Genomic DNA, 57671 nt, shown 5'->3' with positions numbered 1-57671 from the left:
CTTCCGGAATTTCTCTCAGAGAGGTTTCGACTAACCTTGCTAAGAAGGGAATAGCTGCCACGGATAAGGAAACGGAAGCTGCCAAAGGTCCGATCGTAGTTCCCACCAAGAATTGAGTTAGAGGGATCAAGGCCACCAAAAGAATAACGAATGGCACGGAGCGGATCAGGTTTGCCAGACCACCTAATGTAGAATAGGCGATTTTATTTTTAAGAAACAGTCTCTTGTCTGTGAGATAAATAAGAAAGCCTAAAGGTATTCCGAAGACCAATGCTATGCTCAGTGAGATCCCTAACATTAAGAATGTTTGACCGAAGGCAACAGTCAGATCGGGAAGAAGGGATTGCCATTTTTCAAAACTCATCTGTAGATCTCCTCTACTTGAGCACCGTATCTGACAAAAGCGGAGCGGATCGTTTCGGTACTTGAATTGTCCTGTTCCGTTTCCAGATAAAAGACTCCGATCGGCTTCCCTGAAATATATTCGATCTTGCTATGTAGAATATTCGGAACGTAGTTCGTAGCACGGATTACTTTTCCAAGGATCGGCTCTGTCGCTACCTGATCTTTCAAAACGATTTTTAGAATTCTTCCCTTGGTCCTGGCTAAGGTTTCTTCTGGAATGGAATGATCTAAGACTCCTCCGGTAAGCTTCTTAGTGATCTCTTGCGAAGGATCTGCGAATAAGGAGTACGAAGATCCTAATTCGATCAATTTTCCTTTTTCGATAACGGCGACCGAATCACAGATCTCTCTTACTACTTCCATTTCATGAGTGACGATCAATATAGTGATTCCGAATTTTTTATGAATACTTTTCAATAGTCCTAAAATGGAACGGGTTGTCTCTGGATCTAATGCGGAAGTTGGCTCATCGCAAAGAAGAAGGCGAGGATGATTTGCAATTGCTCTTGCTATTCCGACCCTTTGCTTTTGCCCGCCGCTGAGTTGGCTTGGGTAGGAATCGATCTTATCCTCGAGACCGATCAATCTTAAAAGCTCGAGGACTCTCTCTTTGATCTGCTCCTTATTCCATCCAAGAGCTTTGAGGGGAAGGGCGATATTATCGAATACCTTTCGGTTCAGCACCAAATGAGATTGTTGGAATACCATTCCCACTTTGGAGCGATGACTTCTTAATTCTTTGCCGGATAAGTAGGAAACATCCCTACCTTCGAAAAGAACATTCCCTGAATCCGGACTTTCGAGTAAATTAGCGAATCTAAGCAGAGTGCTTTTGCCGGCACCAGTAGTACCAATAATCCCGAAAATCTCTCCTCTCTGAACCGAGAGGGAGATATCGCTGATTGCAGGATGTTGGGATTTCGGGAATGCCTTAAAGACATTCCTAAATTCTAATATAGTTTCGGGAATGGAGTTTACTTCTTCTTTCCAAACCATTCTGGTTTTTGGAATCCTTTAAAATCTTTGTCGATCACTTCTTCGAATTCTTTGGACTGGACAGCGGAAACGATATCCTTTGCAAATACGCTGTCCTTCTCGTCCTCGCGCACAACAATTATGTTTTTATGTTCTTCGGCTAAAGTCTCGAGAATAACAGCCTTTGTCAGATCCAATCCGGAAGCGATGGCAAAATTTCCGTTGATTGCGGAGAAATCCGTACTCTCCAAAGATCTGGGGAGTTGGGCTGCTTCAAGAGGAAGAAATTGGATCTGTTTTTTATTTTCCAAGATATCGTTCAGAGAAGCTTTAGTAGGGATGGCATCCGGATTTACTTTAATAAAACCTAATTCTTGGAAAAGCTTTAATGCTCTCAATTGATTTGTAGGATCATTCGGGAGTGCAATCGAACCTTTTTCTTTCAGATCTTTCGGATTCTTAGTTTTTCCTGCAAATACAGACATAGGTGCAGTCGGAACATTAACGATGGCGGCTAACTTCAACCCTTTGTCAGCGGTGAATTTTTTCAAATAAGGAACATGCTGAAATAGGTTCGCGTCTATATCACCTGACGCCAGTGCTAAATTGGGTTGGATATAATCGCTGAATTGCACGATCTGTATCTTATATCCCTTCTTCTCTAAATCAGGAAAGACTCCCTTTTTGAGAAGATCGCCGTAAGGCCCGGGGCAGATCCCGATTTTCAGATCCTTGCGATCGCCTGGCAGTTTGGGAGCTTCTTTCTTTCCGCAATCCAAAAGAAGGGAAAAGAGAATCAGAAATAATGAGAAAACCTTTGATTTCATCGAGCAATCAACCTCGCCGTGATATAGTTCCTACATTAACTCTGAAATTAACGTTAGGATTCCGGCAAGGATAATTCTATTATATTGGAAAATTTGGCTGCTATAGTGCAGGCGCGCGAAGAGGGCCCCCGCCCTGGTTTGGGTGGGGGGAGTGGCCCGTGGGAGAGCAAATTTCCCCTACCACACAATCCGCTTTTCAGCAACTTCAAATTTCAACAGTTCCCACATGTGGGAACTGTTACGGAAGTTCTTCTGCGTATTCTTTCAATTCTGCAAAGAATCGATTTGCTTCCGGATAAGCCAAATGAAGCGCGTCGCTATCCTCAAATGGGCCTCCTTTTGCGAAGTACCAAAGATACTTCGTTTCCGGAAAATGTGTCCGAGTAATTTCTCTGGTCCCGGTTTCTTTGGGCGAAGCAAGGATCTTGGGATGCATCGGCATTTCGAAGAAGACTGGCCGGATACCTTTCGCTTCCAACTGTAGAAGAAGAGAAGAAAGAGAAGACATTCTCTCTTCCAATTTCTTTTTTTCTACAGCAGCTCCATACCAGCGAGTAACTTCTTCTAAATGTTCTTCTTTTAGTTTTTTTTGAAGTTCTTCCGAGTTTGCAGTAGATGTTTCGTTCGCTTGTATCGGGATCTGTAAGCCAAGTATATTAGGAAGTTCTAAAATGACTCCGGAGAGAAAGTTGAACGGTTGCTTTTCAGAAAGGAGGACCGGAAAATTCCTGCGAGTAAAAACAAAGAACGGATCCGTATTCTCCTTTGCAAATTTGGAATTTTCCTGAACGGATAATTGATTCACTTCTATAAAGACATATTTGGGAGAAGAATCCGAGTGAGCGAGAACGGAAAGTCCTGTCAGGGCACCTTCTCCTACTAAGGAAAGATTGAACCAACCCGATTTTTCTGCAGGAATCATTCTATCCGACATAGAAGAGCCAGTGATAATATACTTAGCATCCCTTCCGGAAGTTAGGAAGGTCTCTACTCTGATCCGATTATGCTGCCACCAACTTTGCTTCGGGACTTTGGTCGGAGATACAAATTTTACTAAAATAGAATATATTCCCAAGAATAGTAAGAAGAAGAAAAAAAGTCTAAGGTAGAATTTCATAATTTAGAACTGAAAATAAATAAAGGACGCAGAAGGTCCGCGGTTCAATACGATTAGGAAGAGAAGAAATGAATATCCGATTACGGAAACCCATTCGTTTGATGCTTGCGTGGATCTTTCCTTATACCATCCATATCCATGATATAAAAACACCGGGATAGAAAAGAAAAGAAGGAAGGAGCAAAGTTCCCAGTCCGTAGCCAAGGCAATGTTGGAACCTATGAGCCCTAAATATTGTACTGCCTTTTCAAAATTCGGAAGCCTGAATAATAACCAAAGAAGCGAAACACAAAGGAATACGAAAAGTCCCTTTAAGAAAAACGTAATTTTATTTTTAGGCAGAGAGAAGGGAAAATTTTGTTCGAGGAATCTTTCTAAGAGTAATAATAATCCGTGACCGATCCCCCAGACCATATACCTCCATTCTGCTCCATGCCATAGGCCTCCTAAGGCCATTACTAAAAATAAGTTTATATAAGTTCTCAGATTCCCCTTTCTGTTTCCACCTAAAGGAATGTAGAGATAATCTCTCAGCCAAGTTGAGAGAGATATATGCCAGCGTCTCCAGAACTCTGAAAAGTTGGATGATATATAAGGAAAATTAAAGTTAGTCGGTAGCTGGTATCCGAAAAGTAGAGCGGTTCCTATCGCGATGAGCGAGTATCCTGCAAAGTCTGCGAAGATCTGCGCAGAATATCCGAAGATCAATAGGATCAAGGCAAAGGAAGAATGATGCGAATTGTACGGAAAATCGATCACGAAGGTTAGATCGTTCAAATTATCCGCGATTACCGTCTTTAAAAAATACCCGAGGATCAATATCTTAGTCGCGGATAACCAAGGGATATCTTTGAAATCCTTTGCTTTGATCTGTGGGAAGAATTCTTTGGCCTTTACGATGGGGCCTGCTACCAACTGAGGAAAGAAATTTATATAGAGTGATGATTTCAGAATAAGATTTGGATAAGAAATTTTCTCTTTTAATATCTCTGGCCCTATCCTATAAAAATCCACAACCATGCTGATCCCATGGAATGTATAGAAAGAGATTCCGATCGGCAAAGGAATGAGAAAGATCCAGTGAAGGTCGGTCCCTTGCGAGTTTCCTAAAAAGGTCTTAGCGAATAATCCACTGTATTTAAAAAAGAACAATACAGTGAGATTGAGTACTACACCGAGAGCGAGTACCGCTTTCTTGCTCTTGAAATCGGGTAACTGGATGAGATACACGATACTCGCATTCCAAAATATGGAAAACAAGAGTAGGATCAAAAGCCATGGATCAGAATAGGCATAAAAATAGAAACTTGCTCCTACCACGATTGCCAACTGAAATTTCTTTAAGAAGGGTAGGTAGTAGAGGAAGAAGGTGATCGAAATGAATATTAGAAAACCAATGCTGTTGAAATTCATGGAAAAGAAAACGAGTTGGTTTACGTTCTTTCCTATAAACTCCTAGTCAAGAAGCAATCATTTGGCCTGGAAATATTTTAAGATAAGGCCGGGATCTTACTCTCTTCCAAGTCAGAGGATCTAAGTCCTTTTACTAAGAACATTTCTATCTCTCCCTTGTTCTTAGCTTTTATCAATCCTCTAGATTCGCAGATGAAATTTTCTCGGACTAAATGAAATGTGTCTTTAGAGATATTCACTTCTCCTGGCAGACCCGAGCTTTCCATGCGGCTTGCAGTGTTTACTGTATCTCCCCATATATCGTAGGCAAATTTTTCTGTTCCTATTACGCCAGCTACCACGCTGCCAGTATGGATCCCTAACCTAAGTTCCCATGTAGGAAGTCCCGCCTTCAGTCGTTCTTCTTTGTGCCTGCGCATGAATTCTTGGAATTCCAATCCGCAATAGACTGCATCCATCGCATGAGTACGATTCGGAGTAGGGAGTCCTCCCGCAGCCATATAAGAGTCACCGATCGTTTTAATTTTTTCTAATCCATATTTCTTAGCGATCTTATCGAATTCCGCAAAGAAATAATGAAGCTCTCCCACCAATTGCTCCGGAGTCATATTCTCTGCGATCTTGGTGAAGCCAGCCATATCTGTGAACAATACTGTAACGCTATCATACTTCTGCGGTTGGACTGTATCGTTCTTTTTTAACTCGTCAGCTATGGATTCAGGAAGGATGTTCCGAAGAAGGTTGTCGGATTTCTTTCTCTCTATATTCAGATTCCTACTCAAAATAAAGATTAAAATTCCGGTTAGGATCTGAACGAAAAGAAAGTTTCCTCCCAGGTCCATGTATTCTGTATGCCTATCTTTTTGAGGCACAATGAAATTCGGATAGAAATATTCGAAGGTATATAGAAATGCCGTAACGATTCCATAGAACGCATATATCAGAATTATATTATGATTTTTTAATAAAATCGTCGCGATTACCAGGGCTGGGATAAAGTAATAATGATTTCCTCCGTTGGAACCTCCATGCAAGAACCAAAGAGAAGAGAGATAAAATAGAATCGTTAGATTCAAAGGCCAGAATAAGGAGTAGTAGATGCTCTTTACCCTGGAGAAATAATACATGATCAAGAGAATGAGGCCCGAGACGACGTTGAAGAATATGATCCTTGCGGAATATTCGGCCTCTTCTTCGAAAACGGATCCTACAATATTTAAGATCCCATTCACGAGAGAGATCGTGTTGAATAATCTATGTTCTAAGGAATTTTTCTTGGGATCCCCGAAGATGAAGTAAACGAGTTGAAGAATCTTCTGTTGCATGACTCCCTCCGAAAGAGGACGAGATAGGTAGTTTTAGCAAAATTCCTTTTGTTTGGAAACAAATTTTCGCCTTGCGAGCAGGCTAGCTGGATAGGTTAGATACGATCCTTCCCCCGAAATAGAATTTATATAATGCCTGAAAGATAGAAAACAGACCCGCTTTCTTTCCCTTTGATTCTCTGGAGATTTTAAATAGAATCTTCCATTGTTTGAATAGGATCTGGTATCTTTCCTTCCAAGAGAATCTAGGGTCGTAGAGATTCGTGGATTCTGAAGTGACTCCGTTTAATTCCACTATATGCAATCCTTTGCCCTCTAAAAATTCGGATAGGGAAGAGAAGCGTATATCGTATCTTCCAAAATAAAATCCTTCAAAAGTAGCTGAGATCTGATCGATAGCTTCTTCCAACTTATCAGTGATCCATTCTGAGCCGTCTAGAAAAAGAGTGCCTTGGCAATGATTCCCAGCTTCCGTAAGCTGTATGGATTCTCCTTTCTTCGGGACCTTCTTCCAAGCTTCTTTAAATCTGGATTGAAATGTTTCCTTTTGGAGATGAAAGCGAGGATGAGAATTTACTAATTCTTCTAAGCTGGAAGTCCCGTCTCCTGTTACTCTCGGAAAAACTTTCCGGGTAATGGAGAAGATCTTTCCTTTCGTTTCAGAAGGAAGCCTATAATAGAAGATCCCAACTTCGTAGGGTCCAGGATGAAATTCTTGGACGATCAGATCCACATTTGAATCTTTCAGAGACTCTGAGAGTTCTGATTCGTTGCGGATCTTTCGGACTCCCTGTCCTCTTTGTCCTGAGTCTGGCTTGAGAATGACAGGGAATTTTAATCCGAGTGCATTCATTTTTTCTAAAATGATTTCAAGGTTCTTGTCTTCTCTTTGGATCGGAAAGAATTTCAGGACAGAATTCGAATGGATTTGTTTTAGGATTTCCGATTTGGATTCTCCTACCAATCCCCCTAAAGGAATGCCTGGATTTGCTGCTGCGATGGATCCGAAACCCAAAGAAGAGATGCTTCCTCTTCGGATGGATCGTAAGGACTCGAATGCTATATAAGGAATGAGAGGAAGATATAATTTCCAAGTAGGCCAAAATTCCATGCGGTCTGATTGCCGCAATAGATCTTGCTCCGTCTGGGTCTCCAACATACGAACTTAAATTACCGGATCCCAGGAAAAATAAGACGACTGAGAAAGATTGTAATGCAGGGTCGAGATCGCAAACCCGAAGTTTTGCGGAATATCATAAAAATTTAATCTATGCTCCAAGGCTACCCGGATGATCGCCTCGTGATGAATCGTATGCTCTTGCACATACAAGAGCTCTCTTTCCCAAGAGGATTCAAGGATTTCTTCTTCTCCGGAGGAGGGATCTAAGATATGAGAAACTCTTACTGCTCCGTCCCAATCCCTTTTTTCGAATTCGGATATTAATTCTAAGATTCTGGATGATGTTATTATAGGAGAAGTTTCGTAGAGAGGATTACGCGCTCTGCTATCATAAGAGACGATTCCGGTCTCATGCCCGTTCAAAAGCGCCTCGGCTACTTCGACACAATGGCGAACTTGCTTGCCGACGCTTGCACCGGAAAGAAGATCCAGCGGAAGAATATAATTTCGATCGGGAATGCGATCTAATAATTCTGAAAGTCGATAGAATAATCCGGTTATGGATTGGAGTAGGGCAGGTCTCGTTTGCATCATCGGCTTAAACTTCGGTTTTCGCCAAGGAAGGTTACACGGCTGAAAATTTTTTCCAACCTATTTTTCCATTCCGATAAGGTTTTAAATTAGCAGAATGGAATGTAACAGAAATCGGAAAGATTAACCGAATTTACCGGAGATATAGTCTTCCGTTTCTTTTTTAGAAGGATCATGGAAGATCTTCTTAGTAGTATCAAATTCCACCAAGCGACCCATATAGAAGAATCCTGTATAATCGCTGACCCTAGTAGCTTGCTGCATATTATGCGTTACGATCACGATTGTATAAGAATCCTTGAATTCTGTGATGAACTCTTCGACTTTTTTAGTGGAGATTGGATCCAGAGCGGAACAAGGTTCGTCCATAAGGATTACTTCAGGATTCATCGCAATAGCTCTTGCAATGCAAAGCCTTTGCTGCTGTCCTCCGGAAAGTCCGAGAGCGCTATCGTTCAATCTTTCTTTGACTTCTTTCCATAGAGCAGCCTTTCTCAAGCTTTCCTCTACGATATGATCCATCTCGTCCTTCGCGACTCTGCCATTCAACTTCAATCCGAACGCGATATTTTCATAAATGGATTTAGGAAAGGGGAAGGATTTTTGGAAAACCATTCCCACTCTCTTACGAAGTTCCACTACGTTCATTAGGGGATCGTAAACATTGATCCCGTCTATCTCTAACTTTCCGTTTACCTTAGAGCCATCGATCACATCGTTCATTCGATTGATGGAACGTAAGAACGTGGACTTACCACAACCGGATGGTCCGATAAAGGCGGTTACCTTCTTTGCATGGATCTCCAAAGAGATATCATGCAATGCCTGATTTTCTCCGTAGAAAAAGTTAAAATGGCGGGATTTGATTTTTACTTTTGTATCTTTCATCTGCGATTTTCTCCTCGCATCTCTAAAAAACGTATCATACGTGAGCGCTGCCTCTTGCCTTACGGATTCTATATCGCAAGAAAGTCGCAAAGAAACTCATTCCGAAAGTCAGAGTGAGTAGAACGACAGTAGTTGCGTATTGCTTCGGCATGGCGGCGTCCACATCGGGCGATTGGGTTGCTAAAACGAAAAGGTGATATCCTAACTGCATGAACTGATCGGAAAGATGAGAAGGTAATTCCGGCAAAGAATAAACCACACCTACAAATAGAATTGGCGCTACTTCTCCTGCGCCTCTTCCGATCGCAAGAATGGCACCTGTGAGGATCCCTGTTACCGAATTCGGAAGAACCAGTTTCCAAATTGTTTGCCATTTGGTTGCGCCTAACGCAAGGCTGGACTCTCTCATTTCTCTCGGGATTCCTCTCATAGTCTCTTCTACCGAGATGATCACTACAGGTAGTGTGAGAATTGCGAGAGTCGCTGCTGCCCAGATCAGAGCCGGCTTTCCCCAAACTGGAGTGGTGTTCCCACCTACAAAGTCCATTCCCTTACCTATAAATTGAATGAAGAATCCAACTCCGAATAAACCGAATACGATGGAAGGAACTCCTGCCAGAGTATTGATCGCGAAACGGACCGTCATGGCGAACTTTGAATCTCTTCTGGTGTATTCAGAAAGAAAGATACCTGTTGCCGTTCCGATCGGAATGCTGAATAAGATCATTATAAAAACAAGATATACGGTCCCGTAAATTGCAGGAAAGATCCCGCCTTCCAAGTTATTATTTCTGGGGGCTTCTGTCAGGAATTCCCAACTCACCCCAGAAAGACCCTTGTAGAAAATATTCCCGAGCATGAGAAAAACCACAGAGAGAATCAATCCTGTGGCGATCATTGGGATCCCGACTGCAAGAATGGAGTATATTTTTTCTTTAATGACTCGATTGCGCTTGAGTCTGACTTTTTTCCATTTCAAAGGATTTTACCAAATAAGAATTTCATGTTAAGAGCCTTGAAACTTTTTCATTAGCTTCTTCTTTACATACAGTTCAGTAACCGCATTTAAGGAGAAGGTGAATAGGAATAAAAGCACACCTAAGAAAAACAGAATATTGTAATGTTCGGATCCCCAGATGACTTCACCCATCTCGGCTCCGATCGTTGCAGCAAAGGTCCTGCTTGGATCAAAGATCCCGAAAGACATCATCGGTGCGTTTCCGGTCGCCATAAGGGCGATCATCGTTTCACCGAAGGCTCTACCTACGCCTAATAATACTGCTGCAAATACTCCCGGCAGAGCCGCAGGTAACATAACCCTGTATGCGGTTTGCCATTCGGTTGCACCTAATGCAAGAGAAGCTTGTCTGTAGGATTGAGGAACTGTGCTAAGAGCATCTTCTGCCACTGTGAATATGATAGGAGTCACAGCGATAGAGAGTCCGATTCCTCCCGTAAGAGCATTCAATCGAAAGTCCAGATCAAAGGTTGCCTTAACGACTGTAGCCACATCCATTAAGCAGAAGAATCCGATCACAACGGAAGGGAAGTTTGCGAGCATTTCGATTGCAGGCTTTACTATTTCTCTCACTCTTCTAGGCACGAAGAATGTTATATTCAAGGCCGCCAAGACTGCGAGAGGCGCGCCGATCAAAATGGCTATGATCGTGGTCTTAGCAGTTCCTATAATCAAAGGAAGGATCCCGAATTTAGGAACGGAAGACACCGGCTGCCAAACCTTGCTGAGCAAATTTTCAAATAAAGAAAGCTTTTCAGGTTCCGGTTGAGAAGAAGTTTCCGTTTTAGAAGGAGCTAATGCTAAGCTGTCTCCATCCGGATTATACTCTGCCGGAGCACTTTCTTCCGGATTGTATTCGGAAGGAGCGGCACCTTGGGTAGTAGTGTTCGAATTCGGTTTATCAGGAAAGAATAAGGAAGATGCTTCTCTAAAAACGAAAAAGAAGATAAGGATGATAATCAGAATGGAAGTTGCCGCAGTGGCCTTGATGGAAGTTTCGGCGATTGTGTCGATTTTTCGTCTGCTCGGATGTAAGAGATACCTTAACAGAGGATCAATATTGCTCATTGAAAAAAGTCCGAGTTGCTAAATTTGATCCGTCGACTCCGAAACCGGAGCCGACTTTTAGGATCGATTACTTCTTTTTAAGAGGGAAGTATCCGACGTCCTTAACTACTTTTTGTCCGTCTTTCCCGATTACCCAATCCACGAATTTCTTGGTTTGGTCTTTGGGAGCTTCTCTCAGATAGAAATACAGATATCTGGAAATGGGATATTTATTAGTCAAGATGTTTGTTTCGGTTGGAAGTTCAGCTTTCTCGTTTGCATTTACTGCAACTGCCAAGTCCTTCACTCCGGAAGCATAAGCTGCTCCGCCGTATCCGATTCCCCATTTGTCTTTGGAGATCGCGTTTACAAGAGCTGCGGTCCCGACCATGTGCTGAACGGAAGCGTCAAAGTCTTGTTTTTCAAGAACGTGATCCTTGAAATACTCATAAGTTCCGGAATTATTCTCTCTGCTGTAGAGAACGATTTTGTGATCTTCTCCGCCTAATTCCTTCCAGTTGGTTACTTTTCCGGTGAATATCTTGCGAATTTCCTCGATGGTCAATTTGGCCAGAGGGTTTTTCTTATTCACATAAACGGAAAGGCCGTCGATCGCAACTTTGATCTCAATTCCGTTGGAATTGTATTTTTCTTTCAATTGTTGGATTTCTTGAGGTTTCAGAGGACGAGAAGAAGAGCAAATATCGGTGGTTCCATTGATTAGAGCCGCGATCCCAGTACCGGATCCCCCACCTGTAACCTGAAATTGTAAAGACTTATCAGGAAAAGTCTCTGTCCATTTTTGAACGAGGATCACCATCGTATCGGATCCCTTGATAGTAAGTGTCTTTTTCTCTTCCCCGGATACGGAAATTGAAGAAAGAGCCAAGCTAAGTAAGACTAATAGCCTTAAACCTATTTTTTTCATCAGTTTAATATTTCTCCTGAAGTGTTTGTTAAATATAAAATGAATTCGTTACGAACGAATTTCTCGAATATTACAATCAAAATACACCCGGTTCTATTGCATCATATTGCCGTTTCTGAGCAGTTTTGCTCGAACACGATCAATAAAACCGGGACAATGTTATCTGAATTGATTTAGAAACCGACTGCGGTAAGTATTTTAGTACCGCAGGCTCCACCTCCTTGGCCTAGGTTCGGATCGCAGGTGTATATTTTGAAATTCACCGTGCTTCCGTTGGTAGGAATTCCTGAACCAAGAAAACCGAGGGAACTGCAAGAAGAAGTAGATAGAGCAGACTTGCGTCTTTCTGTATCTAAAGAATGCCCGAACATTACTATATTATAATAGTTCGTAGGAGAAACAGTAGTGTTCATGCTTCCGCCTATGGTAAATGTGTCGTAACAATCTCCGGTATAATCCACGTTATTCGCTGCAAGTTCCACCACGATGATGGATCTATTTCCGTCGTCCGGGGAAGCAAATAAGGTAGATAGAATTCCGTCTTCTGTTTTTTGAGAAGCGCAGGCCATTAGGACCAGTCCTAAAGCAGCGGGAACGAATTTTAGTAAAGATTTCATAATATTCCTCCAATCTACCTTATTCTAATCTAGTATTTAAATGTTCTGGGCTGACAGTTCCGGTCCAGAAGGTAGCCTGCACTTGGAAGTAAAAGGTTTGGTTATTTACAACCGCAGGCTGTCTTGTGATCGGATCCACCGTCAGTCTTACGATGGGAATTTCATAAAAGATCTGTGCTTTAAGAAGATGTCTATCTCCGAACAAGTTCAGACCTACCCAGTAGTATTTCTTAATATCAGTATCTTCTATCTTACCGTCTCTGTTGAAGTCTCCTTTTAAGAAGTCATAACGGAAGACTGGCATGACATAGTATTTTTCCGCGAATTTGATATTATACCCTACAGTTGCCTGCCATCCACTCAGATTATTGGAGGCTGCCCCGGTAAAGGTAGTATATGCGCCGCTTAAGTAGAAGCCGTTCCAGCTAAATGTACCGTCATAAGTGTATCCTTTCAATCCCAGTCTTGGTTGACAAGCGCTGGTTTGGTAACTTGGAACAGTGCAATCATAAGTGCTGTTATCCGGAGTCGTTTGAGTAGTTAAAAGATATTGAGTAGGAGCTCCTCTCGGGATCGCACCGTCTACCGCTAAGGAAGAAGCTGGACCTGAGCTAAAGCTTGCATTCTTGGTTTGCATTGTAGCGGCTCCCAGAGAGAGTTTCGCATCGCTTTGGAAGATCTCTTCTCCTTCTTGCCAGCCTACATTCGCTCCATTTTCTTTTACGAGTCCACCAAAAACGTTCCATTGAACCCTTGCGAAATATAAAGGAGAGATCAATACAGGTTGGTTCGGTCTACCAGCAACGGTAAGATCCTGTCTTCTTCCTGTTCCGAAGTCACCACCGGCTCCATGACCGTTACTTGTCATAAGATCGATCGTAAGATGTTTTTCGTATTTACCTTCGAACACATCTTTCAAAGGAGAAAGTCTTAAGTTAACCCCTAAGTCGAACTGAGGGATCGCATTCGTCATATAAGAACGTTCTATTGCAACGAAGTTTGCAGAAGACATGAGATATTCTCTCTGGAATTGAGTAGGGATCTGTCCGAAGCTTACTCTCGCTCCCAATATCGGAAGGTTCACGAAGGTGAATGCCTCTTGGAAATAACCTCTTGCTTCTTTGAGAGAGACGCTTGTAACATCACCCGCCGTATTCTTGGACTGGGTTATGTAAGGAGCATTGAGCATGTTCTCACCCCTAAGGTTGATCAAAAGTCCCCACCAGGAATTTCCTTGGTACTGAACCCCTAAACGCAAACGGCGGAAGTTCCAGTCGACGGAATTGAAGTCGTCTTTTCCGTTATTGTAATTGGAACCGGTTTGGGCCGAGATCCCGCGGAACTGCATCCTACCTGTAATGGTAAGTTTTTCCTTTAGAAGATCATCCGGACGGTTCGTTAAATGATTCGGATATGGATTGTATTTTGGATCATTCTTATTGATGGCCTTATCCACTCTACTCTTGAATCTTCCAGGGCCAGGTTTGGTGAATAGTTGCCCGTCCTGGTCCTCATATATGGTATATTCTTCCACTTTTGGCTTTTCCGGTGCAGGCTTAGGTGCCTCTTGGGCCTGTGCCAGATTACCTTCCTGAGCCTGAGCAATTGCGGCTTGGGAAAATACAAGCAAGCCGGCAGGAATAAGGATGGAGAGAAGAGGTTGTAGGACCTCCCACTTCTCGTTCTTTTTTATCTTCATTTTCAGAGTTACCCTAGATTCGCTTCTTGGGCGTTTTACCCGCGAATTTCTGTTTTTACGTTCGGGTAACAGAATGGTTATATTTGGTTACAAAGCGATTACAAAAAGATAAGGATTCGGTCACAAACGCTCAAAATGGCCGAGAATAGGGCTATATTAGTCCCGATTTTTCGGGTAAAAATCGGGAAATGTTAACTCTCTGTTTCAGTTGTATTACGAGTTTTTAGGGGATTTTAGGCGCTAGTCGGATTAGTATATTATATTACTCTCATAAATGCATTGTTAAGAGAATTCGTTCTACTTTCCGCCGGAGACCATGTCCTGTTTCATTTTGGCTGCGTCCGAGGAGAAGCTTTTAGAGGCCAAAAATACGAAAATAGAGGTCAGAAAGACGGTAATCGGGATCAAATAGAGGGAATCATGTAGGCCGATCGCCTTAAATTGTTCGGACATTTCACTTGTTCCCGCTTGAAGCATTGCAGAATGGGTGAGATAGTCCGAGAACCAACCAACTACTGCCGGACCGGCAGCTCCACCTAACAGGTACATTACGGCGAAATATAACGCCATTGCTGTAGCTCTTAATCTGGGAACGATAATGTCTTGGATGGCTGGATAGACGCAGGTATAATAATTATAAGAGACTAACCAGCCTAAGCCGAACAGAAGGGAAAAGAACAATACCAATTCTTCGGATTGCATGAGAGCCAGCCATATTAGAATGGAAGAGGCAAACAAATTCACCGCTCCGAATAAGAGGCGACCCTTTTCAGATCTTTGGTGGATCTTATCTGCAATCCATCCTCCAGCAGTTAAACCGACCAAGCCGGTGATTCCTACAATGAAGCCAGTTGTAATTGCGGCTTTTACCAAGGTGAAATGATAAAATCTTTGTAGTAGAGAAACGAGGAAACTATTCACAGCATACGCTGCAAAGTTGAAAGTCAAACCGGAGAGAATGATCCACCACATTGTTTTTATTCCCAACACTCTTTGGATTGGTCGGTCCACCTTTTCTTTAGAGACTTGAACTGACTCTGCTGCTCCTCTTTCAGGTTCATGAATAAAGAAGAAGAAAACTGCTAATAAAATTCCCGGAATGGACGCGATAAAGAAAGGTGCTCTCCAACTGCCGAAGGCTTTTACAAGTGCGCCTATCGTAAAGAATGCGAGGACCAAGCCTAGTGGAAGTCCCAACATAAAAATACCGACTGCTCTTGCTCTCTTATGTGCGGGGAATAAGTCGCCGATCAAAGAATTTGCAGCGGGTGCGTAACTGGCTTCTCCTATGCCGACTCCCATTCGTACCAAGATAAAGGTGAAGTAGTTCCAAGCATAACCGTTGAGTGCAGTAAAAGCGCTCCAAATAGTAAGTCCCCATCCTATAATTCTTTTTCTGGAACCGATATCTGCTAAACGACCTAAGGGAAGACCCGCAATCGCATAAATGATCGTAAATGCGGATCCTACAAAGCCTAGTTGTAGATCGGAAAGATCCCATTCATGACGGATGGGCTCTATTATAATTGCTGGGATTGTTCTATCAAAAAAATTTAATAGATTCGCTAAAAAGAGAAGGAGTAGTATTCTCCATGCGTGTTTGGATTGATTTGCTTCCATAGTTCAAGATATCTCCCGAACTAGCGTTAGTTAAAATAACGCTAGGCATTTGTGAATTAAGCGAGCAATGAAAATAGAGAACTCGCTTAAGGTCCGCAATTTCAATGGATCGGTAAGAAAAAGCAAATCATAAAATTGTAATTCGAACGAGTGTTCTCGTATAAAGTTAAGAAGAAGAATGAAGGAGGTCTATCTCCTTCTTCTCAAAAGAAAAAGGAGATAGACCCTTGAGTTTAGTTCAGTTGGAAACGAACAGGGACGAGCACTTTGACAGTGATCGGTTTTCCTTCTAAGATAGAAGGGGAGTATTTCTTTCTATAGAAAGCATCGATCGCAGCATTCTCTAAGCCGAAACCTAATGGTTTGCCGATGTTACGAACTCTTAAGACTTCTCCCGAATCTGCAATCACTACTTCGATAGTGAGAGTTCCCGTAATACCGGCAGCCTGAGCGTCCTTGGTGTACTGAGGGATAACATTCGGCGAAAGATCTATAGGTGAGGTAGCTCCAGAGATCACCTGATCCTGTGCGCCTGCAATCCTCGGGTCCTCTTTCTTCTTTAGGGTGTCTGTCTCTTCGAAGTCACCATCATCAGGAGATCCTGTGTTCGGTTCCTGAATGACTAGGTTGTCTACGAAAGCAACCTCATCCACTAACTTCTCCAATCGATTAGAAGGAAAAGTAGGAACATACCAAAGAGAAAAGATAAGCAGTTGAAGTACGACAGAAGTGGTTACCCAGAATTCTAGACGATAACGATCTATGAATTTTCTGAGCTTGCTCTTGGAAGCGGTATCTTCAGCGACTTTTTGGTTCACTTGAGACCACCTCCTTGGGTAGTTTTAGTAACGAGGGAGACCTTCAATGCTCCGGCTTCCTTTAGGAGTTCGAAGACTCCATCCAGATCCGCATAGGGGAGTTCCTTGTCCGCGTGGACCAGAACTTTCAAGTCTGGAGTCGTAGTAAGCTTAGCACGAATATTGTTAATTGCTTCGTTGATCGGCATCTTCACTTGGTTGTAGAAGACACTCTTTTCCTTATCTGCACTCAAATAAAGGTTCGCGATCTTTTTATTCAACTGCTCGCCTCCCGGAACATCAGGAAGAGCGATAGGAATATCCGGATCGGTATCCAGAACGGAAGTCACCATGAAGAATACCAAGAGAAGGAATGCGATATCCGCCATCGAACTCACCGGTATTTTAGGCGGTGCTTTCTTCTTTTTCAGAGCCATAATATGCGTATTCCTTAACTACTTGAGCCTTTTTACGGAAACTTTAGTAAATCCGCGCAATTGCACGGCGGACAGGGCATCCAACATATTCGCATATTTGGTGTCGCCGGTTGTTTTTACTAGAGCTACTTTTTCTGAAATATTATCTATTTCTAATGCGTTTAATTCCTTACGGAATTCCTTTAGACTGCTGAATTCCCTGGTTCCGATCTTGGTATTCCGCATCTTGATCACGTCTCCAGAGACAAGTACCTCGTAGACATTCTCACGCAGGATCAGTGTGGGCTCGGCGTCTTTTCGAGGAAGAGAGATGTTCAAACCTTCCTTCACGAAGAAGACTGCAGTTACCATGAAGAACACGAGCAAGAGGAATGCGATATCCGACATGGAAGAAGCGGATATTTCCTCGAGCTCTTTCTTTTTCTTTAATTGGATCATAAAACGGACCTCTTCCGAACGAATCCGGAAAGATTAAGAACGCGCGTTCTGTTTCAAGAATTCCTTATAGATTCGGTTAGCTGCCTCTTCTACTTCGGAAGTGAAACCATCGATCCTGGATGTTAAATACTGGTGGAAAGTCATCGCAGGAATTGCGATAATAAGACCTGCAGCAGTAGTGATCAAAGCTTCTTTAATACCACCTGCAACCACTTTCGCATTCACTTGGTCTGCGTTAGCAATTGCATCGAATGCGTTGATCATACCAGAAACGGTTCCAAGGAACCCGATCAAAGGAGCGATAGTAGAAACTGCTGCAATGATCACTAAGCCTCTTTCGAGAACCGTGATTACTTCGGCAGCTTCTCTTTCTATTCCTTTTGCAAAGATCTCAGCGTCTCCTGCAGAGACTTCGATTCCGTTTTTCAAGACTTCGGAAATTTTGTAATTAGGATTTGCTGCGATGAATTCTTTAGCACCGTCGACTCCACCTTTTTCCATCTTTTCTGCGAGGTCGATATTGAAACCTTTAGGTAGAAGTTTGGAAGTGAATAGGAAATAAAGTCTTTCGAAGATAACGCCTAACGCAACGAAGGAAGAAAGAGCCAGAGGATACATTGTCCATCCGCCTTTTTCAAAAAGATCCCAGAGACCGACTTCAGATTTAGGTGCGGCTGGAGCAGGTTGTTCAGCAGCAGCGGGAGCCTCGGTAGCTGCAGGTTGCTCAGCTGGAGTTCCGGTTGCAGCAGGAGCCGCAGGTGCAGCGGTATTGTTTTGAGAAAATAAAGGAAGAGAAGCAACAGTAAAAAATCCTCCGATAAAGACAATGGCGATCCACTGACGTACGGAAAGATTAGTATAAGGGTTAAGCATAGCTTTCGAAAGCTCCGTAAATATTTATGAGACATTTGTAAGCGAATTGGGTTACGTTATTATTACGGAGCAATTACGGGTTGGCGACATTGATCGCAGATATAGTTTAACACCAGTCTATTGGAGTTTAGGTGATTTCGTTTTGTAATCTTTGCCTTACTCTCTCTTCAGATGATAGAGCTTATATTTTCCTTTATATTCTAAAATTGTTCTAAACGAACTGAGAGTTAAGGTCTCCTTCGTGGTAGGACTGTATAGGGTAGAAATGCAACCCATGTGCAAGGTAAAGGGTCCATATTTTTCGGGAGCACGTTTGCAAACGAAATTTTTGAGAATGAAATCCTTTCCTCCTATTTTGAAGAACAATTCCTTAACTACAATATTCGATTCCATGGTCATATGATCGTATGCAAGTTGAGGAGTCATTCCCGCATCAGAAGTGAATTTCTCTCCCACATGATTCCAGAACATAGTATTGTGTTCGTTAGCGGTGAGAGCTAAGGCAGAAAGCGCTTTTACATCTTGTTGCTCTGCAGCCTGAATTGCTTTAACAACAACTTCTTCTTTGCTGTTTTGCAAATTCGCAATCGGATAATTTGTAAAGTCAAGATTGCACGAGAAAATGAAGGGAATAAAGAGTAGCCGGAAAATTTTTTGAGTCATAGTTAATATATTTTGTCTTTTGCTGATGTAATAAAAAAGCCCGTTCCGAAGGATCGAAACGGGCTATCGTTAGATTTTAAATCTTACTTAGTTAGCTGGGTATTGAGTCCAGCCAGCGGTCCAATCGGTTCCATTTGGATCGATTGCACCGTAGTAAGTAGCGGTCGTAAAGAACGGATCGCTAAAGTTTCTTACTGTAGTAGTATCTCTACTTCCAGTTACTGTCGCGTCAGTTGACGGGAAGAAATTTGGAGTAGTTATATTCGTAGATGTTACTGCAATAGAGTTTGCCGCAATATCAGTATTTACGTCAGCACCACCGTCACCTGTGCAAGCACCGGTAGCAGAAGTGTGAGTACTTACGTAGCTAACGTTCGCATTTGAAGGAGCAGAGTCGCTTGTGCAATCCAGGGCTTTTTGAGCTCCATGGTTATCAACTAAGAAGTGAGTATAATCTCCCACAACTTGTCCAGCAGCACCAGCTGCTCTTCTTACGAAGATTGCTCCACCAGCGTTCGTTACATCGCCTGCACCTACGCAAGTAATGTTTGCAAAGTATGGGTTAGCACAACCACCACCAGTTCTTGCGTCGCCTGTGCAAGCAAGAGCGGAGTTACCATCACCTTCGATACAGCGAGAGATGTCATCGTTTACAGCGATAGCGCTTGCTACGACTTGAGAGATACCAAATTGGTATTTACCAATGAATCCGTCTGCAAAGTCGAAGTTATCGTCACGAGCTGCAGAAGAAACCATGTATTTTGCAGTGAAAGCTCCACCCCATTGCTCGAAACTATCATCAAAACCGCGATGGCATTGGATGTGGTCGAAAGAAGTTCCGGATCCGACTCCCATGAGAGAGATACAGTTCCTTTCGTTTCCTGGGGAGAATGGTGCTCCAGCGAACTGAGCGACTAAGTAGCTTAGGTGACCGGAAGAATCAGTGTTATCAGTTCCACCGAATGCTCCTGTATCTCCTTCTCCGATCGCTTGGCATCCACCAGCGTTACCACCGCAACCAAAGGTTTGAACACCTTTACCTTGGATGATAATTCCCTGCCAGTCAGCAGGTGCTCTTGTTCCAGCATCTTTAGAAGAAGTGAAGAGAATTGGTTCAGCAGCAGTTCCGTTTGCGATCAGCTTACCGCCAGCCTTAACAAGAAGTGCTCCTGCAGGGCTCACAGCGCCGAAAACGGTTACACCAGCGTCGATTGTCATGGTGATTCCGTTTGGAACGATCACAGTTCCGCTTAGAACATAAGGGCTTCCAGCTTTGGTTAAGTGAGCATTGCTGGATAGAGTTCCAGAAATGATATTTCCAGTTTTAGGATAAACCATGTTTACGGAAACAGATCCGAAGCTGAAGTCATAATGACCTCTGCCATCGAGATTGGCCCCACTTGAAAGTAAGCTGTTCCAGCTGGATTCAGTACTTGTAATGTCTTTACCAGTGGAAAGTTCCAAAGCTGCGTTCGGTCCTTTTTCACCAACGGAAGCAAGTAGAGTTGCCACACCGTTCTTGTTAATTTTCAAACGACGAGACTTCAGAACAGTTCCACCGCTTGTAGTTACGAGAACACTGTAAGTGTTACCAACGCTAGATACTAAGAATTTTGCGCTGAACTTTCCATTTGAACCAGTCACGAATGTTGCGATCGGAGTTCCTGCAGTTTGAGTTGCAGTATCGATTCCAACAGAAGCAGCCCCTGAGTCCAGAGTAGAAACGTCGCAATAAATCCTTACTGTGGTATTTTTATACGCCATAGCCAAAGGACCAACCGGATAGCCTGCCCCGTCAAAAGTTCCGGTCGCCGGAGTACTAGGTGCAGTTATACCATCATAATATTGTCCAGGAAAGGTTCCTGCGGAAGCAGTCCAAGCATTGATTTGGTCGATCGTAGCTTGACCGCATTGTGCTTTAACAAAGTCAACACCGGGATCTGATCCTGCTGCAGGGTTTGCGAAAACCTTTGCTACTGAGGTAATATATGTTGCTGGGCAGTTAGCACCACTATTTACCTTGGTAGTTGCATCAAATGAACCTACAGTGTCGCAAGGAGCAACTGATCCATCAGCAGTACTATTGGTGTTTGCTGCCGATGCACCTTGTGAGTTGTTGTATAAGAAACCAGCAGGGATCTTATCAGCTGCGTTTGTTTTTCCACCTGTAAAGAAGTAAGAATTTGAAGTAAGAGTAGCACTAGATGCAGAATTCTTTATCCAATCGGGAGGAAGCACTGATACAGAGCTTTCGCCTCTTCCTACGATTTGTACAGTAGCTCCTACGATAGGATTGCTATTTTGATCCACTAGAGTTCCGGAAATATAAACCCCGGGACTAGTTCCTCCCAAGAGGCCTGCTAAAGCGGCACCGGCACTGCTGCTTCCTCCGCCTCCGCAATTTAGGGCATAGATTCCAAGAGCAGTAAGCCCCAGGAAGTACCCAACTTTTTTTATAGAACGATTCATTTTGAATCTATCCTCCAAATCAATTCAGATAACCCGATTGAACTATTTTTTTGTTTCATTCGTGTTTCGATTCCGTTAGATTTCAGTAATCTGCTCTCTTTTAGTTAAAGGTGTATGTAGCAGAAAATGTGAACGTAGGTCCAAGGCGATATGAGTTGATTGTTTGGCCCTTATACGAATGGCTTCCAAGGTTAATGAAATTGCTTCCTATATTGAATCCATTCGTAGTGCTATGAGTTCCACCCAGTGAATCCATGATAGGATTCTCTTGTACGATCTTGATCCTTGCGTCGTTCAGGTTCTTTCCGGAAATTTTGATATCCAACTTCTCGAATAGCTTGGTGACGTAGGTCATATCGATCATGCCCACAGGACGTTCATACGTATCGGGCATCCCAAGACCACCAACCGCGTTGATCCTTGGTCCGAATTCGTTATATAACAATGTGATCGAGTGATCTCCCTTCTCATCGAAGCGATAACGTAGATTTACGTTATACACGTATGGAGACTGTCCTTGTAGAGGACGGCTTAAGTTAGTAGGTCTTTGGGTAGTACCACTGACTTGATAATAGATCCAGTCATTAAAGGAAACTTCTGATTTAATGAAGAAGGTGTTAATCCCTACGGACCATCTTTCCATTTTCTCATGCAGCATATTCAAAGACTTTCTAGCTTCGAACTCTATACCTCTTACGTAAGCAGATTGTGCATTCGTATAAGTATAGCGGAACTGAGAATCTACTTCCATAACCTTCTCGATCGGAGATGCCATTTGCTTGTCAAAGACACCGATCGCGATTACCTCATCCGACTTAGGATAGAATTCATATCTTAGGTCATAGTTGTGGATATAGGTTCTAGTTAAGTATTGGTTACCGACCTCGATACCTCCACCCAAGATATTAAAGAACTGGAATGGAGCCATTTCCCGGAAGTCCGGTCTTGCTAACGTTTCAGAGTAAGACGCTCTTATGTTCGTCTTGTCGTTCGGGCTGAAGATAAAGTTTGCAGCAGGCAGAACGTTTTGGTTCGCGTTGATTGCATACGGTTTTCTGAAAGTAGGATCTACGATAGAAAGTTCATAGGCATTCAGATAAGATTTGTAATTGAATCTATCAAAGAACTCTGCATTCGGATCGAATGGGTTCGTGGTCTTAACCGCCTGGAAGTTATTCTCATAACGAAGACCACCCACGAAACGGACTAAGCGATGCAAAGGCATATCCACCTGAGAGTAATAAGAAGAAAGCTTTTGCTTCGCATCGTATTTGTCTGTAGGCTGGGTCGCATCATCTACGTAGTAACCTTGTGTTCCTCGGTTGACCGGGTTATAAACGATTTCAGGAGGAAGAGGGTAGTAAGGAGGAGGAAGTTGCCCGCCTGCTAAGTTAGTTCCACCGGCAGCTTCACGGAAGAAGTATCTTTCCGCGCTGAAGCTTCTGGTCCTATCCAGATAGCTGTAACCGACTTTCAACTTGGATTGGAGTCCATCCCATTGGCTGAATGGGATCTCGTAGTCTGCTCCCGCAAATCGGTTTACGTCCACAGTATTAGACCAGAACTGGCTGCTTCCCAAGGTTCCGCCTTGCAGAATAGCAGGAGCGGATCCATATTGAGCGCTATTGACCGCATAGATGGTATCTCGCATATCCGGCTGATCCCTTCTTGCTTCCGATTGGGAAACTCTCCAGTCTAGCTTGGTGTCCTTGCCAAAAATATGAAAGATATGGTCCCCACCCAATTGAGAGGAGAAAAGGTTTCTCATGATATAATTTAACTTTTGCGCGCCGATCGCCTGACCGCTCGCGTTGCTGTTACCATTATACATAAGAACTTCCTTGTCGTTGTTCACGCTTAAGAAGTTTTTAAAATGAATTCTATGACCGGCAGCTAACTGAAGAGTATTGTTCAGAATCGCACCCCAGTTCACTGATTCCACATACCATCTTTGGTTATAGTTATAGAATGGGATCAGCTTAGTATTCGCGCCTCCAATCGGAGCTCCGGGGATCACACCACCGGCACGGTTTAGGCTATCCGCTTCATCTCTGAACTGAAAATCGTTGTTGTAAGTGATCGCGAATAAGGTCCCGAATTTCTTATCTCCACCCAAATCGAATTTATTACCTGTGGAGAAGTTAAATCCTGTGTTCATAGGAGCATTGATTTGGCTCGGAGACCACTGGTTGCTGAATTGCAAGGATCCGGCAGTGATCAACTTAGAATTATATCCGTATTGACCGGTACCGACTTCCTTAAATGGAACACCAGGAAGCGCAGTCACTAGATCGGGTCTACTTCTATTCCCTTCAGAAAGTCCGAGCCAATCCTGTCCACCACCGCTATACGTTTTAAAGTTTTGGAATGTAGTGTTATTGTTGTATCCGGTTTGCACGCCGACTTTCACGAAAAATTCTTCAGGATATTCTTTCGTTTCAATCTTAACTGTTCCACCTGCAAACTCGCCCGGTTCTTCTGGAATGAAAGTCTTGGAAACGATGATGTTCTTGATCAAGGAAGAAGGGAACAAGTCCAAAGGAACGATCCTTTTATTCGGCTCTGTAGACGGAAGGGGAACGTTGTTCAAGAGAGTATTGGAGTATCTTTCTCCCAATCCTCGAACGAATACGAATCTTCCTCCAACGAGAGTAATACCAGTTACCCGTCGGATAACGTCACCCGCGCTTGAGTCAGGAGTTTTATTGATTGCTTGCGCAGAAATACCGTCGGATACTGCAGCAGACTTCTTCTGAAATTTCAATAAAGAGGATTCTGAATCATTGAGAGCTCTGTCTTCTACTACGACAGTTTCGAGTTTCTTTACTCCCATCGCTACGTTGGCTCTGGCTTTACCACCTGCAACGGTTATCTTCTTCTTTTGAGTGTCCATCCCTTGCATGATGAACTCTACTTGGTGTTCTCCATCCGGGACGCCTACGATTTCGTAGTTACCGTCCACGTCCGTACGACCATATTTATTTAAGCTTCGAATGATTGCGGTAACACCGAACATCGGCTCCGCAGTTTGCGCATCCAATACCTGTCCGGATATTACTCCCGAATTTTGCGCGAATATATCATGCGTAAACGTAAGGGCAGCTAATAAGAGCACCAGCTGGATTATTTTTTTTTTCATGAATGAGATTGATCCCCGAGGACTTACTAATTTGGGTTACAATCACATTTCCCCGTTACATTTACATTACGTAGGGGTTAATAATGAATTAAGCTTAGTCTATAAGGCTTAGGCGAAGGTCGGAAGTAAAAAAGAAGATCAGAAGAATGTAATAAATGTCTTAATCCAAGTTTGTTTGGATTCTGGTTTTAAGAAATTGGAATGTTTTATTTGAGCGAGAAATCCATTGTTACTATATTGTAATATACTTTCTTCTAATTAGATACGAACTTCTCTAAGTCTTCGAGGGAAACTGGGCGACTAAAATAGAATCCTTGCACTTCGTCACATCCCAAATCCTTGACTTTACGTAGCTGTTCCTCGGTCTCCACTCCCTCAGCAGTGATCCTTAAACCCAAACTTTTGCCTAGAGCGATGATCGTCTTGGAGATCGCGAGAGAATTCGGATCAGTAAGTATTTTTCTAATAAAGGACTGATCAACCTTCAATGTCTTGAGAGGAATTTTACTTAAATAAGAGAGGCTCGAATAGCCTGTCCCGAAATCGTCCAAAGCGATCGGAATTCCCCAGGAATGCAGTTCTCCTAATATTTCCAAGGCAGAGTGCATATTCGTAATTAAACAGGATTCCGTGATTTCCAACTCGACATCTTCCATGTTTAAATCGTTTTTCTCGATGGTTTGCAGGATCTTCTTCGTAATATTCGGGTCATCCAACTGCTTCGCAGAGAGGTTTACCGAAACTCGGGTATGAGGAAGTCCTTTCTTCTTCCAATTTCCCATGTCTTCTAATGCCTTGTAGATGACCCATTCTCCCATTTCGGCAATGAATCCGCTTTCTTCCGCAATAGGAATGAAGATACTCGGAGAGACGATCCCAAGATCAGGATGGTTCCAACGTAATAGAGCTTCTGCAGAAACAGTACGGCCTGTGCGCATATCCACTCTAGGTTGGTAATGAAGGAAGAGTTGGTTTCTAGGGATCGCGAGTCTTAGATCTTTCTCTAAGAGATACTTCTCCTTCATTCTTTCTTTCCATTCGGAAGAGTAAGTTTGGATCTTTGAGATTGCTCCCATTTTGGCTTGGTTCAATGCGGTTTCGGATTTCCAGAGAAGTTGGTCCGAAGATTTTCCGTCGAAAGGAAAGACTGAGATCCCAATCTTAATCTCAGAAGAAATTTGATGATCCGCTACATTGAGTTGTGAAGAAGCTGCCTCGTGGATCCTTTCTGCCCAAGCTTCCGAATATGATTCTTGTACTTGCGAAGAAGAAGTAGTAGGGAAAAAGGAAAACTCTCCATCTCCAGTCCTTGCGATAATAGTATCAGGACCTAAAAGAGTTTCTAATTTTTGAGACAAGGCTCTCAAATAAAGATCTCCCAAATGCAATCCGAAATTGGATCTGATCTGTTTGAGATGAGTAACTTCTAAAGAAAGAACAGGAAAGCTTAGAACCTCTTCTCTACTAGCAAGTTCGGATAACGAGCTAGTTAGTTTTTCCAAGAAGAGATCACGATTCGGAAGACCGGACAGTCCGTCGTAGTTCGCCATATAGTGAATGAGCTCATCCAATTTGCGAACAGTGGTCACCGTATCCGCCATGAGGGAACCAGCCTCATCTTGAAATCCAACAGGAAGGTTCGGAATCTCTCTCTCCGTTAGATAGCGATTCAAGGATTTGGAAGTGAGGACCACTGGTGCTAATAATTTATGAAGTGCGAGTAGGGTAGCAAAAGTTCCCACCAAGGTTGCGACAAGAGCGATTGCAAGGATCTTGAGGCCGGTTTCAATATCTTGAGCTGTGGAGAGAACGAAGAATAAGAGAAGTGCGATTAAAGGGACATGAGTTCCTAAGAAAGCCACCAGCATGATTTTGCTGGAATAGGATTTAAGAATTCGGATTCGACTAAGGTATGAATAAAAGTTTAAACCGGTAAGACTCATCAAGACCTCTGCTCTACGGAGTGAGAACGTTATGTGTATTTTCTTGGCTTAGGGGTCTTTTGGCTTTAGATGAGAAAAAATTTTCTTCTTAATTGTCATGTTTTTGAGAGAAGCCCCTCGAACAAGAAAAAAAGTTTTGGACTGTAAACCCAATGGCGTATGAAGGAAATAAATATTTTATCTATTTTCCTAAGCGATACAAGAGGGGGAATATAGGTTTACTTGAAGATTTCTTCCCTTAGAGCCTATCTGAAACGCTCCAGAGAGCAATAGAAAGCAATTTTAGAACAATTGTTATAAAAAATGACCCTCTATAGATTTTTTTCTTGCTTCGATCTGAAATTCTATTATAATACCAAACGTTCGAAATAAATTAAAAAGATTCTTCTTGGGGCTTCTGGGAAGAAGGAGAGCAGATGAGTGTTTGGAAGAGAGTTTCGTTTTTGGTGGCCTTTTTAATCCCGGCTTTGGCGGTAGCTGGGTATTACTTAGGGGGTGGTTATAATTTTCTGACACTTGCCATCGTTTTTGGAGCCTTACCCATCTTGGATTTAGTGATTGGGCCGGATTCGAGCAATCCGGAGGAGTCGGATGTGCCGGCTCTTCAGAAGGAATTCTATTTTAGATTCCTCACCTATGCCTGGGCCTGGATCCAGTTTTCGTTAGTCCTTTGGGCCCTTTGGGAAGTGCAGACCCATTCCTTATCCGCTTTGGAATGGTTCGGCTTCGTGCTTGCGATCGGTGTGAATACCGGCGGGATCGGGATCACTGTGGCTCATGAGTTGGGGCATAAAAATACTAAGATCGAGCAATGGTATTCGAAATTTATTCTGATGACTGTTTGCTATATGCATTTCTTTATCGAACACAATCGAGGACATCACGTAAACGTTTCTACTCATGAGGATCCTGCTACGAGCAGAAAGGGAGAATCCTTTTTCGTTTTTTACCCTCGAACAGTTTTCGGAAGTCTCACGAGTGCTTGGGAACTGGAGAAGAAAAGACTTTCTAAACTTGGAAAGTCAGCTTGGACCTTGGAAAATGAGATGGTCACCTCTGCGATCATCCCTCTTCTTTTCATCGCAACAGTTACTGCGGTATTCTATATATTAACGGGAACGTTTAGATGGGAAGTTCCCGTCTTCTTCTTTGTGCAAAGTTGGATCGCATTCTCTCTATTAGAATTAGTGAATTATATAGAACACTATGGACTAGCACGAAAGGAGATTGCTCCAGGAAAATTCGAAAAGGTTCTGCCAATCCATTCTTGGAATCAGAATTTTACCTTATCCAATGCGTTCTTGTTCCAATTGCAGAGACATTCGGATCATCATGCGAATGCAGGAAGAAGATACCAGTCGCTTCGACATTTCGAAGAGAGTCCACAATTGCCTTATGGATACGAAGTGATGATCCTATTGGCGCTGGTTCCACCACTTTGGTTTAAAGTGATGGATAAGAAATTGGAAACTTGGAAGTCGGAGAACTCGGGCCAAATCCTCGGAAAAAACGCTGTGAAGAAAAGAGTAATGGCTTAAGAGAAAACCACCAAGAAGAGAATATGAAAAGAAATTATGCAATCGTTTCATTCAAAAAACGATTCGCGAAAGAAGGGCTCGGAGTCGGGCCCTTTTTATTTTATTCATTTTGAAAATACCATTTCATCCGAATTCAATCCTAAAGGTTTTCCTAATAGATTAAAATAGTTTTCCGTAGCGCAAATCCATGTGATCTCCACGATTTCTTTTTCCGAAAAATAGGACCTAAGAGTTTCGAAAGTACTGTCCGAGGCTTTTTTAGTAAAAGTAACTTCTTCCAAATAGGAAAATAGTGCCTTCTCTTTGTTCGAAAATCTGGAACTTTGTTTATACTCGGAGAGTTCTTTCCATTCCACGAACTCCTTACTTTCCTTTCTGGAAATATAATCCTGAAGGTTCGAACAGAATTTACATTCGTTCAAATGCGCTATGAAAAATCTGATCTTAAGTTTAATTTCCTTCGGTAAGGAGAGTTTCTTCTCCGTAGACAGGATTTTCATAGAGGACATCATAATCGGCGTACTTCTGGAATAAATGAATCTCAGTGGAGCGATCACTTTTCCAAATTGAATTTTAGAAGCGATATACGCGAGTTTTAGAAGAATCGATTTGGGTTTATCTATCGGTTGAAGTCTCATTCTTTCAGAATACGATTAATGCGGTTATGAACTGCAAATTATAATTTCGCCCTGAGTAAAAAATTTCTTAACATTTGTTAAATTCGAATCCGCAGACGGCACTTGCGGTTCTTAAGATTTTGGATTTTTATTCACTGCTCTGATTCTGCTTAAACTTACTTGCGTCATTCCTAAGAATGAAGCCAAATCCTTAAGGGAAACTCTTTCTAAATAATTCGGATGTTCTTTGATTAACTTATCATATCTTTGTTTTGCAGTTTCGAATTGCATTGAATTCACTTTTTCCTGTAATAGCAGGAGTCCGTATGTGACATGCAGTCTTCCGAGTCTTTCGATATCGTGAAACTTGCGGTACAATTTTTCGATGTCTTCGTAGTCGATTCCGATTAGTTCAGAATCTTCTAAGAGTTCGATCGTATTATAACCTGGCTTTTGAGTTAGGAAACTTTCCGGAGAAAACAAAATTGTGTTTTCGTCCCCGATCCAATCTACGATTTCCTTTCTGCCTTTATAATAATATAACTTTCCGATTCCCTTTGTTACGTAGTAAAAGGTTTTCGCAATTTCGCCAGGCTTATGAAGTAGATATCCTTTGGGAAAGGTATAAAATTTACTAACTTCTTTCAGTGCATTTTCGCTTTCGGGGCTTAAATGTGTGATATTCCGAAAGTAGTTCAGAAAATTTTCCATATACGTTCCCGAAAGCGAAGGATTGTTTATTTATTATATTTCTCTAATACTCTTAGAGTTCGAGCAATATCATCTCTTTGCTGCTGCAAATCTTTGCGAAGCAATTCAGGAAGAGCCTTCTTCTGTTCCAGGAAATCTCGGGTTCGATTGTATAACTTGGAGTCCGGTTCATAAGAAGGAAACATCATGTGCCCGAATGCAGAAGAGAAGTGAGGGTCTCTTGTCTCGTATACTGAAATTACGGAATCGAAGAAAAGATCCACATAAGGTAAGAGCAATTGTTTTTGGTGTCCCCATTGAAAACCTCTCATTCCATAGCGAAGGAAATCGGTAGAGTCTTCTTTTTTGGGGTGTAGGAATCTTTCCCAAACTTCTTTTTTGCGCTTTGCATCCGGAACGGACACCCTTGCTAAGAAAGCCTTCTTTGCGCCAAGGTCCGTATTGTCCTTTGAGAGTTCTTGCTCTATTCTTGCATCGGATTCGGAATCTCCATAGGCGCTGAGCCTTGCTAGGATGGTCCATCTTCTTTCCTGGTCCATAGAGATTCCAGGAATGGCTTTCTTTTCATCCAGGAGTTCTTTTAGATAAGAGAGTTGCGATTCTGATTTAGAAGTATTTTCTAATATTCTAAACCAAAGGATCTGTTCTTGCTCCGAATTATTTGCAAGAAGGGATTTCTCTTTAGCTATCGCGTTCATTTTATCCGACCAATTTCTCTTTTCGGATTCTGGGATATAATTATCGATCACAGTCAGTGCTTTGGTGAGAATATGGCTATTCCGAACGGAAAGATCCGATTCTTTCAGGCCTTGGTCCAAGGCTAATTCTAAAAATTCTCTAGGCGAGAGTTCCGCGTCTCGGACCATTTGCCAGAGACTTCCCCAAACGACTCTTCTTGCGAATCGATCCTGAAGGGTATGCAAACTTTTCTTTAGGATAGGAAACGAGTCTTTGCCCAGATATGTCTTTGCATAGGCATAGTCTTCGGTGTTTAAGAGCAGAAGAGTTGCTTCTGTTTTGTCAGTTTCCTCTAAAAGGGTTTCCTTTCCTTTGACTAGAACTCGTTTGCGCCAGACTTCATTTAATTTTCCGTTTTCTTCTTTGAACAGAGTCGCCTGTAATGCGTGAGTTCTGAGTAATCCATTGTTTTCGGAAGGGGATTGCGATAAGAAGAGTCTTCCGTTTTGTCGTATTGGACTGAGAGTATTGACGCCGGTGGTTTCTAACCATTCCTTACTCCAACCTCGTATATCGATCCCGCTTGTTTCAGACATGCAGGATAGAAAATCACTCAGAACAGTATTCTTCTCCGCGTGTCGTTTGAAGTAGAGACGCATTGCATCTCTAAACTTCTCTTCTCCTACATAATACATCAATTGTCTGAGGACAGAAGCTCCCTTGGAATAAGAGATTCCATCGAAATTACTGATCGCTTCTAAAGTATTCTCCGCCTTTCCTGCGATCGGATGAGTTGTAGACAATTGGTCTTCTCTATATGCCCATTCTTCTCTTACATAAAAATGTTCTAATGCATCCGGGAATAGTTTTCCATTCGACATGGAATAATAAGAGAGATAATCCGCGAAGCTTTCGTTCAGCCAGAGGTCATTCCACCATTTCATGGTGACCAAATTTCCGAACCACATATGGACCATTTCATGATACACAGTATTCGCGCGGTTTAAGTATTCCGAATAGATACGAGGTCCTCTGAAAATATAACTTTCGGAGAAGGTGACCGCTCCCACGTTCTCCATCGCTCCCATATTGAATTCGGGCACGAAGATTTGATCGTATTTTCCGTACGGATAAGGAACTCCGAAATAATTTTGAAGGAATCCGAACGCTTCCTTGGTGATCGCAAATAGATTCTCCGCGTCCATGTATTTGGATAGTGACTTTCTGCAAAAGATCCTAAGAGGAATATCTCCTGCCTTATCTTCCCAGACTGCATACGGACCTACGATGAGAGAAAACAGATAGGTGGAGAACTTTTTAGTAGTATTGAACTTTATCTTTTTATAATTTCCCTGGATTTCTTCTTTTAGAGGAACAGTGTTGTGGATATAGGTCCATTCGGAAGGACCGGTCACTTCCAGATCATAAATTGCCTTTAGATCGGGTTGATCGAAGGAAGGAAATAACCTGTGAGCTTCGAATGGCTCGAAGTCTGTATGCATGTATTCCGCATGATCAGACGGATCCGTGAACTTGTGAAAACCGGAGCCGCTATGATCAAAAAGATTTTTGTAATGAATACGAAGCTCGTTCTTTCCTTCTTGTAGGATTTCTCCCGGGATAAGAAGAAAGGAGTCCTTCTTCTCATATTTGGTTTCTTCTTTTCCGTTTAGCCAAAGGATCTCTATCTTATGAGAAACGAAATCGACTTTCAGCTTTCCTTTCTTCCCACCTGTATAAACGAATCGAACTGTACTATCGCCTTCGTATTCTTGAGAGCCCTTCTCCAGTTTTAGCTGGAGAGAATAATGTACATCCGAGATTTGTCCGGATCTAAGAGCTGCTTCTTGTTGGGTGAGAATATTATCCATGAAAAGTTAAACCGTTATATCCTTTAGATCCATTTTTCGAAGGCGAGGTGCAATTGCGGTAACGATCCCTACGGTTAGGAGAGTGAGAGTTCCTCCGATAACGACGGAAGGCACAAGTCCGAATGCTTTGGCCGCAGCTCCTGACTCGAAGGCTCCCAGTTCGTTGGAGGAACCAATAAAGATATTATTCACTGCAGAGACCCTTCCCCGCATATGTTCCGGTGTATACATCTGAACGATCGTATGACGTATCACAACGCTTACCATATCGAAAGATCCGCTGACTACGAGTGCGGCAAAGGAAAGATAGAAGTCCTTGGAAAGAGCGAATACGATCATGCAAATCCCGAAACCGAATACGCTGGAAAGAAGAATGATCCCTGAATTTGTCTTAGGAGGTTTGACAGCGATGAATAGGGCACAGAGGACTGCTCCAATCGCAGGAGCGGATCTTAAAATACCATAATATTCCGGACCCATTCCTAAAACTTCTCGCGAGAAGGTTGGAATAAGAGCAACTGCTCCTCCGAACAAAACTGCGAATAGATCCAAGCTGATCGCGCCGAGTATCAACTGATGGCTAAACACGAATTTCCAGCCGGTTCCTAAGCTTTTCCAGATGGATTCCTTCTCTCCTTGTTTTTCCGGAACAGGCTTAGAAGGAACTAAGAATGAAAGAAGAAGGAGAGAAAACAGCATGATACAGAAATCCGCGAGATAAGCGGCCTGCACTCCGTTGAATCCTGTAAGGAGTCCACCTAACATCGGTCCTAAAACCGCAGAACCTTGCCAAGCAACCCCGCTCCAGGTAGCAGCATTCGGAAAGATCTCTTTTGATACGAGTTGGGTTTGGAATGCTGCGATACTAGGAGATAAGAATCCTCTGCAAATTCCAGAGAAGAAGATCACAGAATAGATCGGCCAAACCGAGTAATCCCTAAGAACCCAATCGAATTCGGGTAAGGTAAATAATAAAAGTAAGAAGGAACTGGAAGTAAGACCACTAAGAGAAAGGAAGATGATTTTCTTACGAGGAAAGCTGTCAACGACCAATCCTGAGAATAAGGAAACGGTCACGTTAGGCACAAGCTCGGCAAATCCTATGAGGCCGACAAAGAATGCATCATGTGTGATATTATCGATCTGCCAGAAGACCACTGTCGATTGCATGACGAAGGAAAGAGTGACTAAGAATTTGCCTGCTAAGAAATTCCTAAACTCAGGTACTTTAAGAGAGATGAATGGATGAGTGGTTGTTGATTTGTCTGTCATTGAGCTAGTTCTGTTTCTTGTGATTTAATCCGTACTTCATAAAGAACAATCCGAATGCAGCCACCATCATACCATGGTGAAGAATATTCCGATTCAGAATGTCTTGGATTTTCAGGAGAGGGTATTGATACACTTCAATCTGTTCGCTTTCATCCAGATCCTGTCCTTCTGCATGAGGAAAAACATTTCTGGCTACAAAGGTATGACACCAATTGTCTAGGATGGCTGGGTTCGCAGAAACTTTTCCGAGATATTCCCAATCATCTGACAAGAGACCGGTCTCTTCTCTCAATTCCGCTTGGGCAGATTCGAGAAGAGTTGCTTTCTCCGCGATTCCTCCCGGAATCTCAAGAGAGTAGCGATGCATTCCATGTCTATACTGATCGATCAAGATTAGATTTCCTTCGGAAGTAAGAGCGATCACATTTACCCAATCCTTGGATTCCAGATGGAAGAAATTCCCGGAGACCTTTTTGTCAGGAGAAGTCTTGGGAAAAGAAACCAATTCGAAAATAGGGGACTTGTAGATGGATTGCTTTTCGCCCAAATCCCAAAGATTGGAATCGGGGGAATACTGATCAGGAAGGAAATCTTGCATAATCCGCAGTTTCTTCCAATTTTTTCGAAAGCTTTCAGATTCGCAAACCTTTGCCTGTACGCGGTTGACAAGAACTCGAAATGCAGGATTATGTCGCTTACAGAAGAAGCTAAACTCGGCCTGGAAAACCTGGTTTTTTCGAGCCTTGGGTCGCTTTTTCTTTCTAATTTTTCATCCATGAACCAAGAAACGGATCCATCTAATCCAACTGCTTTCGGCGATCCTTCTCCGAAGAAGAAACCGAAATACTCGGAGGAGTCTTTGCCCTTCCTGAGTTTTTCGGAGACCATGACTTCGGCGGAACCGGAAGAAAGTCCCGAAGATTCGTATGGAAATTCTTTCTATGGGGATGATGAGGCGGAGGAAGAATTCGTAAGCTCTGTCGAAGTGCCTACAGAAACAGAAGTTATCTTAGATTCCGGATCTGATCTTCTAAATTCCGAGACTGAATCCGGTCTCAGCTCATCAAATTTTCAGAGCCTAGAAGGAACTCCTTCTCCTGAAATCGAAATTACATCAGCAACTTCTGTCGAAGTGCCTACAGAAACAGAAATCATCTCAGAGTTGGAGTCCGATCTTTCTTCCGATCCGGAAATAGATTCTCTGGATCCGCAAAATACAGAAGGAGTTCCTTCCGGCGAAACAGAAATCGTCGCTGAATCGGAATTCGATTCTTCAAATCCGAAATTTTCTCCTTCAGTTTCTTCCAAGCCGGAAGAAGCCGAAATTTCTATTCCGGTAGAAAAGCAGATCCAAAAGAAAAAGCCAAAGGAAAGAGAAGCTAGTTCTTCCGTGTTCCAGCATCTTTCTCCGGAACAGCAAAGAGCCGTGCAAACAGTGCAGGGTCCTCTTCTTATCTTTGCCGGTGCAGGCTCCGGAAAGACTCGTGTGATCTCGAATCGAATCGCTCACATGATCCAGGACCACCATATTCCCGCAGGAAAGATCGTTGCTCTCTCTTTTACAAACAAGAGCGCGAAGGAAATGGGCGAAAGGGTTCGCAAATTAATTCCCAGAAATCTTTTGAAAGGGATCGCGCTTTCTACATTTCACTCTTTGGGACTCGGTATCCTGAAGAAGCATATCGAGAAGATAGGCTATAAGCAACCTTTCTTATTATTGAACCAGGCCGACCAAGAGGGTCTTGTAACAGGAATGCTCGTTGCCCAGAAGTTGGAGCCGAAACGTCCTCAGGTCATGGAAGTTCTCTCTAAGATTTCCAGGATCAAGAACTCGGGACCTGAGTATTTGGAGATGATGAGAACTTCTATTACAGAAGGGGATTTGCTCGCTGCTTCTCTCTTCCAGCAGTACCAAGATACTTTGAAAGAACAGAACTCTATCGATTTCGACGATCTAATTCTTCTTCCTTCAAGACTCTTGCTTGAGTTTGAAGAAGTTAGAGAAGAATATCATAAGAAGTATCAATATTTCATGGTGGACGAGTTTCAAGATACGAACCCTGTCCAATATGTTTTTCTTCGCGCTCTCATGGGAGAGTCTGATAATCTTTGCGTGGTAGGAGATGATGATCAGTCTATCTACGCGTTTAGAGGTTCTGATGTAAGCCTGATTTTAGGTTTCGAGAAGGATTTTGCAGGAGCAAACGTTATACGCCTCTTGGAGAATTATAGATCCACTGATATTATCGTATCCGCTGCCAATTCCCTCATTCGCCACAATGTCTCCAGAAGATCCAAGGAATTGTTCTCTAAGGTTCCAGGTGCTCTCAAGGTCAAATACGTTGAGAGAATGGATGAGAAGGATGAGGCCGAATGGGTGGTCGAGAGTATCCGCGAAGAGATCATCAAGGAAGCAAGAAAGGGAAGCCAGATCGCAATCTTGTTCCGGACGAATTTTCAATCTCGTCCTTTCGAAGAATCACTCCGTTCTCGAGACATGCCTTACAAAGTAGTGGGCGGATATAATTTCTTTGATCGAAAAGAAGTGAGAGATTTGATCTCTTATATCCGTTTGATCGCAAACCAAAAAGATGATGCTTCTCTTTTGAGGATCATCAATTACCCGAAACGAGGGATAGGAGCCGGCTCCATCGCACTTGTGCATGAGAAGGCCGCTCATAACAAAGAGTCCTTATATGAGACATTATTCCGTGTATGCGAGTCTCCTGATTTCATTCCGGATCTGAACCGAAAGATCTCCTCTGAGATCTATAATTTTGTGAATCTGATAGAGAAGGCTAAGAAGAAGTTTTCCTCTTCTCCTAGGCTCTTCTTCGCCTTACGAGAATTAATCGCGGATCTTGGTTTAGAGAAGGAGATCCTTCTAGAAGAGAAGGAAGAAAAGGTCGCTAAAGCCAGAATCTACAATATGTCAGAATTGGTGAATATGTTAGCCTTTTTTGAGGAAAATAATGATTCGGGCGACAAACCCACATTATTCGATTTTATCAATCGTTTGGCGATGTTGATGGAAGACGAACCTTCTGATGAGAAGGAAGACAATCGAGTACAGTTACTCACCATTCATCAATCTAAGGGTTTGGAGTTTGAATCTGTTTATGTCGTCGGTCTCGAAGAGGGGATTCTGCCTTCTGGAAGAGCTACTTTAGAAGATCAATCCGTGGATGAAGAGCGAAGATTGATGTATGTAGCGATGACTCGGGCGAAGAGGCATTTATGCTTGACAGGAGCCGCGAATCGCCGCAAATTTGGGGAGCAATTGGCCTCCGAGCCTTCTCGCTTCTTAAAAGAGATAGATCCGGAGACCTTGGACTGGCTCTCCAATGAGGAGACCAGAAAGCAGGAAACAGATGACTTCCTGCAAGAACTTGAAAAATTGAAAACCGGATGAGAAAATGAGTAAACACCTCGCCATATTCATTATCGGGACCCAAATCCTCTTAGCATGTGCGAGCGCGCAGAAAGAAGGCGCAGTTTCCGCCAATTTGGAAACTCAGGTCCGCGCTGATATTAAAGGGATCGATCAGCAAATGACTGATGTTCGCCCGGAAGATAAAAGATACTCCGAACTTCTTCTTCAAAAAGCTAAACTCCTACTGAAAATCGAGTCTTTCAAAGAGGCTTCTCTCGTTTTAAGAGAACTTCAGAATTCCAAAGACGGACGTAATCTGGAGCATTTGGATCATTATCTCGGATCTGCATATTTGGGAATCAACGATTATGATAATGCTATCGTGCATTTCCGTAAATCGGACAATGTAGATAGGGATTTCGAGTCAGTAACCCGCAAAAAAATGTGGGCTAAAGCATACTTCGAAGATGAGAAGTATGGCCAAGCTCTTGGGATCTTGGGAAGAGCATCCAAAGAAAAGAATTTTGAAAAAGATCTCTTTTATTATGAAACGGTAGTGGTTAGTTTCTACAGAATTAAGGAATACAAAAGATGTCAGCTGGTTCTGGAAGAAGGATTACAGAAGTTTCCGGAAAGTCTGGTACTGAAGGAAACCTCGGAGAAGATCAACCAGGTTCTCCAACGTTAATTCGTTTTTCCTTTCCCATTCCTAAGAATCCGATTATCAAAACGGACCGGTTTTCCTTCGAAATTCCGGTCCCTTCTCGCATTTATCATTTCGTTTCCTATTGGTTTCTTCGTATCCAAGCGGTCACAGAGAAACCTTCCTTTAGAAAAATCTCAATTGCTGCGATCGTGCTTCTGCTTCTTCTTGCGGCAGCCAAAGAATCCGCCGAATGGTACTTCGTTCGTAGGATCTTAGACCTAAGAGGAGTGAAGGAATTAACCCGAGGATTCATCAATGAGGAGTTGGATCGCGCGGTGACTCTGGGAGTGGTCGAATACGAATTCCCGAACCACGTATTTATCGAAGACCTAAAGATTTCCAGCGATGAGGACTTTGCCTCTCAAAGAATGATCTTCAAAGCAAATAAGATCGAGTTGCTTCTTAGAGGACTTTGGAAGGGACAACCTTCTGTCAAAGCGATTCGTGTGCGTAATGCGCAATTGAGTATTGATATGGAAGATAAGATTTCCGGCGAAATCCTATCTTATATCCATAAGATCAATATTCCTGAGATACGTTTAGAAGATACTACTGTAACCGTTTATAAGGGCGGGAAGGTGCTTTTAGAAAACGTAAAAGGAATCGATTTCGATATTCGCAAGGAAGGCACTAAGATCAATGTGCAGATTTCCGATTCTCTTCTTCCTATTCCAGGATTCAGGTACGTAAAGGGAAGATTCGTTACAGATATAGGAAGCAAGAACATGAGCCTCGACATTCTATTCAAGAATGCGAAAGCGGAGGCGGCAGGAGGATTGTATTCCGAATTCTCTCCGTTTTATCCGAGGACAGGAAAGATCTCCGGCCAGGCAAGTTTAGAATCAGATGGAACAAATCTAACTGTAAAAGGTAAAACGGAATTCTCAGGAGTGAGTGGGATCGTCTTGCAAGAACTTCCTTTAAAGGAAGAAGCTTGGGAATGGAAGGATGTGGACTTGGATCATGAGTGGACTCGTTCTTCTCAAGTGAATTCTTCTCATGAGGATCATAAGATTTCCGTGGGAGAAGATAAGCTTACTCTTGTAAAAACAAAGAATGAGAAAGGACTGAAGACTTGGGATCTCTCTCTTTCTATCCAAGACTTGGATGATACCAGGAATTATTTGCCTGTTTCTTCGGATCTGGATAAATTCGGAGGCTCCTTGGAATTGATCTGGAAGGGGAGCGAGACGGGAAATTACGGAGATTGGTTGAAGTCGGAAGCTAAGGTTTCCTTAGAAGACTTTCGCTGGAAGGATCCATATTTGGATTTCGAGATCCGTAAGGCTGAACTGACTTGGAATCAAGCCGGAGTTTTAGAAGCTTCTATGCAAGGAAAGCAATTCGGTTTGCCTTGGTCTGCAATCTTAAAAGGAAAGACTGGATATAGAAAGGGATTTAAGGGAGATGGTAGCGCTTATTTTCCTCTGCAAGGAGAGTATAACTTAGATCTGAATACAGATTCGATCCTGATTTCTAATTATCTTCCCTTGTACCGTTCTATACGACAAATCGTAAGAGAAGACATTCATACTCGAATGGAGAAGCTTATCCCCGAGATCAAATTTATAAGAACTCCAGTTTACAAATATTTTATGGAGTATCCTTCCGGAATGATCAAGCTTTCTTCTAAAGAAGTAAAATGGGAAAAGGACCTGCCTAGCATGGGTCAGTTGGAAGCTAATTTGAAATTTGCGGCTTCTCAATCTCGCTTGGAAGGAAAACTTTCCGGTCCAGGAGAAGGGAAGTTGATCTCGTATTTTACGTACGGATCTGACAATCCATACTTCAATATAGATTTTGAAACCGTGAATCTACCTTGGGGAGTTCCTACATTTTCCTTCTGCGGTGGTGATCTGATTCCTCAAACTTTGGATACAGATGCTACCATTCGATTCAACGGGAATAATTTCTTAGACATGCATGATAGAATGTATGTCACCATAGAAAAAGTAAAACTGTCGAATACTGCTTGGAAAGGAAAAGGTGAATTCCCAGTTCCTTTACATCCCAACTTCGAGATGGGATTCGATTATTGGAATCCTGGGACTCCTCCTCTCAGAAACGTTTATTGGAAATCCGGAAATGTGAATGCGACTGCGAATGTGTATATCGAATCAGATTCGCCTAAGTATTCTGTGAATGGAACCGTATACTCGGCTTCTTCTGAATCTAATCAGCCTTTGGCAACTTCTGCTTTCTATCTTCGTTTTAAAGAAACGAATAAAGGCTGCTTTAAAGAATAATCAATCGACTTGCGCTGGCTTTTCTTTTAGGAAATGTAGGATTGCCTTGGAAGCATTTCTGGAACTGTGTTCTTCTCCCAAGGATTCTTTTACGAGTTTGATCTCGTCTATCATCTGGTTTCTATATTTCTTGCTCTTCAAAATGGCCAGAGATTCTTCCTTTGCTTCTTCTGGAGTGCATTCCGCTTGGATGAGTTCTTTAACTGTTTCCCTTCCGCTCAGTATATTCACAAGACCGATGAAAGGAGTTCTGATAAGTAGGGCAGAGATGAAGTACGTGAGCATGCTCACCTTGTAGAGAATCACCATTGGTTTTTCGAAATAAACCACTTCTAAGGTCGCAGTTCCGGAAGTCACAAGCACTAAGTCTGAGATCTCTATCGCTCTGAGAGAACGATCGAATAGATATTCTATATGGATTTCTGAGTGAAGAGCTTGGATTGCCTGGATCTTGGATTGAATAAATTCTTCTTCTTTAACGTTGATATTCGGAATAAGAAAGCGAACATGCTTCTTCTCTGCTTCCATCTCTTGGTGGATCAATGCCGCAGCTTCTAATAGAGTGTCCAAGGTTCTATGGATCTCACCGGAGCGAGAACCTGGCATGAGCGTGATCGTCTGCCAATTCCCAGGCTTTTCTTCCAATTGAATCGGATGTTCCTTTCTTAATTTTTCCTTAATACGCTGGGCAATAGGATGTCCTACAAAAACGGATCTTATCCCATAATCGTCGTATAACTTCTTTTCGAAAGGAAATAGGACGAGCATTAAGTCCACGCATTCTTTGATCTTATGGATTCGGCTAAAATTCCATGCCCAAAGCTGAGGAGAAACGTAGAAGATCACTTTGATCCCCAACGCCTTTAGCCTTGCGGCCAATCTTAAATTAAAACCAGGATAATCGATCAGTATGGCATGAGTGCAGGAGCGAGCGATCGCTTCTTCGACCAGTCTTTCCATAAGTGCTTTTAGAAATTTGTATTTGAATAGAACTGCAGTGAACCCGATTACGGAGAGTTCTTCCATATTCTCTATGGATTCGAATCCCTCTTCGAGCATTCTCGGGCCGCCTATTCCGAAGAATCCGAAATCAGGATCATGTTTTTTTAATTCTTTTAATAATTCGGCACCGAGTAGATCTCCGGAATGTTCTCCTGCCAACATGAGAAAAACAGGAGAAGAGGACACAGAAGGATCTGGGATCCTTTGTTTCTCGGAAGGCTTCTTAGTCTTTGCGAAGCTTTTTTTGGGAAGAATTGATTTTCGAGACGTTGCCACGGCCGATGCTCAAGATATGGATTTTCAATTTTTCTGCAAGGCTAATAAATTCCGCAGGATTGACCACAATGGTCTCTCCTTCTCGGAGAGCGAGAATATCGCAGTTGCTTTCGCTCATTGTTTTTAGTGTGTCAGCACCAACTGTAGGAAGATCGAATCTATCGTCCTGACTGGGTTTGGAGCTCTTGCATACGACCGCTTTTCTCTTCTTGGCGAATTGCCCACCTCTTCGAATGGCCTGATCGGTTCCTTCTACCGCTTCTACCGCTAAGACGGATTTGTCTACGACTACGACTGCCTGTCCTATATCCAGGTGGGCGATCTTCTCCGCGTATTCCATTCCGAATTCGACATCCCCCAATTGCTTCTTATCTAAGGACTTTTTAGTATAACGTCCCTCGGGAAGTAGAAGCGATTTTAGATAAGTTTTTTGGGAAATGATATTGATGCCTTCTTTCTCAAAATCTTCTGCCACTGTCTTGAAAATAGAATAGTCATGCCGATTCACCATTCGGGCAAGAAGTGCGATCGCCTTTAGATCGAAGTTTAAGCTCTTGAATATGATCTCTTTTTTAACTTTTCCTAATAGAAGAAGACGATCTATCTTATTCGTCTTACAAGCCTTCAAAAGGCCGCCTATCTTTGCGATGCGAATAGGCACGACTCGGTCTGGGTAATCCCCCGGTTTGAAATCGGATTCGGCTATGGAAAGAAAGATCGGATCTTCGCCCGCAGCGATAGCTTCTCTCATTCCGATCTGGGGAAGGTTTCCTCCTCCCGCCAGTATCCCTAAGCGGCCCAAACTTAGTTGGAAGAGTTTCCGGAAGAACCGGAAGAGGATTCGGAATTTTTAGAAGAGGAAGATTTATTATCGGTCACATAGAATCCGGAACCTTTGAAGATGATTCCTCCTCCGTTAGAAATCAAACGGTCTACCTCTCCGCTTTTTCCGCAGAGAATGCAGGTTGTGATCGGATCATCCTTCATGGACTGGAAATATTCGAAAGTCTGTCCGCAAGACTTGCATCTGTAATCGTAAGTCGGCACTGATTTTCCTCACTTGATCCTAAAGATCAGAATAAAAACTTAAATCGAAACGCCGCCGCGTTCGAGTCGGACTTCTTGTCCGGCTGCAAGAGACAAAGTTTAAAGAGAACACCTTCTTCTGAAGTGAATTCTGCCTCTGGTTGGATCCCTTGCAATACGGTCTTTTCCCCCACCATCAAGGAAGCGGTAGGAGCTCCTACGGAGGAATTGATCCCTAACAGGTATCTTCCCTTTGCAGAAGAGATACCTGTGATATACTTGTTCCTATTGATGGAGACGCTTTCTCTGTCAAGATCGATTTGGTAAGCAGGCTTCCAATCGCCTGGACGACCCGAATATAGCTTAAAGATCGGGACAGTCTCCTCACCACTTAGACTCGTTGCGACAAACTCCAGAGATCGAAAAGGTTCTTCTACGATCCTACAAAGCTCTTTGTATTTTCCATTCTTGGAACGATATAAAACGATTCCGTAATCACCGTCTAGGGCAAGCTTCTCCGTAGGACTATACTCCCCGTGAAAGCCAGGAGGGATCTTGTCTTCTGTCCAAAATGCAAAGTCCCAGGCTTGGCTTCTTTCTGATTGAGAAAATTCCGTAAGCATCTGTTCCGCTTTAGAAGAAGAGAATGGATCTTCTTCCAAGAAATGAGAGAAGATCCAACCTGATATCTGCAATTCCGGAATATATACTTGGACCCAATTTCCTTTTCTGCCTTGGACTGTTTCGGAACGAGGGTCCTTGTCCACAGCGTACAGTAAGATTCCTTTTTTTAATCTGGCCTTGCCTGGATTTTCAGTACCTGGCCCGGATCTAAGATTGGTATTTTCTCCGGTATTCTTGAAGCGGGAAGCTAAGAAGGGAGAATCTTCTCTTGTGGAAAGAAATCCTAATAATTCAGAGAGACGATCTCTTTCTGATTCGGACAGCTTGGTTTCTCTTTTTAAGATCTTTCTAAGAACGGTTGAATAAGAAGAACCTAATGTGATCGGGTTGACTCGAATGAGTTCCTTTAAGTCTTTGAGGAATGCGATATCGTCTTCCCACTCTCCGGCGATATCTAAACGAGAAAGAACTGCTTTCTGTCTCCAGTATCCTCCGGCTCTCAGTTGAGTCAGAAAAGGATCTTCGAATACCGGAAATTCTCCGCTGGATTCCGTGGACTTGCCTGAGGAGATTCCATAATCTTTTTTGAATCTATTTACGATTCGAACTCTATCTTCAGGTTCTTTGGAGATTAGGTCTGCGTTCAGGCGAACTAAGGAGTAAGACGCGTAGAATAAGTCTTCAGGACTCGGAAGATCTAACTTCTTAACTGCCCCGATGACTTTCTCCCATTTTTCTTTTCTATAATATTCGTAAATTGTGTCGGAAGGCTTGGGCCAGAATCGGATCGTAAGCCAAATAATTACGATCAGGAATACGAATCCGATAATGGATAGGAAAAAGCCGCGCTTCAAAGAGAATCAGAGTCCTTATTCAATTGTAGGAATAAGTTTGTCCACATCCAAGTTGAATCTTTCCAAGAGAGTGTTCTTAGCGATATAATATCTCATCAGATCGATATTAAAGTTCACTCTTGCTTGGGTAAGGCTCAATTGGTCTCTCACTAAAGTATCGAGAGCGTTCTTTACAGCGACTGCGTCTGCTCTTCCTTGGCGGAAACTGCGAAGCACCCCATTATAATAGTTCTGGGTCTCGCTTTCTGTAACGATAGAGTTCTTATAGATCTTATAGCTGGCTTCTAAGGAATCAATTCTTCCTTTCAGATCGTCTCTTACTTCGTTTCTCAATTCTATCTCTTTGAGAGAAGCTTGTCTTAAAGTAACTTCAGAGTCTCTTCGTCCTGCATACACTCCCTTGTCGAAGAGAGGATAGGAGAAGGCAACCTTTCCGTTATAGTCCTTGTATTTGAGGGAAGTGACTCCGTCGCCGCTATCAGTATAGTTCTTTTCAGGAGTAGTGATCGTCTGTGCTTGGGAAGAAGCGGATCCAGAAAGAGTCAGAGTAGGCAACTGATCATTCTTAGCGTTCTTTAATAGAAGCTCTGCGATCTCCTTCTCTTTGACTGCATTTACATAATCCGTTCTCTTCTTATAGGCAACTTCTAAGTCCTTAGTGAAGTTCGGCTTCTCTGGAATTTCTTCGAGTAGGTCGGTCTCTTCGGAAAGATCGGTATCACTCTCTAATTTTAGAGTACGAGCCAATTTTCTTTTAGATTCTTCTTTCTGGACTGTTGCAGTCTCTAATTGGCTATCTGCCTGAGCGAGTAGTGCGTTCCATTGATTGACCTCGAACCCTTCTGAAAGACCAAGACCTTGTTTGCGAATGGTCAGGTTACGAATGTCTTTTACGTTTTCTTGAAGTTTACGATATGTCTTCAGGGATTGTAGTTTTACGGAATAATCCCAAAAGTCCACGAGAGATCCAACGATTGCTTCAGAGATTTGCAAGGAAACTTGGTTCTTTGCCATCTGTGCTTGGTTGTCTAGGATCTTTTCTTGGTTTTTTCCCTTATAGCCGAATGAGTTCTTTAGTAAATCCTGGCTAATAGTCGCAGTGATGAATCCTGTATATAACGGAGGAAGTGCGAGTCCTGCAAATCCTGCGCTAAGAGGATTGCTTTTGTCCTCGAATGCGTTCGAGTCGAAGCGGGTATTTCCTGCTTCTAATTTGAAATAAGTTCCAGTAGCTCGGATGGTTTTTTCAATACCACCCTTGATCGTATCATTGGAGATCTTCGTTCCTGTGAAGACGTTGTTCTGGTTGAATGGAAGGATACTCTGTCTAAAGCTTCCGTCCGCTACTAATCTCCAAGAGTATTGGGACTCAGACTTGAGGTAGTTCGAATCGGATTTTGCCAACTCGTATCTCAGGTTCTGGAGTTTGAAGTTACTGTCTAAGGCTCTTTTTACGGTTTCTTCTGTGGTAAGTCTCATGATCTTACCGCCGCCAGTTGGTCTTTGGTCCTGAGCGGATAGACCCGAAAAACCGAGGAGGAGGGTAGCACAGAGCAAAATCGAGAAGAGAGTTTCTCGTCCCATTTTGCTTTTTGAAAGTTTTCCTTTTTCCTGTTTCATACCGAACCTCCTTCGGATTAGACCCTGATTTTAACCCAGGGCCTTCTTCATTTTTTCGCCGACTTCGGCGATGGATTGGCAAACCGAAATTCCAGCGTCTTGCATAGCTTTCATCTTGGAAGAAGCAGTTCCCATTCCCCCGCTGATGATAGCTCCTGCGTGTCCCATTCTTTTGCCTGGGGGCGCAGTCTGGCCCGCGATGAATCCTACTACAGGTTTCTTCACGTGTGCTTTGATATATGCCGCAGCTTCTTCCTCAGAAGTTCCGCCGATCTCTCCGATCATTACGATTCCAGTAGTCTCAGGGTCTTCGTTCAGAAGGCGAACAGCTTCCGTATGATTCATTCCTGGAACTGGGTCTCCTCCGATCCCGATCACGGTGGATTGTCCGAGTCCGTGTTGGGTCAACTGAGCCACTGATTCATAAGTTAGGGTTCCAGAACGGGATACGATTCCGACATTCCCCGCTTGGTGAATGAATCCTGGCATGATCCCCATTTTAACTTTGTATTTAGGGGAGATCACTCCTGGGCAATTCGGTCCTACCAATCTTGTTTTAGAATTACGAAGTGCGCTGTACACCTTGAGCATGTCGTGCGTAGGAATTCCTTCTGTGATACAAACAACAAGAGGGATCTCGTTGAAGATACCTTCTAAGATTGCATCCGCTGCGAATGGAGGCGGAACGAATATGATGGAAGCATTTGCTCCCTCTTTCACGATTGCGTCTTTTAAGCTATTGAATACAGGAACATTTTTGCCGGCCAATTCTACTTTTTGTCCGCCTTTGCCTGGAGTTACTCCTCCAACTACATTGGTTCCGTATTCGATCATTTGAGTAGCGTGGAAGGATCCTTCTTTTCCGGTAATCCCTTGAACCACTACTTTTGTATTGCTATCTACTAATACTGCCATATCTACTTTAAGTTAACCTTATATTCCTTACTTAATGGCTTCTGCCACTTTCTTGGCTGCGGTGCGAAGATCATCTTCTCCGATGATGTTCAGTCCGGATTCGTTCAGGATCTTTTTTCCTTCTTCCGCGTTGGTTCCTTTCAGACGAACGACTAACGGAACATGGATATTTACTGCTTTAGCTGCTTCGATAATCCCAAGAGCGACTCGGTCACAACGAACGATACCGCCGAAGATATTGATAAAGATTCCTTTTACGTTCGGATCGCCTAAGATCAGTTTGAATCCGTTGGTAACAGTGGTTACGTTTGCTCCACCGCCCACGTCTAGGAAGTTTGCAGGTTCTGCTCCAGCCAACTTCACGATGTCCATGGTGGCCATTGCGAGTCCGGCTCCGTTTACCATACAACCTATATTACCGTCTAACTTGACGTAGTTGATATTGTATTCGCTCGCTTGGACTTCGAGAGGATCTTCTTCAGAGATATCTCTGAATGCTGCGTTTTCAGGATGACGATACAGAGCGTTCTCATCCAGATCCATCTTGCAGTCTCCTGCTACGATCTCATTTTCTTTGGTAAGAATGAGAGGATTGATTTCTAATAAGGATGCATCTTCTTTAATATACGCGTTGTAGATGGAAGAGAGAAGAGCCTTGAAAGATTTATGGGATTCTGCTGGAAGTCCTAGATCAAAAGCCAATTGGGAGGCTTGGTTCGCTTGCAGTCCGATGCCTGGATCGATTGCGATCTTTAGGATCTTTTCAGGATGAGTTTCAGCAACTTCTTCGATTTCCATTCCACCTTCAGTGGAAGCCATGATGATAGTTTTGCGGATCGCGCGGTCCAAAAGGATACTAATATAGTATTCTTTTGCGATATTGATCCCTTGCTCTAAATATACTTTTAAAACTTTCTTTCCTTCGGCTCCTGTTTGAGGAGTGATGAGTTGCATGCCGAGGATTTTGTCGATAGCGGCAATTGCGTCGTCTTTGGTTTTGGTAACTTTAACTCCGCCGCCTTTTCCGCGTCCACCTGCGTGGATCTGGGCCTTAACAACAACTACGGAACCGCCAGTCTTGGAAATGACTTCCTCATAGGCTTTGTTTCCGTCTTCTTTCTTATCAATTACTACGCCGAAAGGAACTTTGGCGTTATGGCGTCTCAGGATTTCCTTTGCCTGGTACTCGTGAATTTTCATGAATCAACCTTATTTTTTTGGGTGTGAGGTCTTAATGGGAATGCTTTTTCTAAGGATTTTACCTGGAAGAATCCTGTCTATCCCCTTTCCATAAGGAAGTTCGAACTCTGCATAGAAATGGGAAACGGATGTGCTCTGGTCGGCTTGATGAATGGAAGAAGGAGATCCTACAAAACAAAAAGGCTCCCAAAGGAGCCTTTTCCATAACCGAATTTGGTTGGATGGGAAATTAGAGATAAGATCCCAAAAGAAGGTCGAGAGAGTAGGCTCCCCCTCCAGTGATTGCAAGTGCGATCGCAAGACCGATGGCGAGGATATGGAATTCGAATCCTTCTCCTTTTTGAGCCCCTTGCCAGTTGATAAAGAATCCGTGTGGCTTATGTGCGATCAGAGCTGCTCCCAGCATGATGATCCCAATAGAAATTGCAGAGAAGCGAGTGATAAGTCCGAGGACCAGGGCAACTGAGCCCAAGGATTCGCCAATAATCACTAGAAATGCGACAATTCCTGGTAAACCTGCGGTTTGAGTAAAATATCCGTAGGTTCCTTTAAAGCCGTAACCGCCGAACCAACCGAGTAGCTTCTGAGCGCCATGTGGGAAGATGACCAATCCCAGGGTAAGTCTTAAAACCAGGGGAACGATATCGTTGCTGGTTGCGAGGAGTGTTTCTAACATAAAATTCTTCCTTTTGAATCTATTAATTTAGAGTTTAATAGTTTATTCATAAAGTATATTACTTTGAATATGAACTAATTCTTACAAGCTTTTTTCCGACCGGCGGTTGGTTTGGGGTTTTTTTCCCCACCCTGCATTGGGCGGGGGCTGGTCGGTGGTACCCCGGCCAGGCAATGCGACCTAATATCACAAATTTCCCTGGCTTTCCACCAGATTTTAGGTGCAAATCTGTGGGAACTCTTTCAAATCCCTATTTTAATAGAATTGATCCTTGTTCTAAAATATTGCACAGATCGATTCGTAAATTCGCTATAGCAGAATAAAATCTGTAATTATAGAGTGCGCGGAATTCGAATTCTGGATCTTATATCCAGATAGGTGGATTTTCCCTGGGGAATTTTTTAAATGTCTGATCCGATCTACATTCTTCTTAGCCTTGTATTCGTAGTATTTCTGTTCGGATTTCCTGCGATTGCGGAACATTTGGCTAAGCGTTTTCACTGGTTCGGGATTTTGGGGCCTGTGGTTCTTTGCTATATTGCCGGTATTCTTTTAGGGAATCTATTACCGGAATCCTTGCTTCCGAAGAAAATCATAGAGACAGTCTCTGAAATTTCCATCCCGATCGCGATCCCTCTTCTACTCGGGTCTTCTGATTTCTTGAAGGGGATTAGAGAAGCGAAGCCTGCCTTGTTTTCTTTCTTCTTATCCTGTCTCTCCGTAAGCATTGCTTCGATTGCAGTGGGACTTTCCTTAGGATATTTGCATCCTGAATCTTCTAAGATACAAGGGATGCTCGCTGGGTTGTACACAGGAGGAACTCCGAACTTGAATGCGATCGGTCTCGCCTTGGATACAAATCGTTCTACGATTGCGTTGGTAAACACTGCGGATGTGATTACCGGCGGGGCATATCTTTTATTCTTATTGAGTTTTGCCAAAAGCGTATATTCAGTTTTTTTAAAACGAGAAGAAGAAATTGTCCCCTCTCCGGACGAAGATTCTTCTGTTGATGCTTTTCCAAAAAGCGCGGTGCTTCGCGGCTTTCTTGGAATTGTTTTGGCGGTTTTTGGATTTGCGCTTTCTATAGGAGTGTCTTTAGGGATATTCGGTGCTATGTCTGCGCCTTTCATTCTTTTGGGAATCAGCACATGGGGGATTGGGATTTCCTTCTCCAAGAAAGTAAGAAATCTGAATACATATCCGGTGGGATATTATTTTATTTTAATATTCTCCGTTGCTATCGGTTTCTTGGCGGATCTTAGAGCGCTTGTGGAACATGCACCGAATGTGTTTTTGATCCTTATTGCTACATTGTCCGGCTCGATCCTGCTTCATCTTTTATTCGGAATTATTTTTAAGATCCCAGTGGATACTTGGATTATCACTTCGGTTTCGAGTTTATATGGGCCGGCCTTTGTTCCTTCGGTAGCAGCTGCTATTGGAAATAGGGGAGTGCTTGTGCTCGGAATTCTGACCGGATTAATCGGTTATGCTCTTGGAAACTATTTGGGTCTCGCAGTGTACTGGGTCCTTTCGAGATAAGACATTTTTCGAGCAGTGAAGGATCTAAGATCAAGCGACCAAAAGATCGATCACCATTCTTCCATCATGCGCTGGGTTTCCTTCTAAGATTTGCTTTTTCGGATTTGGATATAGGTCCAAAGTTTCTAAAGCGAGATAACCGAGTAAGGGAGGAGTGCCGTTAGGAACCTCCATAATCTCCATATTGCATTCTCTATCCCAGATACGGATTTGAGCGGGAGAAAAGATCCAGGCCTCGACGGTGCCATTTGCTGTCAGGCTCAATCGTTTATAGAGTGGTTGCAAGCCCAGAGATTGAATCATGTTTGTCGGAAGGCAAACCATTGCCGCTCCGGTATCTACTAAAAATTCCAACGCAACTTTACGGACCTTCTCCTGAGGAAGTTCTCCCGTTTTGCAAGCTAATAGATCCAAGGTGTTTTCGATTTCGGCTTTCTGGTGAATTTTGCCCATGTGTATTTGTACCTCGCCCGAAACCTAAGAAATTTCCGAAGCGACGTCAAATGAAATCTTTATGTTTTTATAATATTCCCCGGAAAAGTGATTCCATAAATATTATAAATGGGGAGTAGCTTACAGATTCTTCAGTATTTCTCGGATCAGTTCTCCGGTGTCGGAGAAAGATTGTTTTTTCAGAGTCTTCTCCACTTCCTTGAGAGCGGATTTATCATCAAAACCAAGTTGGACCAAGGCTTGCACTGCAGTTTCTTTGAATCTATCTTCGGAAGAAGGCAGGCCTTTGGTTGCGATATCCGGAGGTGCAGATTCTCCAGGAGAAGCTTCCATGAAGAGTTCCAACTTCTTTAAGTTTTGCTTTACTTCAAAGAAAATCTTTTCAGAAGTTTTGGCTCTGACCTTCGGGATCTTTTCTAGATCTTTGGGTTCTCCGGAGGAAGCGATCTTATGCAATTCCCAAGGACTGAAGAAGGAAAGGACCTTGAGAGCGGTCATTTCTCCGATCCCATGGAGTCCCTTCATTACCTTAAAGAATTCTTTGTCTCTCTCCTGTAGGAATCCGAAAAGTTTCTGCCCTCTTTCTGTGATGGAATGATGGATATGGAGTCGGATCTCTTTTGCCCCGGAAGCAGACAATTCCTTTAATTCCCAATAGGTCTTAAAGGAAATCGTAATCTCGTAAGTGACTCCGTGCACGTCCAGATGCACGAAGCCTACTTCTAATTTTCGTATAGAGCCTTGGAGTCCCGAAATCATATTATGAAAACTTAAAAATTAATCCCTGCGGAAACGATCGTTTCTACAAAGCCGAAATTTTGAGAGGCTCTATTTCCGGCTCTTCCGTTTGTAAGAATGCTCGGCAAATCTATATAGCCTCCCTTAGCTCCAAATTCCATGAAGAAGGATTTGAATAAGTCCAGTCTTAGTGCGGAATAACCGGAGACCCCGTATCCAGAGAGGTGAAAGTGATTGTTCTTTCCTTCTCCAAATAGACGGACGTCGCTTCTGCAGATCACAGGACCTCCTCCTATGGAACCCACTAAGCTCAATGCATTTTCGCCATTGGGAGAAACCCAGAGAGAAGCAACATACCCTATATCTAAGAAGAAGTAATTGAGTCCGTCTGTGTGTTCGAATTTCAGTAAGTCGGGAGTAATATTGATACTTTCCCCGTTATGGAATCCTGCGAATTGATCCAAATGGTTCGGAAAAAGTAAAATATAAGGAGCCGATTCGAAAGAAGTCGCAAGCCTTGCTCTGTCGATCGCATAAGGGCTGATGTATCCGCTGATGTTTGCTGCCTGTCCTTTGGACATCACATACTTCATGTGATCCTGTCCGAAAGAGATAAACAAGTTGTCAGTGAGATAACGAGTGAACTTAAAATTGTACTGCGGGATCTCTAAGAGAGTGGGGTTTGCGTAAACACCCGGGTCGAATTTTTCGGGACGGTCCCTGGCGACCACATCCTTCAAAGTAAAATGATACCCAGGACCTCTGAAATTGATATCACTCTGCGTATAAGAATCGCGGTTGTAACCCCATTGAAATGACCAGCGGCCTTTTCTTTGATCGACCCTTCTTTCCGCTTCGGCCTTCTTTTTTAAGGATTCCAGCCTTTGCTCTTCTGCCTCCACTGAGGTGAGGGGAGTCGCCTGCTCTTCTCCTCCAACGGCGAAGACAGGAAGAGTGATCGCCGATAAGATTATTAGTAAAACATAATAAATTAATTTAGATATTTGGGTTTTTAAAATTTCTTTGTTTAAACGCATTTGGGGAGGCCTCCACAGCAGCCTGGTTCCATACCAGAATCCATAACCGAATTGGGGAGGCTATTTTTTTTCGGAACTGATTATAAATCGATCCCGCTTCCGATAGTCCAGGGAAGAATACGGACCCCGTCCTTAACTCCCCAGGAAATCCCAGTGTAAAGAGGATATAATCCTTTGATATCCGGAGATTCAGGAAACGCCAATCTTTGTCTGAGGTCTAGCAAGGGTTCTTGAGGAAGATCGTCTCCAAGAGGGAAGGTGCCCCAATGGATAGGAGCAAACGATTTCGCATTCAAATCCTTACTTGCAAGTAATGCTTCTTCTGGGCCGATATGTGCGTATTTCATAAACCATCTAGGCTTATAGGCTCCGATCGGTAGAAGCGCCAGATCGACAGGCTTTCCGAGTCTTTCGGAAATATTTTTAAAATGAGAAGAATAGCCTGTGTCTCCCGCAAAGTATACGATCTTATTCTGGGATTCGAATGCATAACTTCCCCAGAAATATTGATTTGTATCCGAGATTCCCATTCTACTCCAATGGTGGGCGGGAAGGAAGGTGATCTTAACAGAATCCTTTATCGTGGCCTGTCCTAGTTCCTGGGAAATAGTTTGCCCCAGATCTTCACTCTCTGAGAAGGATTTCATTCCGGAAGGCAATAGGATTTGCAATTTTGGATTCTTGTTCTTCAAGAATCGAAGAGTGTCCCGGTCTAGATGGTCTCGATGTGCGTGACTTACTACGACGAAGTCTACTTGGGGAAGTGCCTCCTTCGGTATAGGAAGCTTGACCAAACGAGTCACAAAAATAGGAGACTCGAAGATTGGATCCGTTAGCACATTAACAGTCTTTCCATTCTCTGTCGAGGAGATCCAAACAGTAGCATGTCCGAACCATACCACTCTAATCTTTCCTTCCGGAGCGATTAGATCCTTGGCAGTTCTTTCTAAAACAAGTGGAAGCTCTTCTGTTAAACCTTGTACAGTGGGCGGATCCTTAGGTCCAAAGAATTTCCATTTCATGATATCGATGGGAGACTTTCCTTGGAGCTGTTCGTCCGGATCTATATTATGATATCTTCCTTCTTTATAGCTGGGCGACTTGATTCTATCCGGATCTAACGGAAAACAAAAGGCAGAAAAGAATAAGGCAAGGGAAAGGATAGATGCTCTCAAGAAAAAACTCATATTGATGTTTTGGACCCTCTGCTCGATTCTTGGAGTCGATTTTTTTAGGAAAAGAAGAATTCAAAGAATCGTTTTTGGAAATTTGTAGGAGGTCCTACGAAATTTTTTTCCAAACCGACCGTCGTTTCCCATTTCTTTCTCAACAGGTGGTTGCAGAAAATTCGCCTAGATCTCCTTGTATCCCTATGGAAGCATCCCTTCCCATTCGAGAGCTACCTTATACATTGAATCGAAGATTGTCGGTTCTTATCCTTCTTGTATTCATAGGATTTCATTATATTCTTCCGATTGCTATCTCTTATTGGAGCGTTGATCTGCGGTTGGTTTGGCTATTTGCGATCTTCTTAGGGCCTCTTTCTTATACGTTTTGGAATTTGATCCATGAGAGCATTCACGGTAACTTCTCGAATGAAAGAAGTGTGAATCATTTTTGGGGAAGACTACTCTGTGTAGCATTCGGTGCTCCTTACGCTGTGCTAAAATCTAGTCATCTAATGCATCATAAATTCAATCGAGAACCTGGAGATAGAATAGAATTTTATGATCCTTCTTCTTGGAAACCTAGATGGATACAGAGTCTAAATTATTATTTTAGAATTACGATTGCGACCTATCTTTTCGAAGTCGGGACGGGACTATTATTTGCGCTTCCCGTTTCATGGACTAAGCCGATCTCATCCAAGATCAGCGAATATCCGATCGAAGAAGGTTTCTTTAAATGGATCTACAGGCCGGAAGTGTTAGGAGAATTGAGAAAGGATATGATTTGGGTGCTTCTCTTTTATATTCCTTCTTTTTGGTTGTTTGGAAAGAACTGGCTGATCCTTGTATTCGTCTTAATGATGAGGTCTTTCTTTATATCATTTTTTGATAATGCATATCATTACGGAAAGGAGATTAACGATAAGAATTCCGCGTACAACCTGACACTTCCTCATTGGGTAAGCGCGTTCTTTCTTCATTTCAACTATCATAGGATTCATCATCGATTTCCAGGGTGCTCATGGGATCGATTGCCGAAGATGATGCTTTCTTCGAATGAAACCTGGGATAAGAGTTTTATGAGACAGGCTTGGAGTCAGTGGAACGGACTTCTGGAGCCTGTTGATGGGAAAAATACTAGATAAAAAGAAAAAACTATGAGAACAATCATACAATCGTTTATTCACAATAGACTCTTCCTGTATTTGGGAATGGTCTTCATCGTTTTGGCAGGACTTGTTTCTCTCTTGGGATTGAGAAGAGATGCATTTCCGAATGTGGATATGAAACAGCTCGTAATCACTACGAAATTTCCGGGGGCTTCTCCCGCGGACGTGGAGTTACGGGTAACGTATCCGATCGAAGAAAAGATCAAGGAAATAGACGGGATTGATGAGATTCGGTCCTTCTCCCGTAACTCTGTCTCTGATATAGACGTTCGAGTCAGTCTGGACGAAAAAGATCCGGAGAAGGTGTTGAACGAAATCCGCAGAGCGGTAGACAACGCAATCTCCGATTTCCCTCTACAAGTTACCGAGAAGCCTAAGATCACAGAGAGAAAATCCGGTTCCTTTCCGATTATGGATTTTTCCGTTTATGGTGGAAAGGATGAGATCGAACTTCATACTGTAGCGGAATTTATCGAGCTGGAATTGGAAAAGATTCCCGGTGTGGCTCGTGTGGATGTATTCGGAAAACGTGATAGAGAATGGCATATTCTCGTAAATGCAAATCGACTTAAGCAATACCAGCTGGATCTTTCGGACATTACAAGGGCAATTCGATCTAGAAATATAAATCTTCCTGCCGGTTCCGTGGACTCCGAGGAGGCTTTCGATCTAAGGATAGACGGAGAGTTCAAGCATCCGTACGAGATCGGAAAAATCCCTGTAAGAACCAATGATATATTCTCCACCGTTCGATTGAGCGATATTTCCAGGGTAGAAGATACTTTCGAGTATCCTAGATTTCTTGCAATCGCGAATGGAAAGCAAGGCCTCATTCTTTCCGTTATTAAGAAAGAAAGGGCCGATGCGATTAATGTTGCGAACATGGTCCAAGCCCGTTTAAAAGAATTGGATCAAACATTCCCTGAGGGTATTAAGACATTTAAGCTAAACGATGAAGCGGCGAGGACGAGAAATCGTTTGAATGTTGTTTCGTCTAACGCGTTGATCGGGTTCTTGATTGTATTCGGAATCCTGTTTTTGTTCTTAGATTTCAGAACGGCAACATTGACTTCTATGTCTTTGCCTCTTTCTATGCTGATGACTTTTGCGGTCATTCCTCTCTTCGATGTTTCCTTTAATATGATCTCCATGATGGGACTCATTATTTCACTCGGGATGCTCGTAGATAACTCGATTGTGATTTCGGAGAATATTTATACGTATCTTGGGCAGAAGATGGACAGTGCTGCTGCCGCTTTGAAAGGAACAAGCGAGATGGTGATCCCGATCTTTGGATCTTATCTCACTACTGTTGCGGCATTTCTTCCGATGCTATTCATGTCCGGGATCATGGGTAAATTTATTTGGCAGATCCCTCTTGTAGTAATCATCGCTTTGACTGCGAGCTTACTAGAATCATTCCTATTTTTGCCGGCGAGGATCGCAGTCTTTGCAAAGAACCCTGAGGAATTGAAGAAGTCTTCCAAGTTCAGAAAGAGATTGGATGAATTCTTTCTCAGGATGGAGGATAAGTTTTCTAATTTCGTAGCATTTACGATTCGGAATCGATACAAATCCTTTTCCGTAATTCTTTTATTGGTAATCGGGTCTTGCGGGGCCATGTCCCAGATGGATTTTATCCTATTTCCGAAAGAAGACATTGAGATCTTTTTGATCAAAGCGGAATTCTCTCCTTCTTCTCGTATCTTCCAAACAAGAGATAAGATGAAATACATGGAAGATATTTTGAAGAAGATCCCTAAGGATGAATTGGTAAGTTATTCCACCAAAATAGGTGTCCAGCAAACAGATCCTGATGATCCTCTGTCCAGATTCGGAGAGAACTTAGCTGTGATCATGGTCTATCTGACTCCCGAATCCAAGCGGAAGCGCAAGGCTTCGCAGATTCTCGCTTCGATTGAAGATGATATACGTAAGACTCCTGGGTTATCTGACGTGTATTTAGAGGAAATGGCCATGGCTCCTCCGATAGGTGCTCCGATTACGGTAGGTATATTAGGAAAAGATTATGATGTGCTGAAGAAGGTTTCCGTGGATCTTCAGAATTTCCTAAGAGGCATTAAGGGAGTTCATTCTATTCGGGATGATTATCGGAATGGACGCAAACAAATGTACATCCAACTCGACGAGGGACTGGAAAGTTTTACTGGAGTTTCCACCTTCTCCGCGGCAAATCTTTTGAGAACTGCATACGATGGGGAAAGAGCAGGAAATGTGCGACAAGGAAAGACGAAGATCTATCTGCGAGTCATGTATGATAAGAGCTTCCGGAAAAATCCAGAAGAAGTGAAGGGCGTCCCTCTTAGGAATAAAGCTGGTAATATTACGAATCTTGCAAAGATCTCTAAGATGGATCTGAAGGATTCTCCTGAGCTTCTTTCTCACAGGGATTTTGAAAGAGCGATCACTGTAAACGCTGATATCCGCTCCGAATCCGGAACTACTGCCCACGAGGCAAATCAAAAGGTCGCGAACGAATTCAAGCCTCTGATAGAAAGACAATATCCGGGAGTTTCCATAGTTTTCGGAGGAGAAGAAAAGGATACTCAGAGATCCATGGCTTCTTTAGCCAAGGCGGGAATTCTAGCGTTAGCCGGAATTTTCATGATCCTCGCGCTTACTCTTCAGAACTTCTGGAGACCTTTCTTGATCCTGAGCACAATTCCTCTTGGGATCGTGGGTATCGTGCTTGGATTTCCTCTGTCCGGAAAAGCGATCAGCTTTCTCGCTATGATCGGTATCATCGGTCTTGCAGGGGTGTTAGTGAACGCATCCATCGTTCTTGTGGATTGTATCGATTCCATAAGCAAAGGATCTAAAGAGTCGTTAGACGAGATCCTTTTAGAAGCGAGCCGGAGAAGGTTCCGTCCTATTCTTCTGACCACATTGACCACAGTTGCCGGATTATTGCCGACTGCTTATAGCATAGGAGGATCCGACCCGGTTTTGATTCCAATGACTTTGGCTCTCGGTTGGGGACTTGGATTCGGAACTCTGGGAAGTTTACTCTATGTTCCGGTAACACTTTCGGTCTTCGCCGATATTCGCTCTAAACTGGGAATAAAATCTAAGAAGGTAGTTCATCACTAAAAGTGGGAACTGTTTGATTGAAGGCGGCCCCCACCCAATCTCGCGATCCGTAGAGAGCGAGATTCCCGGAAGGGTTGCCGAACAGAGTGAAGCAAAATTGAGTCCAGTCTAGAAGTAAGGCGGCCCCCACCCTCATCGGGTGGTGGAGGTGGGTCCGCAGTGGGAGAAGCTCGCGATCTCACTATCACAAAATCCGAATTCCCGCAAGCATGAATCGAGCATGTGGGAACTATTTTAATTTTGTTGCTTATTCTCTAACGCTCAATCTTCCCCGCTTCGAAAAGAGAGAACTAGATTGACTCTCTTTCGAATTCCAAAGATAAGAAGATGTTTTGCGGACAGCAGCGTACAGAACCATTCTGACTCTTTCTTTTCTGATCGTAGTCCATTGCGATTCTCGACCTAGAAATATTAATACTATACTCAAGGATCCTTCCATATCGGAGAATGATGGAAATTCCAAGGCAAAGATCTTAGAGTTACAATTCTCCGATTTCGAAGAGGATACGTTTACAGATCATGATCTAAAGGGAAAATTTTCTTTGGCTCCGATTTCTTCTTATCCTTCATCGGGAATGAAAGGGACTTCGGATCAAAATGCATTTGAATCTAAGATTATTCTTTCCGATTCGACATATTCTCTGCCGTTACCAAATGGAAAATACGAAGGAGTTTTGGAGATAGAATATAAGAGGAGGAAACTTTTTGGTGCTATGGTGTATGGAGAAATGCAGATCTTCTTCGGTAAGAAAGAAAATTTGCAAGAGCAAACTTCGGACTCTTGCGTTTCCGTTCCTTCTTCCTCTAATGAAAAGTTCCAGTTGAATTATATTTGTCCAAGTTTGGATTCGGATCGTCCGATCGCTTTGCAGATAAGCTTAGTAAAGAATACAAA

48 protein-coding genes (2 of these 48 running past the window's edge) are annotated in these 57671 nt (G+C 43.0%); 8 read left to right on the top strand and 40 right to left on the bottom strand.

Annotated features, from left to right (window positions below; all coding sequences use genetic code 11):
• From EHO59_RS14275 to EHO59_RS14165, 23 genes are all read right to left on the bottom strand, one after another.
• Positions 1-364, bottom strand: the 5' portion of a protein-coding gene (locus tag EHO59_RS14275) for a methionine ABC transporter permease (RefSeq protein ID WP_135589098.1). It extends 311 nt beyond the left edge of the window; 364 of the gene's 675 nt are visible here — the first part of the coding sequence; its start codon is at positions 362-364; the stop codon falls past the left edge of the window.
• Complete coding sequence (locus EHO59_RS14270) at positions 361-1401, bottom strand: methionine ABC transporter ATP-binding protein (RefSeq protein WP_135589097.1); 1041 nt, start codon at positions 1399-1401, stop codon at positions 361-363. Before EHO59_RS14270 ends, EHO59_RS14275 begins: the two co-directional genes overlap by 4 nt.
• Positions 1380-2207 carry a MetQ/NlpA family ABC transporter substrate-binding protein gene (locus EHO59_RS14265; protein WP_135589096.1) on the bottom strand — a complete coding sequence of 276 codons (828 nt, stop codon included), beginning with the start codon at positions 2205-2207 and terminating at the stop codon, positions 1380-1382. Before EHO59_RS14265 ends, EHO59_RS14270 begins: the two co-directional genes overlap by 22 nt.
• Before the next feature lie 238 nt (positions 2208-2445).
• Positions 2446-3324 carry a hypothetical protein gene (locus EHO59_RS14260; protein ID WP_135589095.1) on the bottom strand — a complete coding sequence of 293 codons (879 nt, stop codon included), beginning with the start codon at positions 3322-3324 and terminating at the stop codon, positions 2446-2448.
• Between the two features lie 3 nt (positions 3325-3327).
• On the bottom strand, positions 3328-4644 hold the full coding sequence (locus EHO59_RS14255; protein WP_246052950.1) for an MBOAT family O-acyltransferase: 1317 nt from the start codon (positions 4642-4644) through the stop codon (positions 3328-3330).
• A 170-nt stretch (positions 4645-4814) separates the two neighbouring features.
• Positions 4815-6062: an adenylate/guanylate cyclase domain-containing protein gene (locus tag EHO59_RS14250; RefSeq protein ID WP_135589093.1), complete on the bottom strand. Its 1248-nt coding sequence runs from the start codon at positions 6060-6062 to the stop codon at positions 4815-4817.
• Positions 6063-6144: 82 nt separating this feature from the next.
• Positions 6145-7173, bottom strand: a complete 1029-nt coding sequence (locus tag EHO59_RS14245) for an ATP-grasp domain-containing protein (protein ID WP_425460236.1) — start codon at positions 7171-7173, stop codon at positions 6145-6147.
• Positions 7174-7227: 54 nt separating this feature from the next.
• Complete coding sequence (locus EHO59_RS14240; protein WP_135589091.1) at positions 7228-7776, bottom strand: hypothetical protein; 549 nt, start codon at positions 7774-7776, stop codon at positions 7228-7230.
• Positions 7777-7896: 120 nt separating this feature from the next.
• Positions 7897-8661 carry a phosphate ABC transporter ATP-binding protein PstB gene (gene pstB, locus EHO59_RS14235; protein ID WP_135589090.1) on the bottom strand — a complete coding sequence of 255 codons (765 nt, stop codon included), beginning with the start codon at positions 8659-8661 and terminating at the stop codon, positions 7897-7899.
• A gap of 34 nt (positions 8662-8695) precedes the next feature.
• Complete coding sequence (pstA, locus tag EHO59_RS14230) at positions 8696-9640, bottom strand: phosphate ABC transporter permease PstA (protein ID WP_135589089.1); 945 nt, start codon at positions 9638-9640, stop codon at positions 8696-8698.
• Positions 9641-9667: 27 nt separating this feature from the next.
• Positions 9668-10747: a phosphate ABC transporter permease subunit PstC gene (gene pstC / locus EHO59_RS14225; protein WP_135589088.1), complete on the bottom strand. Its 1080-nt coding sequence runs from the start codon at positions 10745-10747 to the stop codon at positions 9668-9670.
• A 67-nt stretch (positions 10748-10814) separates the two neighbouring features.
• On the bottom strand, positions 10815-11654 hold the full coding sequence (locus tag EHO59_RS14220; RefSeq protein WP_135589087.1) for a phosphate ABC transporter substrate-binding protein: 840 nt from the start codon (positions 11652-11654) through the stop codon (positions 10815-10817).
• Positions 11655-11827: 173 nt separating this feature from the next.
• Positions 11828-12271, bottom strand: a complete 444-nt coding sequence (locus tag EHO59_RS14215; RefSeq protein ID WP_135589086.1) for an LA_3150 family lipoprotein — start codon at positions 12269-12271, stop codon at positions 11828-11830.
• Between the two features lie 19 nt (positions 12272-12290).
• The gene (locus tag EHO59_RS14210; RefSeq protein WP_246052923.1) at positions 12291-13970 is read right to left on the bottom strand and encodes a porin family protein; all 1680 of its coding nucleotides are present in this window, start codon (positions 13968-13970) and stop codon (positions 12291-12293) included.
• A 297-nt stretch (positions 13971-14267) separates the two neighbouring features.
• On the bottom strand, positions 14268-15590 hold the full coding sequence (locus tag EHO59_RS14205; RefSeq protein ID WP_135589084.1) for a spinster family MFS transporter: 1323 nt from the start codon (positions 15588-15590) through the stop codon (positions 14268-14270).
• Between the two features lie 233 nt (positions 15591-15823).
• Complete coding sequence (locus tag EHO59_RS14200) at positions 15824-16408, bottom strand: energy transducer TonB (protein WP_135589083.1); 585 nt, start codon at positions 16406-16408, stop codon at positions 15824-15826.
• Positions 16405-16824 (bottom strand): ExbD/TolR family protein, encoded by a 420-nt coding sequence (locus tag EHO59_RS14195; RefSeq protein WP_135589082.1) that lies wholly within the window; start codon positions 16822-16824, stop codon positions 16405-16407. Before EHO59_RS14195 ends, EHO59_RS14200 begins: the two co-directional genes overlap by 4 nt.
• A gap of 18 nt (positions 16825-16842) precedes the next feature.
• Positions 16843-17262, bottom strand: coding sequence for an ExbD/TolR family protein (locus tag EHO59_RS14190; RefSeq protein WP_135589081.1), 420 nt, complete (start codon positions 17260-17262; stop codon positions 16843-16845).
• Positions 17263-17295: 33 nt separating this feature from the next.
• Complete coding sequence (locus EHO59_RS14185) at positions 17296-18135, bottom strand: MotA/TolQ/ExbB proton channel family protein (protein WP_135589080.1); 840 nt, start codon at positions 18133-18135, stop codon at positions 17296-17298.
• Between the two features lie 156 nt (positions 18136-18291).
• The gene (locus tag EHO59_RS14180; RefSeq protein WP_246052921.1) at positions 18292-18714 is read right to left on the bottom strand and encodes a hypothetical protein; all 423 of its coding nucleotides are present in this window, start codon (positions 18712-18714) and stop codon (positions 18292-18294) included.
• A 171-nt stretch (positions 18715-18885) separates the two neighbouring features.
• On the bottom strand, positions 18886-21267 hold the full coding sequence (locus tag EHO59_RS14175) for a hypothetical protein (RefSeq protein WP_135589079.1): 2382 nt from the start codon (positions 21265-21267) through the stop codon (positions 18886-18888).
• A gap of 100 nt (positions 21268-21367) precedes the next feature.
• Complete coding sequence (locus tag EHO59_RS14170; protein ID WP_135589078.1) at positions 21368-24406, bottom strand: TonB-dependent receptor; 3039 nt, start codon at positions 24404-24406, stop codon at positions 21368-21370.
• Between the two features lie 254 nt (positions 24407-24660).
• Positions 24661-26274 (bottom strand): putative bifunctional diguanylate cyclase/phosphodiesterase, encoded by a 1614-nt coding sequence (locus tag EHO59_RS14165; protein ID WP_246052919.1) that lies wholly within the window; start codon positions 26272-26274, stop codon positions 24661-24663.
• A 491-nt stretch (positions 26275-26765) separates the two neighbouring features.
• On the opposite strand from EHO59_RS14165, the gene EHO59_RS14160 reads away from it, so the two are divergent.
• Positions 26766-27887 (top strand): alkane 1-monooxygenase, encoded by a 1122-nt coding sequence (locus EHO59_RS14160; RefSeq protein WP_135589076.1) that lies wholly within the window; start codon positions 26766-26768, stop codon positions 27885-27887.
• Between the two features lie 104 nt (positions 27888-27991).
• Here the strand turns inward: EHO59_RS14160 and EHO59_RS14155 are convergent, their stop codons facing one another.
• The 5 genes from EHO59_RS14155 to EHO59_RS14135 form a co-directional block, all read right to left on the bottom strand.
• A complete protein-coding gene (locus EHO59_RS14155) occupies positions 27992-28525 on the bottom strand; it encodes a carboxymuconolactone decarboxylase family protein (RefSeq protein WP_135589075.1) in 534 nt (177 codons plus the stop codon).
• Between the two features lie 111 nt (positions 28526-28636).
• Entirely contained in the window at positions 28637-29215 is a 579-nt protein-coding gene (locus tag EHO59_RS14150) for a Crp/Fnr family transcriptional regulator (protein ID WP_135589074.1), read from the bottom strand.
• A gap of 26 nt (positions 29216-29241) precedes the next feature.
• The gene (gene pepN, locus EHO59_RS14145; RefSeq protein ID WP_135589073.1) at positions 29242-31764 is read right to left on the bottom strand and encodes an aminopeptidase N; all 2523 of its coding nucleotides are present in this window, start codon (positions 31762-31764) and stop codon (positions 29242-29244) included.
• A gap of 6 nt (positions 31765-31770) precedes the next feature.
• Positions 31771-33036, bottom strand: coding sequence for an MFS transporter (locus tag EHO59_RS14140; RefSeq protein ID WP_135589072.1), 1266 nt, complete (start codon positions 33034-33036; stop codon positions 31771-31773).
• A 4-nt stretch (positions 33037-33040) separates the two neighbouring features.
• Positions 33041-33634, bottom strand: coding sequence for an NUDIX hydrolase (locus EHO59_RS14135; protein ID WP_135589071.1), 594 nt, complete (start codon positions 33632-33634; stop codon positions 33041-33043).
• Between the two features lie 792 nt (positions 33635-34426).
• Between EHO59_RS14135 and EHO59_RS14130 the strand changes: the two genes are divergently transcribed.
• The 3 genes from EHO59_RS14130 to EHO59_RS14120 are packed head-to-tail and all read left to right on the top strand — an operon-like array spanning position 34427 to position 39361.
• On the top strand, positions 34427-36448 hold the full coding sequence (locus EHO59_RS14130) for an ATP-dependent helicase (RefSeq protein ID WP_167882120.1): 2022 nt from the start codon (positions 34427-34429) through the stop codon (positions 36446-36448).
• 4 nt (positions 36449-36452) lie between these two features.
• The gene (locus EHO59_RS14125; protein ID WP_135589070.1) at positions 36453-37097 is read left to right on the top strand and encodes a tetratricopeptide repeat protein; all 645 of its coding nucleotides are present in this window, start codon (positions 36453-36455) and stop codon (positions 37095-37097) included.
• Positions 37001-39361 carry an LIC_12586 family protein gene (locus EHO59_RS14120; RefSeq protein WP_246052917.1) on the top strand — a complete coding sequence of 787 codons (2361 nt, stop codon included), beginning with the start codon at positions 37001-37003 and terminating at the stop codon, positions 39359-39361. Before EHO59_RS14125 ends, EHO59_RS14120 begins: the two co-directional genes overlap by 97 nt.
• Here EHO59_RS14120 and lpxB read toward each other — a convergent pair whose 3' ends face one another.
• From lpxB to EHO59_RS14080, 8 genes are all read right to left on the bottom strand, one after another.
• The gene (gene lpxB / locus EHO59_RS14115) at positions 39362-40639 is read right to left on the bottom strand and encodes a lipid-A-disaccharide synthase (protein WP_425460235.1); all 1278 of its coding nucleotides are present in this window, start codon (positions 40637-40639) and stop codon (positions 39362-39364) included.
• Positions 40587-41441: an LpxI family protein gene (locus EHO59_RS14110; RefSeq protein ID WP_135589069.1), complete on the bottom strand. Its 855-nt coding sequence runs from the start codon at positions 41439-41441 to the stop codon at positions 40587-40589. The genes lpxB and EHO59_RS14110 overlap by 53 nt, the downstream gene beginning before the upstream one ends.
• A 2-nt stretch (positions 41442-41443) precedes the next feature.
• The gene (locus EHO59_RS14105; RefSeq protein WP_135589068.1) at positions 41444-41686 is read right to left on the bottom strand and encodes an FmdB family zinc ribbon protein; all 243 of its coding nucleotides are present in this window, start codon (positions 41684-41686) and stop codon (positions 41444-41446) included.
• A 26-nt stretch (positions 41687-41712) separates the two neighbouring features.
• Complete coding sequence (locus EHO59_RS14100) at positions 41713-43143, bottom strand: SH3 domain-containing protein (RefSeq protein WP_135589067.1); 1431 nt, start codon at positions 43141-43143, stop codon at positions 41713-41715.
• 15 nt (positions 43144-43158) lie between these two features.
• The gene (locus tag EHO59_RS14095; RefSeq protein ID WP_135589066.1) at positions 43159-44763 is read right to left on the bottom strand and encodes a TolC family protein; all 1605 of its coding nucleotides are present in this window, start codon (positions 44761-44763) and stop codon (positions 43159-43161) included.
• A gap of 30 nt (positions 44764-44793) precedes the next feature.
• The gene (gene sucD, locus EHO59_RS14090; RefSeq protein WP_135589065.1) at positions 44794-45678 is read right to left on the bottom strand and encodes a succinate--CoA ligase subunit alpha; all 885 of its coding nucleotides are present in this window, start codon (positions 45676-45678) and stop codon (positions 44794-44796) included.
• A 27-nt stretch (positions 45679-45705) separates the two neighbouring features.
• Complete coding sequence (gene sucC / locus EHO59_RS14085) at positions 45706-46878, bottom strand: ADP-forming succinate--CoA ligase subunit beta (protein ID WP_135589064.1); 1173 nt, start codon at positions 46876-46878, stop codon at positions 45706-45708.
• Positions 46879-47107: 229 nt separating this feature from the next.
• On the bottom strand, positions 47108-47554 hold the full coding sequence (locus EHO59_RS14080) for a DoxX family protein (protein ID WP_135589063.1): 447 nt from the start codon (positions 47552-47554) through the stop codon (positions 47108-47110).
• Between the two features lie 405 nt (positions 47555-47959).
• Here EHO59_RS14080 and EHO59_RS14075 point away from each other — a divergent pair, with 405 nt between their 5' ends.
• Entirely contained in the window at positions 47960-49099 is a 1140-nt protein-coding gene (locus EHO59_RS14075; RefSeq protein ID WP_135589062.1) for a DUF819 family protein, read from the top strand.
• A gap of 30 nt (positions 49100-49129) precedes the next feature.
• Here the strand turns inward: EHO59_RS14075 and EHO59_RS14070 are convergent, their stop codons facing one another.
• The 4 genes from EHO59_RS14070 to EHO59_RS14055 all read right to left on the bottom strand — a co-directional run bounded on the left by EHO59_RS14070 (position 49130) and on the right by EHO59_RS14055 (position 52514).
• A complete protein-coding gene (locus EHO59_RS14070; RefSeq protein ID WP_135589061.1) occupies positions 49130-49552 on the bottom strand; it encodes a retropepsin-like aspartic protease in 423 nt (140 codons plus the stop codon).
• Between the two features lie 120 nt (positions 49553-49672).
• On the bottom strand, positions 49673-50311 hold the full coding sequence (gene ruvA / locus EHO59_RS14065) for a Holliday junction branch migration protein RuvA (protein ID WP_135589060.1): 639 nt from the start codon (positions 50309-50311) through the stop codon (positions 49673-49675).
• 11 nt (positions 50312-50322) lie between these two features.
• The gene (locus tag EHO59_RS14060) at positions 50323-51327 is read right to left on the bottom strand and encodes a hypothetical protein (RefSeq protein ID WP_135589059.1); all 1005 of its coding nucleotides are present in this window, start codon (positions 51325-51327) and stop codon (positions 50323-50325) included.
• Positions 51328-51407: 80 nt separating this feature from the next.
• Positions 51408-52514, bottom strand: a complete 1107-nt coding sequence (locus tag EHO59_RS14055) for an MBL fold metallo-hydrolase (protein ID WP_210413081.1) — start codon at positions 52512-52514, stop codon at positions 51408-51410.
• A gap of 185 nt (positions 52515-52699) precedes the next feature.
• On the opposite strand from EHO59_RS14055, the gene EHO59_RS14050 reads away from it, so the two are divergent.
• The 3 genes from EHO59_RS14050 to EHO59_RS14040 all read left to right on the top strand — a co-directional run.
• Positions 52700-53641 carry a fatty acid desaturase family protein gene (locus tag EHO59_RS14050; protein WP_135589057.1) on the top strand — a complete coding sequence of 314 codons (942 nt, stop codon included), beginning with the start codon at positions 52700-52702 and terminating at the stop codon, positions 53639-53641.
• Between the two features lie 12 nt (positions 53642-53653).
• Positions 53654-56776 (top strand): efflux RND transporter permease subunit, encoded by a 3123-nt coding sequence (locus EHO59_RS14045; RefSeq protein ID WP_135589056.1) that lies wholly within the window; start codon positions 53654-53656, stop codon positions 56774-56776.
• A 332-nt stretch (positions 56777-57108) separates the two neighbouring features.
• A protein-coding gene (locus EHO59_RS14040; RefSeq protein ID WP_135589055.1) for a hypothetical protein crosses the window boundary here: on the top strand, positions 57109-57671 show its 5' portion. 169 nt of this gene lie beyond the right edge of the window; 563 of the gene's 732 nt are visible here — the first part of the coding sequence; its start codon is at positions 57109-57111; its stop codon lies off the right edge, out of view.

Origin of the sequence: Leptospira semungkisensis (assembly GCF_004770055.1) — a bacterium.
GTDB classification, from domain to species: domain Bacteria; phylum Spirochaetota; class Leptospiria; order Leptospirales; family Leptospiraceae; genus Leptospira_B; species Leptospira_B semungkisensis.
The sequence above is the reverse complement of the archived record's forward strand: the minus strand, read 5'-3'. Positions and strand labels throughout refer to the sequence as shown.

Bases quoted from the DNA above. Each gene is read 5' to 3' on its own strand.
- EHO59_RS14270 (WP_135589097.1), bottom strand. From the start codon at position 1,401: ATGGTTTGGAAAGAAGAAGTAAACTCCATTCCCGAAACTATATTAGAA.
- EHO59_RS14265 (WP_135589096.1), bottom strand. From the start codon at position 2,207: ATGAAATCAAAGGTTTTCTCATTATTTCTGATTCTCTTTTCCCTTCTT.
- EHO59_RS14260 (WP_135589095.1), bottom strand. From the start codon at position 3,324: ATGAAATTCTACCTTAGACTTTTTTTCTTCTTCTTACTATTCTTGGGA.
- EHO59_RS14250 (WP_135589093.1), bottom strand. From the start codon at position 6,062: ATGCAACAGAAGATTCTTCAACTCGTTTACTTCATCTTCGGGGATCCC.
- EHO59_RS14245 (WP_425460236.1), bottom strand. From the start codon at position 7,173: ATGGAATTTTGGCCTACTTGGAAATTATATCTTCCTCTCATTCCTTAT.
- EHO59_RS14240 (WP_135589091.1), bottom strand. From the start codon at position 7,776: ATGATGCAAACGAGACCTGCCCTACTCCAATCCATAACCGGATTATTC.
- pstB (WP_135589090.1), bottom strand. From the start codon at position 8,661: ATGAAAGATACAAAAGTAAAAATCAAATCCCGCCATTTTAACTTTTTC.
- pstC (WP_135589088.1), bottom strand. From the start codon at position 10,747: ATGAGCAATATTGATCCTCTGTTAAGGTATCTCTTACATCCGAGCAGA.
- EHO59_RS14220 (WP_135589087.1), bottom strand. From the start codon at position 11,654: ATGAAAAAAATAGGTTTAAGGCTATTAGTCTTACTTAGCTTGGCTCTT.
- EHO59_RS14215 (WP_135589086.1), bottom strand. From the start codon at position 12,271: ATGAAATCTTTACTAAAATTCGTTCCCGCTGCTTTAGGACTGGTCCTA.
- EHO59_RS14210 (WP_246052923.1), bottom strand. From the start codon at position 13,970: ATGAAGATAAAAAAGAACGAGAAGTGGGAGGTCCTACAACCTCTTCTC.
- EHO59_RS14205 (WP_135589084.1), bottom strand. From the start codon at position 15,590: ATGGAAGCAAATCAATCCAAACACGCATGGAGAATACTACTCCTTCTC.
- EHO59_RS14195 (WP_135589082.1), bottom strand. From the start codon at position 16,824: ATGGCTCTGAAAAAGAAGAAAGCACCGCCTAAAATACCGGTGAGTTCG.
- EHO59_RS14190 (WP_135589081.1), bottom strand. From the start codon at position 17,262: ATGATCCAATTAAAGAAAAAGAAAGAGCTCGAGGAAATATCCGCTTCT.
- EHO59_RS14185 (WP_135589080.1), bottom strand. From the start codon at position 18,135: ATGCTTAACCCTTATACTAATCTTTCCGTACGTCAGTGGATCGCCATT.
- EHO59_RS14175 (WP_135589079.1), bottom strand. From the start codon at position 21,267: ATGAATCGTTCTATAAAAAAAGTTGGGTACTTCCTGGGGCTTACTGCT.
- EHO59_RS14170 (WP_135589078.1), bottom strand. From the start codon at position 24,406: ATGAAAAAAAAAATAATCCAGCTGGTGCTCTTATTAGCTGCCCTTACG.
- EHO59_RS14165 (WP_246052919.1), bottom strand. From the start codon at position 26,274: ATGCTGGTGGCTTTCTTAGGAACTCATGTCCCTTTAATCGCACTTCTC.
- EHO59_RS14160 (WP_135589076.1), top strand. From the start codon at position 26,766: ATGAGTGTTTGGAAGAGAGTTTCGTTTTTGGTGGCCTTTTTAATCCCG.
- EHO59_RS14155 (WP_135589075.1), bottom strand. From the start codon at position 28,525: ATGAGACTTCAACCGATAGATAAACCCAAATCGATTCTTCTAAAACTC.
- EHO59_RS14150 (WP_135589074.1), bottom strand. From the start codon at position 29,215: ATGGAAAATTTTCTGAACTACTTTCGGAATATCACACATTTAAGCCCC.
- pepN (WP_135589073.1), bottom strand. From the start codon at position 31,764: ATGGATAATATTCTCACCCAACAAGAAGCAGCTCTTAGATCCGGACAA.
- EHO59_RS14140 (WP_135589072.1), bottom strand. From the start codon at position 33,036: ATGACAGACAAATCAACAACCACTCATCCATTCATCTCTCTTAAAGTA.
- EHO59_RS14135 (WP_135589071.1), bottom strand. From the start codon at position 33,634: ATGCAAGATTTCCTTCCTGATCAGTATTCCCCCGATTCCAATCTTTGG.
- EHO59_RS14125 (WP_135589070.1), top strand. From the start codon at position 36,453: ATGAGTAAACACCTCGCCATATTCATTATCGGGACCCAAATCCTCTTA.
- EHO59_RS14120 (WP_246052917.1), top strand. From the start codon at position 37,001: ATGTCAGCTGGTTCTGGAAGAAGGATTACAGAAGTTTCCGGAAAGTCT.
- EHO59_RS14095 (WP_135589066.1), bottom strand. From the start codon at position 44,763: ATGAAACAGGAAAAAGGAAAACTTTCAAAAAGCAAAATGGGACGAGAA.
- sucD (WP_135589065.1), bottom strand. From the start codon at position 45,678: ATGGCAGTATTAGTAGATAGCAATACAAAAGTAGTGGTTCAAGGGATT.
- sucC (WP_135589064.1), bottom strand. From the start codon at position 46,878: ATGAAAATTCACGAGTACCAGGCAAAGGAAATCCTGAGACGCCATAAC.
- EHO59_RS14080 (WP_135589063.1), bottom strand. From the start codon at position 47,554: ATGTTAGAAACACTCCTCGCAACCAGCAACGATATCGTTCCCCTGGTT.
- EHO59_RS14075 (WP_135589062.1), top strand. From the start codon at position 47,960: ATGTCTGATCCGATCTACATTCTTCTTAGCCTTGTATTCGTAGTATTT.
- EHO59_RS14070 (WP_135589061.1), bottom strand. From the start codon at position 49,552: ATGGGCAAAATTCACCAGAAAGCCGAAATCGAAAACACCTTGGATCTA.
- ruvA (WP_135589060.1), bottom strand. From the start codon at position 50,311: ATGATTTCGGGACTCCAAGGCTCTATACGAAAATTAGAAGTAGGCTTC.
- EHO59_RS14060 (WP_135589059.1), bottom strand. From the start codon at position 51,327: ATGCGTTTAAACAAAGAAATTTTAAAAACCCAAATATCTAAATTAATT.
- EHO59_RS14055 (WP_210413081.1), bottom strand. From the start codon at position 52,514: ATGAGTTTTTTCTTGAGAGCATCTATCCTTTCCCTTGCCTTATTCTTT.
- EHO59_RS14050 (WP_135589057.1), top strand. From the start codon at position 52,700: ATGGAAGCATCCCTTCCCATTCGAGAGCTACCTTATACATTGAATCGA.
- EHO59_RS14045 (WP_135589056.1), top strand. From the start codon at position 53,654: ATGAGAACAATCATACAATCGTTTATTCACAATAGACTCTTCCTGTAT.